This is a genomic window from Lysobacter concretionis Ko07 = DSM 16239 (assembly GCF_000768345.1).
In the GTDB taxonomy this organism is placed as follows: domain Bacteria; phylum Pseudomonadota; class Gammaproteobacteria; order Xanthomonadales; family Xanthomonadaceae; genus Novilysobacter; species Novilysobacter concretionis.
The window spans coordinates 57,672-115,342 of the sequence record NZ_AVPS01000010.1 but is presented as its reverse complement, the minus strand read 5'-3'; the positions used below and the strand labels follow the sequence as shown (position 1 = coordinate 115,342).

Sequence of the window (57,671 nt, the reverse complement as noted above, 5' to 3'; positions counted from 1 at the left end):
GGCAGGCACGCCTGCGCGCACAGGAAACTGCCACGCGCGTTGACCTGCTGCATCAGGTCGAACCGCTTCATCGGCGTGTCCAGCGTGCCGCGCAGCCAGATCGCACTGGCGTTGTTGACCAGGATGTCGATACCGCCGAACGCATCCACCGTGGCTGCGACCGCCGCGCGGACCTGCTCCTCCTCGCGGATGTCGCATTGCAGCGCCAGCGCCTGGCCGCCAGCGGCCTCGACCTCGGCGGCGACGGTGTGGATGGTGCCCGGCAGCTTCGGATTGGGCACGGAGGATTTGGAGGCGATCGCGATGTTGGCGCCGTCGCGCGCGGCGCGCAGCGCGATCGCACGGCCGATCCCACGCGAGGCACCAGTGATGAACAGGGTCTTGCCGGACAGGGTGGACATGGAGGGCTCCTGATAACGGGCGGGCAGCGGCAATCAATCAACTGCAATGGCCATTGTAGGCAACGGCTCCCGACGCGACGGGGCGCGGTGGACGTGGCGCATGCGGAAACGGGAATACGTGTGGGCGGACGTTGATTCGACCTTCAAGCGATCACGGCTTCGGCCCCTGCCCCTCATTGTCCTCCCACTTCAGCAGCCGGCGGGTCACGAAGCGGTACACCGGTTTGCCGGTCGCGAACCACGCATCGCGCACCCAGGAATGCCGCTTCAGCACGCGACGCTCGACCGGGGTCAGGAACTGCGGGCAGTACGTGCGTTTGTGCTTGAGCAGGTGGCGCAGGTCCTCGCGCGCGAGCAGGCGCATCCAGCGCGAGCGCGCGTCGCCGCGAACGGCAAGCTGGAAGTCGATGATCGCCGGGCGGCCGTCGGCCAGCACCAGCCAGTTGGCCTCCTTGGCCAGGTCGTTGTGGGCCAGGCCGCGACGATGCAGTTGCTGCAGCAGGCGACGGGCCTGGCGGAAGTACGCCAGGTCGCCGTGCGGGGGCGCCTGGTACATCGCCGCGCCTTCCATGTAGCTGCGATCGAGCCGGCGGCCATCCCAGCGCAGCAGTTGGGGGACATCGTGCAGGCCGTCGACCCGCCGCAGGCCGCGCGCTTCACGACGCGCCAGCCACCAGGCGGGCAGCCGCAGCCACAGCGGCACGTGGGCCAGATCGCGACGCACGAACAGGCCGGTCGGGTCGCGCATCAGGGCAATGCGGCCGAAGCTGTCGGCCTTCAAAGCGGCGACTTCGGCCGCCTCGGAAACATGGGAACGGGACATGCCACCAGTCTACGGAGTTCGACCCATCCGCTGTGGGCCCGCATGGGTGCATGAGCCGATGAACTGATGCGGAACCCATCTCCGCACGACGCGCGCAAAACGGTGCTTGGGGGCGGCGGGCCGCTGCCATAATGCCGCGATGAATCCTGCCTGGCTCGACAGCATCACCGCGTGGATCGCGACCCATCCGATCGCCGCCGGTGCGCTGATCTTCCTGATCGCCTTTTGCGACGCACTGGTCATCGTCGGCATCGTGGTGCCCGCATTGCCGTTGCTGTTCGCCGCCGGCGCACTGGTCGGGCTGGGTCACATCAGCGGGCCTTACGCGCTGTTGTGCGCGGCTGCCGGCGCGTTCATCGGCGATGCGCTCAGCTACTGGTTCGGTCGCCGTCTCGGCCCGCAGCGGCTGCGCGGGTGCTGGCCGTTCGTGCGCTACCCGCAGTGGCTGGATCGCGGCGAGACGATGTTCCGCCGGCATGGCGTGAAAAGCATCCTGATTGCGCGTTTCGTCGGCGCGGTGCGGCCGTTCGTGCCGGCCATCGCGGGCATGCTGCACATGCCCATCCGCCGTTACGCCCTGCCCAGCGCGTTCGCCAGCATCACCTGGGCGGCCTTGTTCCTCGCGCCCGGCTGGGTGCTGGGGGCTTCCTACGATGCAGTCGCTGCGGTGGCCGACCGGCTCGCGCTCGCCCTGGGCGGCCTGGCGGTCGCGATCGCACTGGCCTGGGCAGGCGTTCTCTACACCTGGCGCTGGTTCGCGCAGAACGCGGATCATCTATTGGCGCGCCTGTTGCGATGGACCCGTCGCCACCCCCGGCTGGGCCGCTACGCCGGTGCGCTGGTGGATCCGAACCGGCCCGAATCCGCGTCGCTGGCGATGCTGGCGGTGTGCCTGCTGGCGATCAGCTGGATCTGTTTCACCCTGTTGGCGATCCTGCTGGCCAGCGGCGGGCCACTGGCGCTGGACCACCATCTGCACGACCTGATGTGGGGTCTGCGCAATCCGCTCGCCGATCGCCTGATGGCCGGACTGGCCAGCATCGGCGATGCGCAGGTGCTGGGCGCGGCGGCGGCCGTGGTGATGGCGTACCTCTTGTGGCGCCGGCGCTGGATGGCCGCCGCGCACTGGCTGGCCGCGCTGGTGTTCGGACTGGTGCTGACCTCGCTGCTGGAAGCGGTGGTCGACATGCCGCGGCCCTCGACCGCGCCGGCCGGCTTCGGCTTCCCCTCCGTCGCGGTCACCATGACCACCATCGTGTTCGGCTTCTTCGCGGTGCTGATCGCGCGCGAACTGCCCGGCCGCAAGCGGGTCTGGCCCTACCTGCTGGCCGGGGTGGTCACCGCCGTGGTGGCCTTCGCCCGCCTGTATCTGGGCGCGCACTGGCTGAGCGACCTGATCGGCGGCACCTTGTTCGGCCTGGTCTGGCTGCTGATCCTGGGCATCGCCTACCGCAGCCACGTCGCGCGGTCGTTCTGGATGCGCCCCCTGGCGGCGCTGTTCTACGGCAGTTTCGTGATCGCCGCGTTATGGCATGCGCCATCGGCCTCGGAACGGCTGCTGGCATTGTTCCAGCCCGCCCCGCCGGGCGTGCAGATTGCCGTCGACGACTGGTGGCGCGACGGCTGGGAGAAGCTGCCGGCGCAGCGCAACGAAAACGACCCGCGTCGCCGTTGGCCGCTGGACATCCAGGTCGCCGGTCCGCTGGCGTCATTGCAGACCGCGATGGAGGCCGCCGGTTGGCGCGTGCAACCGCAGGCCGACTGGACCGCGACGATCAGCCTGCTCGACGACGACGTTCCCGGCGTCGACCAGGCGGTACTGCCGGCGACCCTGGACGCGCACGCGGAAGCCCTGCTCATGCTGCACCCCGGACCGGGCCCTGACGATCAATACGCACTGCGCTTGTGGCCCGCGCCGGTCGCGCTGGCCGACGGTACTCCGCTGTGGCTGGGCACCACCCAGACCCTGCACCTGAGCAAGCCGCTGGGTGCGGCGGTGCTGTGGTTGCCCAAGCCCCACGACGGTCACTCGCACGCCCAGGTAGGGGCCGCGCTGGCAGGCTTCGAGACGGCCCAGGCAGTGCATCCGCTCAACGGCGTACCGGTGCTGCGGGTGCGGGTCGCGGAGTAATACTGGCCGGCAACCAGCGGCCGGCAATCGCAGGCCACCAACCGCAGGCTGCCAATCGATCCGCGGTCAGGCCCGCGGATCAGGGCTCGTCGGGCAGCAGCGCCAGCAGATGGTCGAGTCGCTCGTGCGGATCATCGATCTGCAGCAACTGCTGGCGCTGCTGATCCAGCAACGGCAGCAACTCCGCCAACCGCCAGCCGACCCAGGCGGCATCGTCGAACCGCGCCTCGTCGGCCTTGGCGTACTCGCCGCCGAACCGGTCGATCACGCCATGCAGCAGGGTCGACAACAGGCCGTGCTCGGGCCGCAGGGGTTCCACCGGATCGGGCTCGCACCAGGTGATCCGGGCCACCTGCAAACCGTTGTCGCGAACCCGGACCTGGTTCACGTGGAAGCGGCGCGCGCCACGCACCTGCAAGGTCAGCAGGCCATCGTCGCCGGTACCGAAATCCTCGATCAGCGCCTCGGTGCCGTAGGCGGCCGCCGCACCGTGGACGCCGGGCTCGCCGCGCGCGTCGTTTCCCGGTCCGTCACTTTCGAGGGCATCGCTTTCGAGGGCATCACTTTCGAGAGCATCACGTTCGAGAATCAGACAGATCCCGAACCCGCAGCTGTTGCGGCCGCACTCGCGCACCATGTCCAGATAGCGCGGCTCGAACACGCGCAGGCCCAGCGTCGCGCCCGGCAGCAGCACGGTCGGCAAGGGGAACAGCGACAGGGTCTCGGGCTGGGGATCGTTCGCCATCGTCGTGCCAGCCTACCCCAGCGCGGTGCGGTCCTGCAGCGCCGCCAGGAACCGTCGCGGCGCGCCATCGAAGCCGCCGTTGGACATGAAAACAACGTGGTCACCGGCACGCGCCCGCGACACCAGCATTGCGATCAGCGCATCGACATCGGCCGCGGCCATGCCCTCGCCGCGCAGGTCGGCCACCACCTTGCCGGCGTCCCAGGCCAGTTCGGGGCGGTGCAGGAACACCACCGCATCGGCCTCGTCCAGCGACGGCGCCAATGCGTCGGCATGTGCACCCAGGCGCATCGAATTGCTGCGCGGCTCCATCGCCACCACCACGCGCGCATCGCCAACCTTCGCGCGCAACCCGGCCAGCGTGGTCGCGATCGCGGTGGGGTGGTGGGCGAAGTCATCGTAGACAGTGATGCCGGCATGCGCGCCGACCATCTCCATCCGCCGCTTGACGCTGTTGAAGCCGGTCAACGCGGACAGCACCTCGGCCACGTTGACACCGACGGCATGTGCGCCCGCCAGTGCGGCCAGCGCGTTCATCACGTTGTGCCGGCCCAGCAGCGGCCACTGCACTTCGCCCACGTCGACGCCGTCATGCACGACCACGAACGCACTGCCATCCGCGGCCAGCAGGCGCGCGGTCCAGTTGAACGCCACGCCCGCATCGACCGGCTTGATTGCCAAGCCGGCATCGAGCCCGAACGTCTGCACCGGCGTCCAGCAGCCCATCGCCAGCACCTCGGCCAGATGACGGTCCTCGCCATTGACGACCAGCCGGCCGCGACGCGGCACGGTGCGCACCAGATGGTGGAACTGGCGCTGGATCGCCGCCACATCGGGGAAGATGTCGGCGTGGTCGAACTCGAGGTTGTTGAGGATCGCCACCAGTGGCCGGTAGTGGACGAACTTGCTGCGCTTGTCGAAGAACGCGGTGTCGTACTCGTCGGCCTCGACCACGAAGTCACGGCCGCCACCCACCCGCGCCGATACCCCGAAATCCTCCGCCACGCCGCCGATCAGGAAGCCCGGCGCGCGCCCGGCCGCCTCCAGCAGCCAGGTCAGGATCGAGGTCGTGGTGGTCTTGCCGTGGGTGCCGGCCACCGCCAGCACGTCGCGGCCGGGCAGCACGTTCTCGGCCAGCCACTGCGCGCCGGAGATGTACCTGCGGCCATCGTCGAGCACCTGCTCCACCGCGGGATTGCCCCGCGACAGCGCATTGCCGATGACGATCTCATCGCAATCGGCGGAGATGTTCGCCGGGCCGTAACCCTGGCGAAGTTCGATCCCGAGCGTTTCCAGCAGGGTCGACATCGGCGGATACACCGCCTGGTCGCTGCCCTCGACCTGGTGACCCAACTCACGCGCGAGCGTCGCGACACCGCCCATGAACGTGCCGGCGATGCCGAGGATATGCAGTTTCATGACCCGGTCAGCCGACTGCCGGCACCGGCTGCAACGCACTGATGATGCGCGTGAAGACTTCGTCCAGCGAACCCACGCCGTCGACCACACTGAGCTTGCCGCGCTGGCGGAAGAAATCCACCACCGGCGCGGTCTGGTCACTGTAGACCTTGAGCCGGGTGCGCACCGATTCGGGCGTGTCATCGGCGCGGCCCTCGGCCTGGGCACGGCCGGCGATCCGCTCGACCAGCAGTTCGCTGGGCACGTCCAGCTGCACCGCCGCATCCATCGGCTGGCCGATGCGCTCCAGCAATGTGTTCAGCGCATCAGCCTGGGCCAGGTTGCGCGGGTAGCCATCGAGGATGAAACCGCCCTTGGTGTCATCGCGCGAGAAGCGGCTTTCCAGCATGCCCAGCAGGATCTCGTCGGACACCAGCTCGCCGCGGGCCATGACGGCGCTGGCCTCGCGGCCGAGCGCGCTGCCGGCGGCGACTTCCGCGCGCAGCAGGTCGCCGGTGGAGATGTGCGGCACCTGCAGGTGCTCCTTGAGGCGGACCGCCTGGGTGCCCTTGCCCGAACCGGGCGGGCCGAGAAGTACCAATCGCATCGCTGTCTCCTGAGTCGGGAACCTGCGCCTCACGGGGCCGGCGCTACACTCGCAGCTGCCTGTCAACCTGCCGGGGCAAACGGCGCTCAGCTTAACGCATCCGCGCGCGTTCCCCGGCATTCCCAATGGAAATCCCATGTCATCCGGAACCCTGCTCTACGCGCAATCCGGCGGCGTCACCGCCGTCATCAACGCCACCGCTTCGGCCGTCATCCAGACCGCGCGCGCACACAAGATCAAGGTGCTGGCCGCCCGCAACGGCATCCTGGGCGCGCTGCGCGAGGACCTGATCGACACCTCGAAAGAGCCGATCGCCGCGATCCGCGCGCTCACCCACACGCCCGGCGGCGCGTTCGGCTCGTGCCGGTTCAAGCTCAAGTCGCTGGACGAGGACCGGGCGAAATACGAGCGCCTGCTCGACGTGCTGCGGGCGCATGACGTGCGCTGGTTCCTCTACAACGGCGGCAACGATTCGGCCGACACCGCGCTGAAGATGTCGAAGCTGGCGACCGAGTTCGACTACCCGCTGGCGTGCATCGGCGTGCCCAAGACGATCGACAACGACCTCGCCCTGACCGACTGCAGCCCGGGCTTCGGCTCGGCCGCGAAATACACCGCGGTCTCGGTGCGCGAGGCGGCGCTGGATGTCGCGGCGATGGCCGACACCTCGACCAAGGTGTTCGTGTACGAGGCGATGGGCCGCCACGCCGGCTGGCTGGCCGCCTCCGCCGGTCTGGCCGGGCATGGCCCGGACGAGGCGCCGCACCTCATCCTGTTTCCCGAGCGGCCGTTCGACGAGGCCGATTTCTTCGCCCGCGTGAAAGCCGTGGTCGAGCGCGTCGGCTATTGCGTCGTGGTCGCCAGCGAAGGCATCCAGACCGCCGATGGTTCGTTTGTCGCCGACGCCGGCGGCGGCGTGGACTCCTTCGGCCACTCGCAGCTGGGTGGCGTCGCCTCCCATCTTGCCGGCCGGGTCCAGCACGTGCTCGGCTACAAGGTGCACTGGGCATTGCCCGACTACCTGCAGCGCTCGGCCCGGCACCTGGCATCGAAGACCGACCTGGAGCACGCACAGGCGGTCGGCAAGGCGGCGGTGGAGTTCGCGCTGGCAGGCATGAACTCGGTGATGCCGGTGATCGTGCGGACCAGCGATGCGCCCTATCGCTGGAAAATCGAGGCCGCGCCGCTGTCGAAGATCGCCAACCGGGAAAAGAAGCTACCGGCAGGATTCCTGCGCCGCGACGGCTACAGCATTACCGAAAAGGCCCGTACCTACCTGGAACCGCTGATCCGTGGCGAAGCGCCGCCGCCCTACGGAAACGATGGATTGCCGAAGTACGTGACGCTGAAGAATGTGCCGGTGGCAAGAAAGCTGGAGCGCTGGTCGGAGGAGTGAGCTGGGTTCGGCGACCCAGGCCACCGGCGTAATTGTCGCGCTCGGGAGCCGCGGTGCGGGGTAGTTGCTACACCCCTCGGTCAGGGCGTCCTGCCCTGACTCGGGGCCGCAGGCCATCCATGGCCTGCTTTCCCGCAACCACCCCACACCACGCCTCCCCCGGGATGCTCCACCGCTTGCGACTGGATCAAGACGCTGCTTCGGCGTAGCCACCCGACAACCAGTCACCCCAGCGCGTCATGACGTTCGCATCAGCCTGGTGTCTCACGTAAGGCGCATTGACAATGCGCCGGTCCGACACGCGTCCGGTCACGCGCCTCGCCTGCAATGGCACGTCACCCGGCAGTCGATGATTCCGCGGCGGTCGATCACTCCGGCGGCGCAATGCGCTGCGCTTATTGAGTCCTACGGCCGTCATGGGTGAGCGTTGCGCGCGCGGGCCTCTGCATCAGTTGCAGGGCTTTCCCTCGACCGCCATCGCGGCGGAAAACACCGTCACCGCCGACAGCGGGTCGGCGCTCTTGGCCCGCTTGGAATCGTCCAGATAGATCCGCGCACGGCCCTGCGCATCGAGCTTCGGCGGATCGGCCTGGCCCGGCTTTCGCCACACCTGCACGACGGCCAGTTGCGATGCGCAGCCCGCATTGGGGACGCGGATCAGATCATTGAGCACCCAGCCTCCCGCCCCGGAAGGTTTCACCTTGGCGGCATCGACGAACCGGGCGCGCGGCTGGCACGTCGGGCTGGTGCGGACCACCGCGAATTGATACGGGTCGGCGGCGACGCCGGTAAACACGCCTTCCAGACGGGCGCAGGCCTCCGGAATCGTGCGCAGCGTGTGAGCCGCGCCGACGGCCTGCGGGGCCGCTGGCGCGCGGTCGATCTCAGGCTTCGATTCGGCGGCGAACGCTGTGGCCGGCAGCGCGGCAATGGCGATCAGCAAGGGCATCAGGCGCATGGGAACTCCCGGGGGACGAATGGCGAAAGCCTCGCACGGGGCGACTGAACCCCGTCGGTAGGAGCCGCGTCAGTCGCGACCTGACCATCACATCCAACCTTCGCAAGTTCGCAGCTGAGTCCCTACGACCGAAGGACGTCCCCGTGGGACAACGGCACTGCACAAGCACGCGAGGCACGTGGCCTCGCCCTGATAGATAGGACCGACGTCAGTCGCGACTTGACCATCGTGTCCAGCATTCGCGGTTTCGCGACTCATGTTGGCTCCTACGACAACACGGCTCCCGCAAGTCTCCACGCCGCCGTCCCGCATGTGTAGGAGCGACGTGAGTCGCGACCTGTGCATCGTCCCCATCATTTGTAGTTTCGCGACTCATGTCGCTCCTGCAAAACCGCTGCGCGCGCTTCCCGCCGGCGCGGGGAATGCGTGGGCGAACCGATCGCGGGCGAAGCTGCCGGGCGCTACGGTGCCGCGGCGTCCTATGCCATAGTCGTCGCGTTGCCGGCTCGCACCGTCTGGCCGGCAACCACAACTCGAAGCAGGTAATCCGAAATTCCAAGTCGTCCACTCTAAGGGGAGGGGTCCATGCTGGAGCAGTACGGTTTGACCTTGGCGCTCGTGTGCGCCGTCATCGCGATCCTGTACGGGATCATCTCGGCGCGCTGGATCAGCGCGCAGCCCGCCGGCAACGAACGCATGCAGCAGATCGCCGGCGCGATCCAGGAAGGCGCACGCGCCTATCTCAACCGGCAATACCTCACCATCTCGGTCGCCGGCGTGGTCCTGTTTGTCCTTATCGGGGTTTTCCTTGGCTGGTCCACCGCGGCCGGCTTCGCGGTGGGTGCGATCCTGTCCGGCGGTGCCGGTTATATCGGCATGAACGTCTCGGTCCGCGCCAACGTGCGCACCGCCGAGGCGGCCCGGCGGGGGATCGGACCGGCGATGGACGTCGCGTTCCGCGGCGGCGCGATCACCGGGATGCTGGTAGTCGGGCTGGGCCTGCTGGGTGTCGCCGGTTACTGGCTGGTGCTGGCGAAGGTCGGCATCGTCGGCGAACCGGCGCTGCACGCGCTGGTCGGGCTGGCGTTCGGTTCCTCGCTGATCTCGATCTTCGCCCGGCTGGGCGGCGGCATCTTCACCAAGGGCGCGGACGTCGGCGCGGACCTGGTCGGCAAGGTCGAAGCCGGCATTCCCGAGGACGATCCGCGCAACCCGGCGGTGATCGCCGACAACGTGGGCGACAACGTCGGTGACTGCGCGGGCATGGCGGCCGACCTGTTCGAGACCTACGCGGTGACCGTCATCGCCACGATGCTGCTGGGCCACCTGATGGCGGCCACGGTCGGCGGCAACGGCGCGCTGTTCCCGCTGGTGCTGGGCGGCGTGTCGATCATCGCCTCGATCATCGGCACGTTCTTCGTCAAGGTGAAGGCTGGCGGCTCGATCATGGGCGCGCTGTACAAGGGCGTGATCGTGTCGGCGGTGCTGGCGGCGATCGCGTTCTATCCGGTGACCATCTCACTGATGGCCGACTTCGACGGCGGCCCGCTGAACCTCTACTTCTGCGCCCTGGTCGGGCTGGCGCTGACCGGGGCGATCGTCTGGATCACCGAGTACTACACCGGCACCCAGTTCGGGCCGGTGCGGCACATCGCGCAGGCTTCCACCACCGGCCACGGCACCAACATCATCGCGGGCCTGGGCATCTCGATGAAGTCGACCGCCTGGCCGGTGCTGGCGGTGTGCGCGGCGATCTGGATCTGCCATGAGCTGGCCGGCCTGTACGGCATCGCGATCGCGGCCACGGCGATGCTGTCGATGGCCGGCATGATCGTCGCGCTGGACGCCTACGGACCGATCACCGACAACGCCGGCGGCATCGCCGAGATGGCCGACCTGCCGCCGGAAGTGCGCGAGATCACCGACCCGCTGGACGCGGTCGGGAACACCACCAAGGCGGTGACCAAGGGCTACGCGATCGGCTCGGCGGCGCTGGCCGCGCTGGTGCTGTTCGCCGACTACACCCACAACCTGCAGGCCAACAACCCCGGCGAGATCTTCACCTTCGACCTGTCCGACCACCTGGTGATCATCGGCCTGCTGATCGGCGGCCTGATCCCGTACCTGTTCGGGGCGATGGCGATGGAAGCAGTCGGCCGTGCGGCCGGTGCCGTGGTCGAGGAAGTCCGCCGCCAGTTCCGCGAGATCCCCGGGATCATGGCCGGGACCGGCAAGCCGGACTACTCGCGCGCGGTCGACATGCTGACCAGGTCGGCGATCAAGGAAATGATCGTGCCCTCGCTGCTGCCGGTCGCGGTGCCGATCGTGGTCGGCCTGCTGCTGGGGCCGAAAGCGCTGGGCGGCGTGCTGATCGGCACGATCGTCACCGGCCTGTTCGTGGCGATCTCGATGACCACCGGCGGCGGTGCGTGGGACAACGCCAAGAAGTACATCGAGGACGGCCACCACGGCGGCAAGGGCAGCGAGGCACACATGGCGGCGGTGACCGGCGACACCGTCGGCGACCCGTACAAGGACACCGCCGGCCCGGCGATCAACCCGCTGATCAAGATCATCAACATCGTCGCGCTGCTGATGGTGCCGCTGCTGTAAGGCGAAGCGGTTTCCTCACGGCGCCCGAAGTCGCCCCACCGTCCACACCCGACAGCCCCGCACCTCGCGGGGCTGTCGGCTTGTGGGACCTCGTCAAGCGCAGACGGGCGGCGGGAAACGGCTCCAATTGACAAGGATCAAGCCGTCGGAACCGGGCCCACTTATCCTTGCCGCACCGGCCCTCCCTCTTCCCGGTCAGGTGACCCTGCGATGTCCATGCACCCGCTCGATTCCATTTTTACCGCCCGCCCCGCCGGCTCCCGCCCTGCCGCCAGGACCGTGCTTGCCACCCTCCTGCTGGCGATGACGGCCCCGGTCGCGATGGCACAGGACGCCGATTCCGCCTGGAAGTTCAGCGGCGACCTGCGCGGCGGCTACTTCGCCAGCGAGCGCACCGCCCGCGATGGCAGCCAGTCCGATGACGACGCCTTCAACGCACGCCTGCGGGTCGCGCTGCAACGGGGCTTCGCCGGGAACTGGACGTTCCGCACCCGCGCCGCCGGCCGCTTCAGCAGCGAGCAGGACGGGACCGACATCTACCTGCGGGGCTACGCGCCCACCAACGTCGGCACCGAGTTCGGCGACGTCACCCTCGACGAGGCCTACCTCGGTTACAGCGCGCCCAGCGACGGCATGCGCGTGCGGATCGGCCGCTTCCAGACCGGCTTCGCGGTTCCCGGCGTGGCCTCCAAGGGGCTGGACCGCAACGACAGCCCCAACATCGACGTCAACTGGACCGACGGCGTGCACCTGGACCTGCCGGTCGCCAACGACTGGCGAGGGCACGTGATCGCCCAGTACCGGCATCGCCGCGGCAGCGGCGGCGTGGCCCGCTCGCCGCTGGATTTCAGCGACTCCGACAGCCGCACATCCCTGTTCCTCGGGCTGGAAAACAACCAGCGCCTGGGCCCGGTCGACCACCGCATGCTGTCGCTGACCTGGATGCCGGCGAGCCTGGCCGACCAGGGCACGGCGAACGCCTCGCGCGAGGACTACCTGGCCATCGATGCGCGGGTCGCCGGCACCTGGCCGATCCACGATGACGGCCTGCGCCTGGTCGCCGGCGCCGAAGTCGGTTACGCGCTCAACACGCCGGCCTCCGCCGTCCTGGGCACCGGCCAGCGCGGCGACAGCGACGGACTGGCGTGGCAACTGCAGGCCAGCCTGTACGACATCGCGCCGGGGCATCACCTGGGCGTGGCCTATGGCCGCGCCGGTGCCGGCTGGCTGATCTCGCCCGACTTCCGGCCCAACGACGCCCTCGCCGAAATCCGCTACCAGTGGCGGGTCAACCCGAAGCTGTCGTTCGAGGCGCGCATCCGCGAGCGCAAGGAGATCGAGATCCCCGCCACCGCCCGGCGCGCCCGCGTCGATGACGACTTCTATCTGAGGGCGTCGATCAAGTTCTGAGCCGGCCGCGCACCGGCCGACGACAACCGCCGCCAGCCCCGTCCGGGCGCTGGCGGGTGGCTTCGATCGCCTCCGATGCTGCGCCGCAGCAGCCGGGAGGGTAAAATGGCCGGCTTTCACGGCCGCCGTCCGGCGCGCCCCACCCCACTTCGGAGCAACCATGGGCCTGGACCACGTCACCACCGGCAAGAACCCGCCGGAAGAAATCAACGTCATCATCGAAATCCCGAAGGATGCCGAACCGGTGAAGTACGAGGTCGACAAGGAGTCCGGCGCGATCTTCGTCGACCGCATCCTGTCCACCCCGATGCGCTACCCCTGCAACTACGGCTACGTCCCGCGCACCCTGTGCGGCGACGGCGATCCGGCCGACGTGATGGTGATCCTGCCGCTGCCGCTGATCCCCGGTTCGGTGATCCGCTGCCGCCCGGTCGGCGTGCTGAAGATGAGCGATGAAGCCGGCAGCGACGAGAAGATCCTCGCGGTTCCGGTCGAGAAGGTGTTCGCCGGCTACGCCCACATCCACGACATCGACCAGGTCAGCCCGCACTGGTGCGAGCGCATCGGCCACTTCTTCGAGCACTACAAGGACCTGGAGAAGGGCAAGTGGGTCAAGCTCGACGGCTGGGGCGGTGCCGACGAGGCCAAGGCCTTGCTGCTGGACGCGATGAAGCGCCATGCGGCCGAGGAGAACCAGAAACAGGCCTGAGCCCAGGCCATCCGCATCACCCAGAAAGCCGCCTCCGGGCGGCTTTTTCATGCCCGACACCCAGGTTCTGCACTGGCGGATCCACGATGGGAGACGGCGCCCGCTGCGGCTGCGCTGGCCGGCAAAGGGAATGGAAAGTGCCCTCGAACCGGCTTGCCCAGCCATGTCGCCAAACAATCCCGCAATAAAAAAGCGGCCCCGTTTCCGGGGCCGCCTTGTTTACTGCTCAACCAATCGACGGATCGATCAGAAGTTCTGCTGGTACTTCATGTACACGAAGCGGCCGATGTCATGACCACCGTAGTACGAGTAGTTCGCATTCGGCTGGTCGTACTCCGGCGCCGCATAGTGACCGAACACGTTGTTCGCACCCACGGAGACCTTGCCATTCCACGGCGCCTTCCAGGAAACCTGGACGTCGTGGAAGGTGTTCGCGCCGATACGGTTCATCGGAACGATCGTGCCCTGGGTGTCCGGAGCTGCGTAGTTCGGATAGGTGCAACGCTCATCAAACGAGCACTCTTCCTTCACGCCGGAGGAGTAACGCACGCCCCAGTTTGCGGCAAAGTCACCCTTGCTCCAGTTCAGGTTGGCGTTGGAACGGATGCGGAAGTTGCCGCTGAACCCGTTGCTCACCGCTTCCGGCGTACCGACGTCGTTGGTGGACTTGGACACCAGCTTGCTGACGTAGGTGGTCTGCCAGTTCAGGCCGAAGCGGCCGTAGTCGGTGTCCATGCGGTAGCTGAGGTCGACGTCGAAGCCTTCGGTCTCGACATAACCGGCGTTGCGCAGGCCGTAGGTCAACTCGTTGACGATCCCCGTGACCGGATCACGCTTGAAACCGGCGCAACGCGATTCGATGAGGGCGACATAGCAGTCGCTCAGCATCGCGTTCGGGCTGTCGGAGACCATCGTGTTCTCGATGGTGATGTTCCACCAGTCGATACCGACGGTCAGGCCCTGCACGTAGCTCGGGGAGTACACGAAGCCAAGGGTCTTGGACTCCGAGGTCTCCGGCTGCAGGTTGATGTTGGAACCGCTCATGAACGGCACCGGGGTCTGCATGCCAGGCGCCGTGGTCGGCACGAAGCCCTGCTGCAGCTGGCGGTAGCCGGCGGCCACGTCCTTCAGGCAGCGGGCGCTGCCGGCAGCGTTGCCGTATACCGAGTCGCACGGGTCACGGAAGCCGGTGGTGAAGGTCTGCGAACCGCCGCCGTACAGGTTCGAGATCGTCGGCGCACGGAAGCCCTCGGACCAGGTACCACGGACCAGCAGGTCGTCGATCGGACGCCACTTGAAGCCGAACTTGTTGTTGGTGGTGTCACCAAAGGTGTCGTAGTCCGAGTAACGGCTGGCGACGCTGAAGGTCAGCTCCTTGGCGAAGGCCACATCGGCCAGCACCGGGATGCTCAACTCGCCGTAGAACTCGTCCAGCGTGTAGCGGCCGTAGGTGTTGCCGGACGCCAGGTTGGTCGAGTCGCCCGACTGCGCGATCGCATCGGGAGCGAAACCACCTTCCTCACGACGGGTCTCGTAACCGACCGCGAAGCCCAGGTCGCCGGCCGGCAGGGTGAACAGCGAGCCTGCGAGGTTGGCGAAGTAGCTGGTGGTCTTGGTCTCGCCCAGTGCGTGCTCTTCCTTGAACAGGTACTTCACGACGTTCGGGTCGTCCAGCGAGTTGGCCACCGCGCCGGTGCCGAAGCCCGCAAACGGGTTCCACGGCACGCAGCCGGCAATCTCGGCGCCCGGGACGCCGCAAACCACCTTGCCCTGCGCGTTCGTGAACGACGGGCCGACGGCCTTGCGCACGTTCGGGATGAAGAAGTTGCCGTTGTTGACGACGCGCAGGTTGGTCTCGTTGAACAGCGTGCCAACGTCCCAATCGAAGTAGCGGTCGGCGAGCTGGAACGAACCTTCAATGGCCGCGGTGAAGCGCCAGGTGGTCAGGTCGCTCTGGGTCGTGCGCGGCTGCTCCCAGCCACGACGGCGCCAGTTGACCTGGGTACCGGGAACCGGGTTGAACGCGCTGTCGGGCGACATCGGCGCGTTGATCGCGGTCGACTGGGTCGGGTAACCGGCGATCTGGCGGAACGAATCACGCTGGTTGTACGCCATGTCGGAGACAAAGCGCACGTCGTCGGTGATGTCCCAGTTCGCGCTGGCGAACAGCGAACGACGCTCCTGCGGGGTGCGCACGTGCATCTGGTCGGATGCCTTGCTGGTATCGGCCGGGTTCTGCTGCGGATGGAACTGGTCGGCACCGATGGCGGTGCCGCCACGGTTGGGGGCCTGCCACGCACCGGTGGAGCCGGTCGGACGCCAGTTGCCCCACTGGCCGACAACCGTCTGGCTGTACTGCGGGTAGCGCGGGTAGCTGTCGTTGGAGAACCAGCGGTCCTTGGCCCAGACCTCGTCTTCCTTGTGGTACTCGGCACCGATGGTGACCGAGCCACGGTCGCCGGCGAAGCCGGTGACGAAGTCGTAGTTCTGGATGGTGCCGTCGCCCTGGCTGTACTGGCCGTAGTAGGCGTTGACTTCCGCACCGTCGAAGTTGCTGCGGGTGATGATGTTGATCACGCCGGCCATCGCGTCGGAGCCGTAGATCGACGAGGCGCCGTCCTTCAGCACTTCAATGCGCTCGACCACCGCGGACGGGATCGTCGAGATGTCCTGGTAACCGGCGGTGCTGATGCCCAGGCGCTTGCCGTTGACCAGCACCAGGGTGCGCTGTGCGCCCAGGTTGCGCAGGTCGATGTAGGAACCACCGGCTTCGGCGTTGGCGGTCAGCGGCGAGGAGCGGCTGAACGCCGGGGAACCGGCGGCGGAGATGTTCTGCAGGATGTCGGCAACCGAGCTGAAGCCCTGGTTCTCGATGTCCTCGCGGGAAATCAGCAACACCGGCTGCGCGGTTTCAACGTCGACCTGGCGGATACGCGAACCAGTGACTTCGATGCGGTCCAGAGTGGTGGCCTGGGAAGCCGGGGCGGCGTCCTGAGCACCGGCAATGGCCGGTACAAGTGCCACTGCAATGCCGGCCGGCAGCAGGCCGAGTCGGATTGCGGGGCGCAAATTGCGGTAATTCATCTATCTCTCTCCAATAACGTTATGGGCGTGTTAAACGCGCCGTCAACGCTACGTCCCAAGCGCGCCTGCTGCTTTGCTGCAACCGCCGCCTGACTTTGCCGAATCTGGCCTGAGCCATCAGGGGGCCATCTTTTTCCGATAGCTGGTCGCGGACATCTGGTAGCGCGCCCGGAATGCCCGCGCGAAGCTGCAGCAGTTGTCGAAGCCGCACGCCGCGGCGACTTCGCCGATCATCATCTGGCTGCTGCCCAACAACTCGGCGGCATGCTCCAGCCGCATCCGCGCCGATGCCGACTGCGGGCTTTCGCCATAGAGGCTGTGGAAGGTCTTGGAGAAGTACCAGCTGGAGAAGCTGGTCAGTTCCGCCAGTTCGCTGATGCGCACCACGCGGTCGCGGTTGCCGTCGAGATACATCCGCGCGCGCTGCAGGCGGCCGAACACCTGCCGCTTGCGCATGCGCGAGCGCCCGGGGCACAGCGGGATGTTGGCGGTCATCTCGCCCTGGATCGCCGCCAGCTGCAACAGCAGAGGACGCAACGTGCCGACGATGGTGGTGGTGTCGGCACCGGCGAGGGTCGACAGGCGCGTGCTGGAGGAGCGCCACAACCGCAATGCCATGCGGGCGTCATGCAGCTCGATCTTTCCGCGACCGGCATACAGCCCCGGATCGGCCAATGCGCCAGCGGCGCGCAATGCATCCGCGCCCAGGGTCAGGCCGATGCAGACGCCATGGCGGTCGGCCTGCACGTGGGGGCGCGAGTCGCGCTCGAACGCGATCCAGTCGCCCCGGCGCAGGCGGAACTTGCCCTCCCGGCCTTCCACCCAGGAACTGCCGCGCAGCTGCATCCATACGCTGAACGCATTGGCGGGCACCTGCATGCTGCCCAATCGCGACACCCCCACGCACGTGGCCTGGGGTTCAGTCTCTGATGCTTCCCCCGGCAATTGCTGGCCGCGATCGGCCCATAACGTGTTGTCCATGCTGCACCCCTGTACTGATAGAGGCGCGGATGTTTGCCCAATCGGCCGGAAGAGTCCTGAGCTATTTGCGAAACCCCATCCGAAATTTTGCCGATTCTGGCGGAGATAAAGTTACGAAAGACTTTATCCGTTACAAATCAACTACTTGCTGACTTTCGGCCAGGACGCTTCAGGGAGCGGATCGAAGCTCGCAAACCCGATGTCGCCACCGTCGTACTCGGCCAGGGTGATGTAGAGGCGCTCCGCGCGCGGATCGAAGCTGAACGCGGTGGTCGCCGCGCGGCGATCGGGGTCGAGGCAGCGGGACTCGGGCGACAGGGGCGCCGAGCCTACCGTCGATTCCTGGGCGGGTTGATACGACAGCAGGGCGGGGCACCCGGGGGTGCGCCGGGTGCGGTAGATCCCGCCGTCGCGCGCCACCGCCCACGCCTGGTGCCACGGTGTCAGGGGGATGCCAAGCTCCAGCGCTTTCAGGCTGGCCGGAGCAAGCTGCAGATCGATCTGCCACAGGCCGGGCTGCCCGGTGCGGACGAACAACAGCCGCTGGCGCTCCGCATCGAGCTGGACCCGCGCCACATCGTCCAGGGTCGCCAACGCAGGCCCGGCGTACGAGGTCTGCCCGCGCTCCGACCGGAACAGGCTCAGGCGCGGCCGCCCATCGCCTCCATCGGCCAGGACCAGCAAGCGTTCCTGCCGGCCGTCGGGGTCCGGCAGGTACACCGCCTGGAGCGGGTCGCGCACCGGCAGCGACAGGCGCGTCACGCGGCCACTGGCCGGAATCACCTCATACACGCCGCCCTGGTCTTCCGGTCCGTTCGCGGCGGTGGCGCCGATCACCAGCACCCGCGAGCTGTCGGCCGACCATGCCGGCAGGTGACGGGATTCCGGCTGGACCCCTTCAAGCAGGCGCAACGATCCGGGCTGGTCGACATCGGCCCACCAGAGCGCGAACGGGCCGGAGCGGTCGGAAGTGAACACCAGCTGGCGCCCATCCGGGGCGATCGCCGGCAGACGGTCGCGGCCGGATGACGCAAACAGGCGCTCGCCCGGCATGTTCTTGCCCAGATCGAACCGGTAGATGCCGAAGCGCGTACGCCGCAGGACATAGGCCAGTGCCGGCACGTTCCGGGCCGTTACCGGCTGCTCGCCGTCCTCGACACCCAGATCGACATGCGTGCTGGTGCCCAGTTCGTACCGGTACAGGCGGCTGACGCTGTCGCTGCGACGGGCGTACACCAACGCCTTGCCACTGGGCGTCCAATCCCAGCCCCGGATCTCGGCATTCATCCGGGTCAACCGTTCCGCCGGGCCTCCGCCGGCGGGGATGCGCCAGAAGTCGCCCAGGGGCGAATTGCGCACGAATACGATCCACTGCCCGTCCGGCGAATACCTCGGCGCGGTGTCGATGTCATCCGGGTTGGTGCGGTAATCGATCGAGTGCACACGGCCGGCGGCGAGATCCAGCACCTGCAGCCCGGACCGGTTGCCCTTCGGACCGGCACCGTCAAAAACCAGGCCGCGCCCATCCGGGGTCCAGTCGAAGGCCGGCAGATTGTCGGGATCGCAACTGCCGGCCGTCCTTTCGGGCCCGCCGTTCGCGGGAATCACCAGCAGATGGCATTCCTTGCCTGGCACAACCCGCAAAAACGCGATCTCGCGCCCGTCCGGCGACCACTCGGGACGCACGTCATCGGCCATTTCCGCGGGATGGGTCAGCTGACGCGCGGCGGTCGGCGTGGTCGTCTGGACCATGATCGCGATGTTCCGCTGCCCTTCCGGGATCGCCATGTAGGCGACCATGGCGCCTTCCGGACTCAGCGTGGGGCCCAGCTCGAACCCCGGCGCCGAGGTGATCAGGTGGGGCTTGAGCCGGTAACGCTCCGGCGAGATCGCTATGCCTGCGCCTGAAGATCCGGCGGGCACCGGCACGGGAGCCGGCGGTCGCACCCACCACAGCAGCGTGGCTACCAGCAGAAGCACCACGCCCAGCACACCGAGCAAGGATTTCCAGCCGCCCCGCAGCGCTTTGGGCTGGTGGATTGCCGGTTCACTTGCCGGTTCACTTGCCGGTGCGGGATCGCTCGGCCGGCTCTCGACGCTGGCGGTGGCAGTGCGAGTGGCGGCATCGCGACGGGAATCCGGTCCGGATCCATCGCCCCGGCCTTCCACGACCGCCTCCCCGGACGGCGGGGCATCCAGCCACTCCACCTCGGCCAGCAGGCGGTAGCCGCTCTTGGCAATGGTTTCGATGTACTGGGGGTCGTCGCGGACGTCGCCAAAGGCCTTGCGCAACTGGGTCACTGCCTGGGTGACGACGTCGTCGCCGGGCAGCGTATCGGGCCAGACACTGGCCAGCAGCGCATCGCGGCTGACCACCCGGTCGGCATTGGCGACCAGTGCCAGCAACACGCCCATCGACTTGGGGGTGATACGGCGCGGTCGACGCGCGCCGGGCGCATGCACCTCACGCGACGGAATATCGACCGTGCATTGGCCTACGCGCAGCTGTTCAGGGACGGGTGAATCGGCATAGTTGGGCATGAATGCGGCCAATTATCGCCGCAAACCGGCCCGCAGGCATGTGCACAAAGTCGCCAAATGCCACGCACGGCAAACAACCATCGCCGGATGGGCAAAGAAAACCTGCCGCATCCCCGCCGGTCCAGCGCCTCCGGGCGGCCGAAAATCACTCCGCCGCCATCATGGGCGGCCGCGCGTCACCGGCGGCCGCCCACGCAGGCATCACTCATCAAGCCTTGGCGTAGACCTCGACACCGGCCGCGCGGAACTCGGCGGCCTTCTCCTGCATGCCGGCTTCCAGCGCCGCCTGTTCGTCCAGCCCCTGGGTGGCCGCGAAGTCGCGCACGTCCTGGCTGATCTTCATCGAGCAGAACTGCGGGCCGCACATCGAGCAGAAATGCGCCGACTTGTGCGCGTCCTTGGGCATGGTCTCGTCGTGGTATTCGGTCGCGCGTTCAGGGTCCAGACCGAGGTTGAACTGGTCTTCCCAGCGGAACTCGAAGCGGGCCTTGCTCAGCGCGTTGTCGCGTGCCTGCGCGCCGGGATGGCCCTTGGCCAGATCGGCCGCGTGAGCGGCGATTTTGTAGGCCATCAGGCCCTCGCGCACGTCGTTCTTGTTCGGCAGGCCGAGGTGCTCCTTGGGCGTCACGTAGCAGAGCATCGCGGTACCGAACCAGCCGATCATCGCCGCGCCGATCGCCGAGGTGATGTGGTCGTAGCCCGGCGCGATGTCGGTGGTCAGCGGGCCGAGGGTGTAGAACGGCGCTTCGCCGCAGACCTCCAGCTGCTTGTCCATGTTCTCCTTGATCAGGTGCATCGGCACGTGGCCGGGGCCTTCGATCATGGTCTGGACGTCGTGCTTCCACGCGATCTTGGTCAGCTCGCCGAGGGTTTCCAGCTCGCCGAACTGGGCGGCGTCGTTGGCGTCGGCGATCGAGCCCGGACGCAGGCCGTCGCCCAGGCTGAAGGCGACGTCGTAGGCCTTCATGATCTCGCAGATGTCCTCGAAGTGTTCGTACAGGAAGCTCTCGCGGTGATGGGCCAGGCACCACTTGGCCATGATCGAGCCGCCGCGGCTGACGATGCCGGTCACGCGGCCGGCGGTCAGCGGCACATAACGCAGCAGGACGCCAGCGTGGATGGTGAAGTAGTCCACGCCCTGCTCGGCCTGCTCGATCAGGGTGTCGCGGAAGATCTCCCAGGTCAGCTCCTCGGCGCGGCCGTCGACCTTCTCCAGCGCCTGGTAGATCGGCACCGTGCCGATCGGAACGGGGCTGTTGCGGATGATCCACTCGCGGGTCTCGTGGATATGCTTGCCGGTGGACAGGTCCATCACGTTGTCGGCGCCCCAGCGGATCGCCCAGACCAGTTTCTCGACCTCCTCGGCGATGCCCGAGGACACCGCCGAGTTGCCGATGTTGGCGTTGACCTTGGTCAGGAAGTTGCGGCCGATGATCATCGGCTCGCTTTCGGGGTGGTTGATGTTGCACGGGATGATCGCGCGGCCGCGGGCGACCTCGTCGCGCACGAACTCCGGGGTGATGACCTTCTGGATGTTCGCGCCGAAGCTCTGGCCCGGATGCTGCCTGAGCAGGTGCGCCTCGGTGATCGCCTCCAGCCGCTGGTTCTCGCGGATCGCGACGTATTCCATCTCCGGGGTGACGATGCCGCGGCGGGCGTAGTGCATCTGGGTGACGTTGGCACCGGCGACGGCACGGCGCGGCAGAGGACGGTTGCCGAAGCGCACCGCGTCCAGCTTCGTATCGCCTTCGCGCTGGCGGCCGAACTGCGAGGTCAGGCCGTCGAGCGCTTCGGTATCGCCGCGTTCGGCGATCCAGGCCGCGCGCAACGGCGCCAGTCCACGGGCCAGGTCGATGGTGGCCGACGGATCGGTGTACGGCCCGGAGGTGTCGTAGACGGCCAGCGGCGCGTTGTCCTCGCCACCGAACAGGGTGGGCGTGGCGGCGAGCACGATCTCGCGCATCGCGACCTGCAGGTCGGGACGCGAGCCGGGCAGGTGGATCTTGCGCGAGCCGGGGATCGGCCGGACCACGTCGGCCGACAGCTTGTCGGCATCCTGGACCAGTTGGGAGGGCACTGCATTCATGGCATTCATCCGCTTCGGGTGGAGTGTCCGCACGGGGGTGCGGGCCGTTGCGAACCTGGTCGCAACACGAAGCGAAGGCGCACGGCCCCACGGGGAACCGGTGCGAAGCTTCCCTACGGCGGTATCAACCGCGTCAGGTTCGAAGGGTCTGTCTCAACCGGCGCCGGGACGGCGCGCGGTACCCCCGCTTCAGTCGCGCATTGGAGCATGTAACCGCTCCGGCGGCCAACCGTGGAGCCGCAGGAACACCGGGGCGGCACGGCGATAATGTCGCCACGCCGCGGGTCGCAGGACCCGCGTCAACCCGGTGGCGGCCAGCGGCCGCGGAGCATGTCGATGGCACAACAGGGAAACCGACCGGCACGCCAGGCGAGCGCCTTCGCCCCGGCCGGCGTGGGCAACATCGGGGTCGGCTTCGACCTGCTCGGGCACAGCATCCACGGGCCGGGCGACCGCGCCACGGTGCGTCGCATCGATGCACCGACGGTCCGCATCGTCGCGATCGACGGCGACAGCGCGGGCACCGGCGACCTGCCGCTGGAGCCCGCTCTGAACACCGCCGGGCGCGCGCTGATCGCGCTGCGCGAGGAGCACGGGATCACGCATGGCTTCGAGCTTTGGCTGCACAAGGGCATCGCGCTGGGCTCCGGGCTGGGCGGTTCGGCGGCCTCCGCCGTGGCCGCCCTGGTCGCCGCCAACCACGTGCTCGATGCCCCGCTGAGCCGCGAGCAGCTGTATCCGGCGGCACTGGTGGGCGAGTCGGTCGCCAGCAACAGCCTGCAGGGCGACAACGTCGGACCGATGCTGTTCGGTGGCGTGGTGTTGGCGACCCGCACGCGGGTGATTGCGTTGCCTGCGCCGCCGCTGTATTGCGCGGTGGTACACCCCCACTACGTGCTGGAAACCAGGCGGTCGCGCGAGGCGCTGGTCGCGCCGTACCGGATCGGCGAGTTCGCCCGCCAGAGCGAATACCTCGCGCTGTTCCTGACCGGCCTGGCGCGCGGCGACCGTGAACTGATCGCGGCCGGGTTGCGCGACGTGCTGGTCGAGCCTCGCCGGGCCGCGTTGATCCCGGGCTTCGCCGGCGTGCAGGCTGCGGCGCTGGCCCACGGCGCGCTGGGGGCGAGCATCTCCGGGGCCGGACCGAGTGTGTTCGGCTGGTTCGACGACTCGGCCGACGCAAGCGCTGCGGCCCGCGCGATGCAGGCCGCGTTCGCCGACGCGGGGCTGGGCAGCGACGCCTGGGTGTCGCCGATCAACGGCCCGCGTGCGGAACTGCTGGACTGACATATTGAGCATCGGCAAGGCCTGTCCGGTTGGCATTTGCGCCCGCGGCGGTTAGCGTCGGTGGATGAATAGAATCCAGCTCCCCATCCTCGCCACGGCGCTTGCCGTCGTCCTGTCCGCCTGCACACCCGCGCCCACCACCGCGCCGGAGGCCGCTGCCACCTCCGCGCCCTCGGCGTCCACCACGCCCCGGGACGCGTTCTTCAATCACCTGACCGCCCTGTGCGGCCAGGCCTTCGCCGGCGAGGTCGAGGTCGACCGTCCCGGCAGCACCGGCCCCAACCCGTTCGCCGACCAGGCCCTGGTGATGCACGTGCGCGAATGCAGCGAGCAGGAGATCAAGATCCCGTTCCACGTCGGCGAGGACCGCTCGCGCACCTGGATCGTCACCCGCACCGGTGACGGCCTGCGCCTGAAGCACGACCACCGCCTGGCCGACGGCAGCGACGACCCGGTCACCATGTACGGCGGCGACACCGCAGCCGAGGGCACCGCCAACCGCCAGGAGTTCCCGGTGGACGCGTTCTCGCAGGAAATGTTCACCCGCGAAGGCATGCAGGTATCCAACACCAACGCCTGGGCGATCGAGATCGAGCCGGACGTGCACTACACCTACGAACTGGCACGCACCGACACCGACCGCCTGTTCCGCGTGCGCTTCGACCTCACCCGGCCCATCGACGCGCCGCCGGCCCCGTGGGGTGCCGCCGACTGACACGGCGCATCGACACGGCGACACACATCAGGGCGGCCCTCGACGGGCCGCCTTTTTATTGGTTCTTCTCCCATCCAAGGGGAAAGCGCGACATCTGCGGGGTGGCCGGGGTGCCGGGAGCGAATGCCCTTGTGTGCGAATGTCCCCCGGCACCGATGAAGCCGGTGCCTCCTCCTTTATTTCACACCCAAGGGCATTCGCACCCGTCGTTCCAGCGTGGCGGGGGTTCCAGAAGCGCAGGCCCGGCTGCCGGGCTGTCCGCGTACCTCTGCGATCCGACAGCACCGACGTGACCTGCAGGCCTTCGGGGCGAAATAAAGGGGGAGGCGTCCGCCGCAGGCGGGGCCGGGGGACATTCGCCGCGAAGGCCTGCAGGTCGCGCCCCGGCCCGTCTTCCCGACTTCCCCGGAGTCGGGAGATGAACCTTTTTGTTTCTATTGCAGTTCCTGCGGTACCTTGACCCGGAACCACGCCGCATACAGCGCCGGCAGGAACAGCAGGGTCAGCACGGTGGCCACCAGCAGGCCGCCCATGATCGCCGTCGCCATCGGGCCGAAGAATGCGCTGCGCGAGAGCGGGATCATCGCCAGGATCGCCGCCAGCGCGGTCAGCACGATCGGCCGGAACCGGCGCACGGTCGCCTCCACGATCGCGTCCCAGGTCTCGTGCCCGTCGCGCCGGTCCTGCTCGATCTGGTCGACCAGGATCACCGAGTTGCGCATGATCATCCCCGACAGCGCGATCGTGCCCAGCATCGCCACGAAGCCAAACGGCACCCGGAACACCAGCAGGAACAGGGTCACCCCGATCAGCCCCAGCGGCGCGGTCAGCAGCACCATGATGCTGCGCGAGAAACTGCGCAGCTGCAGCATCAGCAGGGTGAACACGACGAACAGGAACAGCGGCACGCCGGCGGCGATCGAGTCCTGGCCGCGGGTGGAATCCTCCACGCTGCCGCCGATGTCCACGGAGTAGCCATAGGGGAGGTCGGCGCGGATGCCGTCCAGGTTCGGCGAGATCTGCGCCATCACCGACGCCGGCTGGGTGCCGTCGTAGATGTCGGCGCGTACGGTCATCGTCGGCTTGCGGTCGCGGTGCCAGATGATGCCTTCCTCGAAGCCGTATTCGAGCGTCGCCACCTGCGACAACGGCACGCTCTGGCCGCTGGCTGTGGGCACCATGAGGCTGCCGAGCTGGTCCAGCGCAATCGGCTCGGCCTCGCCGCCGCGCAGCATCATCCCGATCAGCTCGTTGCCCTCGCGGTAGGTGCTGACCTGGATGCCCGACAGCGACCCGCCGAGCACCTTGGCCAGTTGCGCCGAGCTGATGCCGAGCGCACGCGCGCGGGCCTGGTCGACCTGCAAACGCACCACCTTGCCCGGCTCGTCCCAGTCCAGGTTGACGTTGGCGACGTGCGGGTTCCTGCGGATTTCCTCACGCACGGCGTAGGCGATCCGGCGCACCTGGTCGATGTGCTCGCCGGAGACGCGGAACTGCACCGGGTAGCCGACCGGCGGCCCGTTCTCCAGCCGCGTCACGCGCAATTGCAGCTCGGGGAAGCGCGGCACGACTTCCTCGATCATCCAGCTGCGCAACTGCTCGCGCGCTTCCAGGCTTTCGGGCATCAGCACGAACTGGGCGAAGTTGGCCGCCGGCAACTGCTGGTCCAGCGGCAGGTAGAAGCGCGGCGAACCGGTGCCGACGTAGGCGGTGTAGTTGACCAGGTCCTTGCGAGTGGCGAGCAGTGCTTCCAGCCGCTCGGCCTGCGTCCGGGTCGCGCGCAGCGAGCTGCCTTCGGCCAGCTCCATGTCGACCATCAGTTCCGGCCGCACCGAGTCGGGGAAGAATTGCTGCGGCACGAAACGGAACATCAGCAGCGAGGCGACGAACGCCGCGACGGTGATCGCGATGACCAGCCAGCGATGGCGCACGCACCAGATCACCCAGCTGCGGAAGCGCTGGTAGAACCGGGTGCCGTACGGGTCGTGCGCGTGGCTGTGATCCTTCGGCAATGGCGCGATCACATCGGCGAACGCCGGATGGCGGTCCGCCCAACGGTGCCGCCGCGCCTGCCAGCGCGCGGCCAGCGAGCCGGGCTTCGGCGCGACCGGGTGCCCGTTCGCGCCGCGCTCGATATGCGGCAGCAGCTTGTCGCCCAGATAGGGCACGAACACCACCGCCGCGACCCACGACACCAGCAGCGCGATCGTCACCACCTCGAACAGCGAGCGGGTGTACTCGCCGGTGCTGGACGCCGCGGTCGCGATCGGCAGGAAGCCCGCCGCGGTGATCAGGGTGCCGGTCAGCATCGGGAACGCGGTCGACTCCCACGCGAACGCCGCCGCCTTCAGGCGGTCGAAGCCCTGCTCCATCTTGATCGCCATCATCTCCACCGCGATGATCGCGTCGTCGACCATCAACCCCAGCGCCAGCACCAGCGCGCCCAGCGAGATCTTGTGCAGGCCGACGCCGAGGATCTCCATCACGGTGAAGGTCATCGCCAGCACCAGCGGGATCGACAGCGCGACCACCAGCCCGGTGCGCAGGCCCAGCGACAGGAAGCTCACCAGCAGCACGATCGCGACCGCCTCGGCAAGCACGCGTACGAACTCGCCGACCGAGTCCTGCACCGCGGCCGGCTGGTCGGACACCTTGTGCAGTGCCATCCCGGCCGGCAGGGTGCGTTGCAGTTCGGAAAACTCGGCTTCCAGGGTCTTGCCCAGCGCGAGGATGTCACCGCCATCGCGCATCGCCACGCCGATGCCGATCGCGTCCTCGCCCATGAAGCGCATGCCCGGCTGCGGCGGGTCGGAAAAGCCACGCTCGACCGTCGCCACGTCGCCCAGCAGGAAGGTGCGGTCGCCGACCCGGATCGGGAACTCGCGGATCTGCTCGACCGACTGGAACTGCCCGCTCACCCGCAACGGCACCCGGCTGCCCGGGGTCTCGAAGAAACCGGCCGGCACCACCGCATTCTGCTGCTGCAACGCGTCCTGCACCGCCGCGGCCGACACCCCGAGCGTGGCCAGCTTGGTGTTCGACAGCTCGATCCAGACCTTCTCGTCCTGCAGGCCGAACAGCTCGATCTTGCCGACGTCGGGAAGGTCCTGCAGCGCCAGCTGGACGCGGTCGGCGTAGTCCTTCAGCACTGCGTAATCGAACCCCTTGCCGGTCAGCGCGTAGATGTTGCCGAAGGTGTCGCCGAACTCGTCATTGAAGAACGGTCCGACGATGTCCGCCGGCAGCTCCGGCCGCAGGTCCGCGACCTTCTTGCGCACCTGGTAGAACAGCTCGGGGATCTCGGCCGAGCGCATCGAGTCGCGCGCGGCGAAGATCACCTGCGATTCGCCGGCACGCGAATACGAGCGGATGAACTCGTACTCGCCGGTCTGCATCAGCTTGCGCTCGATCCGCTCGGTGACCTGCCGGCCGACCTGCTCGGCGGTGGCGCCGGGCCAGACGGTGTGGACGACCATCACCTTGAAGGTGAACGCCGGGTCCTCGCTGCGACCCAGTTTCAGGTAGGAAAACGCACCGGCGATCGCCAGCACCAGCATCGCGTACACCACCAGGCTGCGGTGTCGGAGGGCCCACTCGGAAAGATTGAATCGCATGGATCAGGGAATCCCGGTCTGCTGCCTTTCGCCACGGGCGGGAAAGGGAGGTTGACGCCAAATGCGAGAGCGGAGCGTCGCGATGGCGGTCGGCTTCAAGCCGGCGGTGCCTCAGTTGGCCGCGCTTTCAGCGGGCATGCTTCCAGTCGGCTTGCCTTGAACTTGCGCGCTTTCGATCGACAAGGGCCGGTTGTCGCGATCCACCGGGCTGACCTTCTGTCCCGCACGCAGCAGATGCCCACCGGCCGCCACCACCCATGCATCCGCGGACAGGCCGGACGTGACCGGCACGCGATCGTCGCCGTAAGCCCCGACGGTGACCGGCTGCAGCACCAGGGTCGAGGTCTTGCGATCCACCACGAACACCGCCACCGCATCGCCATCGCGCTGCAACGCGGTCAGCGGGACGCTCAGCACGGCCGTCTGGCCCGACGGGCCGGCGTCGATGAACACCCGTGCACTCTGGCCCAGTTGCAGCGCCCCGACTGGCGCATCCAGTGTGGCGCGCGCGGCATAGGTGCGTGATGCCGGGTCGGCGGCCGGCGCGACTTCGCGCACGGTACCGGGCCACTGCTTGCCGGGAGCGGACCAGACCTCGACCCGTACCGTCTGCCCCGGCCGGATGTCGGCCTTCTGGCTTTCCGCTACGGCGAACGCCACTTCCCTCGCGCCATCGACGGCCAGGGTGAATACCGCCTGCCCTGCCGCGACCACCTGCCCGGCCTCGGCCTGGCGGTCGGTGATGACACCGTCGGCCGGTGCCAGCAGGCGGCTGTAGGCTGCCTGGTTGCGGGCCACGTCGAGCTCGGCGCGGGCCGCGTCGACCTGTCCCTGCGCGGCCGTGGCGCTGGCATTCTGTGCATCCAGCGCCGAGCGGCTGACCAGTTGGTCCTTCGCCAGCGCGGCGAAGCGGGCCTGATCGGCGCGGGCGCGTCCCAGCTCCGCCTCGGCCGCCGACAACCGGGCCTGGACTGCCCGCACCTGCGCCTGCTGGTCACCGGGATCCAGTGTCGCCAGCAGGTCGCCCCGCTTGACCTGATCGCCGATGTCCACCTGCCGCGCCAACAGTTTGCCGCCGACCCGGAACGCCAGCGGACTCTCCTCGCGCGCCCGGATCTCGCCCGTCAGCGAAGCCACGCCGACGTCCGCCTTGCCCGGCAGGACCACCAGCACCGGCCGCGTCTCCTGCGATGCGACTTCGCCGGAGCCACAGGCGGTCAGGAAAAAACCGGCCAGCGTCACCGTGGCGAGGATCGCCAGCCGGGCGGCGCGGCGACCGGATGGAGTGCGGCTGCGCATAGGGGTACGCCTCGCGGGATCAATTAATGGACCGGAGCGTACTGTATGAATATAAAACCCGCTGGTCTAGTATTTCCGGTCATGTCGTCATCCCGCTCCCATGCCCGCCCCCGTGCCCATCCACTCATGCCCGTGCAGACGGCCAAGCCTGCAGGGAGACCTGCGGAAAATCCTGCGCGCAAGGCGACCACAAAACGCGCCGTGACCGGTTCGTCGCTGACGACCGCAGACGCTCCCGATTCCGTGGCGACACCAGCCCCACCTGCGAAGGCGCCCGCCGGCCCGGGCCGCCCGAAGGATCCGGCCAAACGGGCGGCGATCCTCGATGCCGCCCGGACGATGTTCATCCGTCACGGCTACGAGGGCGTCAGCATGGACCAGATCGCGGCCCAGGCCGGCGTCTCCAAGCTCACCGTGTACAGCCACTTCGGCGACAAGGAAAACCTGTTTTCTTCCGCCGTCGCCTCGTACTGCGAGCAGCAGTTGCCGCACTCGCTGTTCGCCGGTTCGGCCGGCACGCCATTGCGCGAACGCCTGCTGAAGATCGCCCGCGCGTTCCACGCCCTGGTCAGCAGTCCCGAGGCGATTGCCGCCCACCGGATGCTGTGCACGCCGCAACTGGCGGGTTCGCCGCTGGCGCATGCGTTCTGGGACGCCGGCCCCCGGCGCGTGCAGGACGAATTGGCGAGCCTGCTGCACCGGCGCATCGCCGCCGGCGAACTGGTGATCGGCAATACCGATCCGGGCCAGGTCCGGCTTGCAGCAAGCCAGTTGCTGGTGCTGCTCAAGGGCGACCCGCACGCGATGCTGCTGTTCGGCTGCACCGACCCGACACCGGCGGAAATCGAAGCCCATCTGGCATCGGCGGTGGACCTGTTCCTGCGTGCGTATGCACCCGGCGGTGCGCCAGCCACGGGCTCCGACGATCCATGACCTAGGTCGCGGTGACTTCCGGCACTCAAGCCCGGCCCACGCTGAACGCCATCCTGTAGGCGCTGCAACCGCGCGGACGGCCCGGAACGACCGGCGCCCATGTTCCGGACGTCGGCCCACGGGGCCAGTACAATAAGCGGTTGACACGAACAACCCGAGATTCCACGCATGAGCATGATTGATTTCGCCAAGGCCCGCGAGTTGATGGTCGAGCAGCAGGTACGGCCCTGGAACGTGCTGGATGCGCGCGTGCTTGACGTTCTGACGGCGATGCCGCGCGAGGAATTCGTGCCCGCCGAGCACCGCAACCTGGCGTACACCGACACCAACCTGCCGCTGGCCCACGGCGAAGCCATGCTGAAGCCGGTCATCCAGAGCCGCATCCTGCAGGCACTGCTGTTGCAGGCGGGCGAGGACGTGCTGGAAATCGGCACCGGCACCGGTTACCTGACCGCCTGCCTGTCACGGCTCGGGCGCGACGTGGTCAGCCTGGAACGGCACGCCGATCTCGCCGATGCCGCCCGCGCGCGCCTGATCGCCCAGGGCCTGGCCAATATCGAGGTGGTCGCTGCCGATGCCTTCGCCTGGCAGACGGAGCGCCGCTTCGACACCGTCTGCGTGACCGCTGCGGTGGACAGCATTCCGTCGGCCTTCCTGAAATGGCTGAAGCCCGGCGGCCGGATGTTCATCGTGCGTGGCCGCTCGCCGGCGATGGAAGCGGTGCTGCTGCACAACGATGTCAACGGACCGCGCATCGAATCGTTGTTCGAGACCGACCTCCCCTACCTCGCCGGCGCGGCCCCCGTGCCGGCCTTCGAATTCTGACCGCAAGGACTCCGCATGATTTCCCGCCCACTCGTTCTCGCCCTCGCCTTCGCCCTGCTGCCGGCCACCGCCGCGGCGGAAGACCTGTTGCAGACCTACGAGCTGGCGCGCGCCGGCGATCCGCAGTTCGCCGCGGCGGAGTCCGGCCGCCTGGCCACGCGGGAAGGCGCGGTGCAGGCGCGGGCGGCGATGCTGCCGCAGATCGACGGCAGCGCATCGCTCAACCGTTCGCGCAGCGAAGGCCCGGCAACCTCGAACCAGTTCGATCCCGTGACCGGGCAACCGGTGACCTTCCGCGGTGATGTCAATACCGAGACGACCTCGCGCCGAATGGGGGTGAACGTCAACCAGATGGTCTTCGACCGCTCGCGTTTCAGCACGCTCAGCAGCCAGAAAGCCCTGAGCCGGGCCAGCGACTTCCAGCTCCAGGCCGCCGGCAACAGCCTGATCACGCGCACTTCGGCGACGTACTTCAACGTACTGGTGCAGCTGGAAACCCTGGCCGCCGCCGAAGCCGCGGAAACGGCGCTGCAGAAGCAGTTCGACTTCGCCTCCAAGCGGCTGGAAGTCGGCCTGGCGCCGATCACCGACGTCCATGAGGCGCGCGCCCAGTACGACAGCGCGCGCGCGAACACCATCCTGGCCCGCAATGCCGTCGCCGACGCGTACCAGGCGCTGGCGGAAATCACCGGCCAGCCGGTGCGCAACCTGCAGGGGCTGCCGCAGGATTTCCAGCCCGCACTGCCGGTCGCCGAAGGGGCCGACAGCTGGGTCCAGACCGCGATCGAGAACAATCCGGCGTTGCGCGCCCAGCAGTACCAGGTGCAGTCGGCCGAGGCCAACATCACCACCGCCCGTTCCGGCCATTGGCCCACGCTGTATCTGGGCGGCGGTTATTCCGATGGCAAGACCTGGGGCGACCGCACGTTCAGTGCCAGCGGTCTGCCGGGATCGGTCACCAGCCCCATCGAAAGCGAAAGCCGCGGCCCGGAAATCGGCGTGACCCTGTCGGTGCCGATCTTCTCCGGTGGCGCCACCCAGTCGCGCGTGCGCCAGGCCGTCGCCCAGCGCGATGTCGCCAGCGACCAGCTCGAGCAGCAGCGCCGCGCGCTGGAGCGCAACACGCGCAATGCGTACCAGACCCTGGTCGCGGGCGTCAGCGAAGTCGAAGCGCGACGCCTTGCGCTGGTCTCGGCGCAGGCCGCCTACGACGCCTCCCAGGTCGGCCTGGAAGTCGGCACCCGCACCGTGCTGGACGTGCTGATCAACCAGCAGAACCTGTTCGGCGCGCAGCAGGCTTATGCCGTGGCGCGATACAACCACCTGCAGCAGCGGCTGGTGCTGGAAGAAGCGGCCGGCACGCTGGACATCAACGACGTGCAGGACATCAACCGCCTGCTTACCGTCGACGCCGAATCGCAGGTCCAGTCGCCACTTCAGCGGTAGGCGATGCCGGTGCTGTCGTCGGGTTTGCCGACAGCACCGGTTGCAGCAACACCATCGTCTGCGCCAGCGCACCCCGTCCGGTCTCCACCAGGGTGCGGCCGGCCTCGGTCATGGCCGAACGCAGTTGCGGGTCGGCCAGCAGGGCCTCCAGTGCTTTTTCCACGCCCTCGGCATCGGCGCCGACCCGCAGCGCGCCGGCGTCATCGAGCTGGCGCGAGATCTCGACGAAGTTGTGCAGGTGCGGGCCGGTCACGATCGCGGTGCCCGCCGCGGCGGGCTCCAGCAGATTGTGGCCACCGATCGCCTGCAGACTGCCACCAACGAAGGCCACGTCGGCACACGCATAGAAGTGCACCAGCTCGCCCAGGGTGTCGACGACGAAGACCTCGTCCGCCGCCGTCGGCCACTGCGCTCGCGAGCGCGTGGATACTTTCCAGCCGGCGGCGCGCGCGTAGTCGGCGACCATCCGGAACCGCTCCGGATGACGCGGCACCCACACCAGCAGCAGGTCGGGAAACCGCGCGCGCAAACGGCGGTGGATCAAGATCACGGCCGCCTCTTCGTCCTCGTGGGTGCTCGCCGCGATCCAGACCGGACGGTCCCCACAACGACGACGGCACTCGGCGGCGAAGCTCTCCAGCCCCTCGGGCACCATGACGTCGAATTTCAGGTTGCCCAGGTCGACCACCTGCTCCGGCCGCGCGCCCAGGCGCACGAACCGCACCGCGTCGGCCAGCGATTGCGCGGCGACCATGGTCACGGTACGCAAGGCGCGACTGACCAGCGGCGCCAGCACCCGGTAGCCGCGCAGGGAACGTTCCGACAGCCGCGCGTTGAGGATGTACACCGGCACCCCACGGTCGCGGCAACCGAACAGCAGGTTCGGCCACAGCTCGGTTTCCATGATCAGCCCGGCGCACGGACGGTAGTGGTCGATGAACCGGCCCACCGCGCCCGGCAGGTCGTAGGGCAGGTAGACGTGCTCGACATCGTGGCCCCACAACGCGCGCACGCGCTCGGAACCGGTCGGGGTGATCGTGGTCACCAGCAGTTGCAGGTCGGGGCGGCCGCGGCGCAGCGCGTCCACCAGCGGCACCGCCGCGTTGACCTCGCCGACCGATACCGCATGCACCCACAGCGTGAGCCGATGCGGGTCGTCGTGATAGCGTGCGTAACGCTCGTTCCAGCGCTGGAAATAGGCAGGCTGGCGAAAGCCGCGCCAGATCAGGTGGTACACCGTGAGCGGCACCAGCAGGTACAGCGCGGTCGAATACAGGCCGCGCAGAAGGCGCTCGATCAGGTCTGTTCGCATGCGCGAAGGATACTGTACGGCCCGGCCGGCGCGGCCGGCGCGGGAGCGCTGCACGGCCGTCCCCGGCGAGGGACCGCCCGGTAGAATCGCGGGCATGTCCGATACCGCTTCCCCCGCATCCGATTCCGTTCCGGCCAGCCCGACCTCCGCCGGAGCCGCGCCGCTGGGGCCGCGCCACTGGCCGATGTGGTTGGCGCTGGGCGGGATGTGGCTGGCCGCGCGCCTGCCGTGGTCGTTGCAGCGCGTACTCGGCGCGGGCATCGGGGCGCTCGCGCTGCGCCTGGCCGGCGAGCGGCGACAGGCGGCGCGGATCAACTTGTCACTGTGTTTTCCGGAGCTGGACGAGGCGTCGCGCGAGGCCTTGCTGCGCGCAAGCTTTCGCGACCTGGGCATCGGCCTGTTCGAGTTCGCGCGCGCCTGGTGGGGCTCGGTCGCGCCGATGCGCCGCACGACACGGATCGAGGGCGTGGAGGCCATCGAGGCGATCCGTGCACAAGGGCGAGGTGTGCTGCTGGTGTCCGGCCATTTCCTCACCCTGGAGATCTGCGGGCGGCTGATGTGCGACCACCTGCCGCTGGCCGGCATGTACCGTCGCCATCGCAGTCCGGTGATGGAATGGGCGGTCAAGCGCGGCCGCCTGCGTTATGCCAGCGCGATGTTCGCCAATGCCGAACTGCGTCCGGCGATGCGGCACCTCAAGCAGGGCGGCCTGCTGTGGTACGCGCCCGACCAGGACATGCGCGGCAAGGACACCGTGTTCGCGCCGTTCTTCGGCGTGCCGGCGGCGACGATCACCGCGACCCACCAGTTCGCCCGCCTGACCGGCTGCGCGGTGGTGCCGTTCTTCCATCGGCGCGAGGGTGCGGATTACGTGCTGCGGCTGGGTGCGCCACTGGGGGATTTTCCTTCCAGCGATGCCGCCATCGACAGCACCAAGGTCAATGCCGCCATCGAGGCCATGGTGCGCGAGGCACCCAGCCAGTACCTGTGGATCCACCGCCGGTTCAAGCGGCGCCCGCCGGGAATGAGCTCGCCTTACCGGCGCGGGTAGACCTGCCCGGTGCCAGCATATGAAATAGCGTCTGCCTGAGTCGGTAAGTCAGAGCCGAGCGCGTGAGGAAGGAGGCTGCGCCTGTCGGGTATCCCGATCAGTCGCTCCACGATATTCGCTTGGTGATCGGGACACCCGACAGGCGCCACCGGAATTTCTCGCTGGTCGAAGGAAGAACAAAAGCTGGCGGGCCTTTTCGACCGCAGTAACGTTGCAGCGCGCTCAAGTACACGTGGTCCCGATGCCAATAAGCGACGGCCTTTGTCCCGGGCCGAGCCCAGAGCCATGGGGCTTGGATGGCGCAGGCGGCGCCTGCCGAAATTTCTCGGTGGCCGAACAGCAGCCATGCGGATTTTCCGCCGTGGCCTGCGGCGGTGAGTACGGGCATGGGTGAGTGCAGGCGGCTTGCGCGGCACTGCCGCGCGCCTGCGCGAACGGCCGGTGCGCTGCGCCGGACCGGGCCGCGGAGCGGGCTGCTCGAACCGGGCAGCAAGCACCCCGACAGGGCGACGCTGCATCCGAAGCCCTCGCTACATCCCGCTCCGCTGTTGCTGTTGCTGTTGCTGTTGCCAGCTACTTCTGCTCCGCCGCGTCAGGCAAGGCCAGCAAACTGCCGGCATACAGGGCTGCCAGCAGCAGGGTCAGTCCACCCCAGAAAGTTGAATAGAACGCGAGGTGGGTATTGAGCGGGAACACCGTGACCACCAGGGCGAGCATCGCCGGACGTGCCCGCCTGCGGGCGGCGGCATCGGCGAACCGCCAGGCGCGCCAGGCCAGCGCGCCGCCGGCCAGCCACAACAGCAGGCCGAAAACTCCGGTCTCGCTGAGGATTTCCAGCACGATCTGGTGGGCATGCAGCGCCGGCCCCTCACCCCATTGAGCGACCTGCCCCGACTGCGGATCACACTCCGGGAATGCCTCGCGGAAACCGCGGGCACCCACACCGTTGATCGGGTGGTGGCCGGCCATGCACAGCGCCGCGCCCCAGATCCGGGTGCGCCCGGACAACGCCCGGTCGACCCCGGCTTCGTTGGCCGCCAGCACGTGGGTCGTGCGCTCCAGTCGCTGGCGCACGTCCGGTGAGACGATGCCAAGCACCACGAGCATGACGGCGCCGAAGGCGAATACGCCCAGCAACTTCTTCCAACCCAGCAGGCGCCAGCCGGACAAGACCAGCACCAGTGCATAGGTGATCCACGATGCGCGCGAGCCTGCCAGCACCACCACCACGCCGATCGCAGTGGCGCCCAGCAACCAGCCGGCGATTCCGAACCGACGGCTCATCGCGTACAACGCGAACGGCGACAGGCTCGCCAGGACCAGACCCAGCTTGAGGTTGCACGGCCCGAGCACACCGCTCAGCCGATCCCGACCCGCGACCTCGATGGCGGTGCACATGCCGTGACCGCTGATCGCCTGCTTGATCGTGTCGATACCGAAAAACAGCGGACTGGTGCCGGTCAGCGCCTGCAACAGGGCATCCACCGTCCAGACGCCGACGATGATCGCCAGCCCGCCCAAAGTGTTGCGACGTCCACGCTGGTTGGCGACGGCCGAAGCCACCAGCCACAGGAACGGCAGGTAACGCAGGTCCGCGGCCGCCTCGCGCAGCGCGCGGCCGGGATCCACCGCATCGAACGAGGACACCAGTTCGGGCAGCCAGTAGGCGAAGAACAGCACGCTGGTCAACGCCCAGGCCGCGCCACTCAACAACTGGCTGCCGCCACGGAAACGCGAGCCGATCAGCTTGACGATCGCCAGCAGCGCACCGAGCACGAGGACGCCTTCGGCATAACCGGGCGCGGGCCACAACGCCACATAGGCCAGCACCCACGCCGGGGCCCAGCGCCACCCGTGGCTCGACTGCCTGTGTGGGACGTTCGCGGCTGGGCGCGCTGACGCAGGCGGGTCAGTCGATGAGTTCGGCATAGACATCCAGGGTCGCTCGTTGCATGGCGTGCAGGGTGTAATCCGACAGCAGGGGCATCGTAACGGCTGCCACCGACGGCCGGGCCAGCAGGCCGCGGGCGCGCTGGTGCAGGACCGCCTCATCGAATGCGGGCACTGCGCCCGCGGGCTGCAGTTGGCCGAGCAATTCGCCCACCCCGCCATGGTCCCAGCCCAGCACCGGACGACCGACCGACAACGCCTCGATCACGGTGCGACCGAACGCCTCGGGCTTGCGCGACAACTGCAGCACCAGGTCGCTGGCGGCATAGGCGCGGGCGATGGCATCGGTGGGCGCGGTGAACGCCAGCGCACCTTCGATGCCCAGCACCACCGCCCGGGCTTCGAGTTCGGCGATATACGCCTCGCGTCCGGACTCGCGCGCACCGGGCAACCACAGCCGGGCATCCAGGCCGTCGCCGCGCAGCCGCGCCAGCAGTTGCAGCGCATCGGCATGCCCTTTCAGGCGGGTACCGCGGCCGGGCAGCAGCAGCAGCGGGCCACTGCCGACCAGCGCCGGATGCTGCGCGGCGGCCCATTGGCGCGCGGCGCGATCCGGCAACGGCGCGTGCGGAAAGACCGCCGGATCGATACCGCGCGGGATTACCCGCAGGCGGTCGGGACCGGTTTTCGGGTAGTGCCGCAGCACATGATCGCGCACGCAGCCGGACACGCAGATGACCCGCTCGCCGCGGGTCATGACGGCGCTGTAGGCCGAAACCGAGTTGAGGCCGTGCACGGTGCTGACCAGCCGCGGCCGCGTCGCGGCGGCCATGCCGCGCAGGGCGAACCTCGCGATCCAGGCCGGCAAGCGCGAGCGCACATGGACGATGTCGACGTCGCCACCGGCCAGCAAGGCGCGCAGCGGCCTCACCTGACGCAACGTCAACAGCGACTTGCGACCGATGTCGAGCGTCACATGCTCCGCACCGGAAGCCAGCAGACATGGCACCAGCCGGCCACCCGCGGAAACCACGATCGCGCGATGGCCCGCATCCACCAGGGCCCGGGCGATTTCCAGCGTGGAACGCTCCACCCCACCCGATTCCAGCGCCGGCAACAGCTGGACGACGGTCATCCGGCGCATCGTGGAAGGGTCAGTCCTGGAGGACGAAATGCGCGCCGCAATACGGGCAGTCGCTCTCGCCCTCGGCCTCGATCGGCAGGTACACGCGCGGGTGCGAATTCCACAGTGCCATCGACGGCATGGGGCAGCTCAGCGGCAGGTCGGCGCGGGTAACGACGTAGCGACGCTCGGCGTTGGCCTGGGTGGGATGGACTTGGACTGCGGTCATGGCGGGTATCGACGGATGATGCGAGGCGGCCAGTTTACCAGCCGCCCCGCCGTGCTTACCGGGGCAGCTCGAACAACAGCACATCGGTGCCGTCGGCCACGGCTTCCAGCATCAGCGTTCCGGCCTCGTCGACCATGCCGACCGCATCGCCGGCCAGCAGGCGCTGGTCACCGGACGCGACCGCACCGGCGGCGACGTGCAGCCAGTAACGACGGCCGTCATCCAGATCGAACGCGGCGGCCTGCCCGTCCGCCAGCCCGGCGCGGTACAGCCGGGCCTGCTGGCGGATCGCGATGCTGCCGCTGGCGCCATCGGGCGAGGCCAGCAGCTGCCAGCCCTCGCCCGCCGTCGCGGGCCGGTGGGCATACCCCGGCGCGGCGTTGACCCGGTCGGGCTGCAGCCAGATCTGCAGGAAGTGCACCGGCTCGGTGGTCGAGGCGTTGAACTCGCTGTGCTCGACGCCGTGGCCGGCACCCATCCACTGCAGTTCACCGGCCCGGATCACGCCTTCGGCGCCACTGCTGTCGCGGTGCGAGAGGGCACCCGACAGCACGTAGCTGAGGATCTCCATGTTCGCGTGCCGATGCGGGGCGAACCCTGCACCGGGGGCGACACGGTCCTCGTTGATCACCCGCAGCACGCCGAAGCCCATCCATTCGGGATCGTAATAACCGCCGAAGGAAAACGTATGCCGGCTGTCGAGCCAGTCGATCTGGGCCGGACCGTGACCGCGGCTGTCGGAAGGGCGCTGGATGATCATGGATCGTCTTATTCCGCCTTCGGCACGGAGGCTTCGGTGGTGATGCGGATACGCACCTCGTCGCTCACGGCCGGCGCGTACATGCCGACGTCGAAGTCGGTGCGCTTGATGGTGGTCACCGCGTCGAAGCCGATGGTCGGCTGTTTCATCATGTTCTCGCCGACCTTGTTCAAGGTGACATCCAGCACGACCGGCTTGGTGATGCCTTTGATGGTCAGCTCGCCGGTGACCTTCAGCCTGCCTTCGCCGGCCGCTTCGACCTGGGTGCTCTTGAAGCTGGCGCTGGGGAATTTGGCCGCGTCGAAGAAATCGGCGCTGCGCAGGTGCTCGTCGAACTTGGCGGTAAAGCTGTTCATCGACGACAGCGGCAGGGTCACCTGGACGCTGGAGGCGGCGACGTTGTCGGCGTCATACACCAGCACGCCATCGGCCTGGCCGAAGTGCATGCTCGGGTTGGAGAAGCCGAAATGGCTCCACTGCGCGATCACGTCGGTATGCGCGGGATCCATCTGGTAGGTGACGGGAGCGGCAAAGGCGGCGGTGCCGGCGGCGGCCAGGGCGGTGGCAAGGATCAGTCGCTTGAACATGGTGTGTCTCCGCGTAATGTCGGTTGGTATCGCTGTATCGGGTCAGTGGTGTTGAGTCGGCCGGCGCATCGGGCGTGCCGACTCAGAGAATCCGCGCTGCCTCATCGAAGGACAATCGCGGCGAACGGGGGAACAACGTATCGGCGTCGCCATGACCCAGGTTGACCAGGAAATTCGACTTGATCGTGGTGCCCTTGAAAAACGCCTCGTCGACCATCGCGTTGTTGAAACCCGACATCGGGCCGGTGTCCAGCCCCAGCGCGCGTGCGGCCAGGATCAGGTAGGCGCCCTGCAGGCTGCCGTTGCGGAACGCGGCGGCGCTGCGTCCATCGCGCGGGCCGTCGAACCAGCTCTTGGCGTCGGTGTGCGGGAACAGGTACGGCAGCTTCTCGTGGAAATCCTCGTCGAAGCCGACAATCACCGTCACCGGCGCGGCCATGGTCTTGGCGTGGTTGCCCTCATCCAGCGCAGGGCCGAGCTTGGCCTTGGCCTCGGCGGACTTCACGAACACGAAGCGCGCCGGGCTCATGTTGGCGCTGGTCGGGCCCCACTTCACCAGCTCGTACAGTTGCCGCAAGGTCTCGTCGCTGACCTCGCCGCCGAGCTGGTTGTGGGTGCGGGCGGTACGGAACAACTGGTCGAGTGCTGCCGGGTCGAGGGCTTCGTGCCGGGTCTGGGGCATCTATGATCTCCGCAAGGGCAATGGATTGAATGGGTGCGGCAACGCACATCGCTGCCAAGGCGGCAATTGTAGGGCATGGCCGGATTCGCAACAGGCAGTCACTTCGGAACGGATTACAGTCGAATATGGAACACTCGGGCACCCGTTCGGCGACCTGGACGCTCTGCGACGGCCACGCCGGCAACCTGCGCCAGGTCCTCGCGCTGGCCGCGGCACTGGGCCGGCCCGCGCGCGAATGGACGCTGCACACGCACGCGCCGTGGCGCTGGACCGCGCCGCGCGGCGCGTTCGCGGAGCACGCCTTCGGCGCCAGCTTCGCCCTGGCCCTGCGCACGCCGCCGGAGCTGGCTATCGGGTGCGGGCGGCAGGCCGCGCTGGCGACGCGTGTCCTGCGCCGGCGGGGCGCGCAAACGGTGCAGATCCTCGATCCGCGCATCCCGACGCGGCACTGGGATCTGGTGATCGCCCCCGAACACGACCGGCTGGACGGCGACAACGTGATCGCGATGCTCGGCAGCCTGCACCCGGTCGATGACGACTGGCTGGCCGCCGCGCGCGTGCACTTCGGTGCGCTGGCCACCCTGCCGCAGCCCCGCACCGCGCTGTTGCTGGGCGGCGCCAGCGCGCACGCGCGATTCGACCCGGCACTGCTGGAGACCATCGTCACCGGCGTGCAGCGCACGACCGAAGCCGAAGGCGGCTGCCTGCTGGTGACCACGTCCCGCCGCACGCCCGCCGCGCTCGCCGAGCGTCTGCGTCACCACGTCGCCGGTCGCAGCGGACTCGTGTGGAGCGGCCCGGGCGATGGCGCCAACCCCTACCCCGGTCTGCTCGCCTGCGCCGACCGCATCGTCTGCACGGCCGACTCGGTCAACATGCTGTCGGAAGCCTGCGCCACCGACGTGCCGGTGTTCGTCGCCGGCCTGGCGCAACTGTCGGGCCGACCGCGACGGTTCGTCGAGCGCCTGCTCGAACTGGGACGGGTGCGGCCGTTGGATGACACCCTGGCACCGTTCACGGTGACGCCACTGCGCGAAACCGCGCGCGTGGCCGCGGAAGTGAAGCGTCGGCTCGGGCTGTAACGCCCGGCTGGCCGGCAAGTTGCTGTTGCTGTTGTAGGAGCGGCCTCAGCCGCGAGGCTACGGATGTTGGACACGATCTACAGGTCGCGACTGACGTCGCTCCTACCTGTGCGGGACGGCGGCGTGGCAACTTGCGGAGCCGTGCTGTCGCAGGAACCATCGGCGACTCGCCGTCCTCGATCGGCGGTTCTCAGCCAGTGCTGAAATCCAGCCCGTGCGCCAGTACCGCCGCCCGGATGTCCGCGCGTGCCTGCTGCACCGCCTCGTCCCGGCCCACCCGGCGTGCACGACGGTCCAGGGTGCAGTCGAGTCCGCGTGACAGCAGGGTGGCGTGGGCCGCCTGCAGGCGCTCATGGGTGTCGGGATCGAACACCCCAGCGGCCTGCATCGCCTCGATCAACCCTGGCGTATCGCGCGACAGCAGCAGTTCCGGCGCGGCGTCGGCGTGATCGAGCACGAGCGCCTGCAACAGGAACTCCAGATCCACCAGTCCGCCCTCGCCCTGCTTGAGGTCGAACACGGCGGCATCGCTGCGGTCCAGTTCCGCGCGCATCCGCAGGCGCATTCCGGCGACATCGGCGCGCAGCTGCTGCGGATCGCGCGTGCGCGCCAGGATCTCGCTGCGGATTGCCTCGAATTCCGCGCCCAGACCCGGATCGCCCGCCACCGGGCGCGCGCGCACCAGCGCCTGGTGTTCCCAGCTCCATGCGCGGCTGCGCTGATAGTCGGCAAAGCTGGCCAGGGTCGATACCAGCAGCCCCTTCGCGCCGTCCGGGCGCAGGCGCACATCGACGTCGTACAGGCGTCCGGCCGTCGAGGGCGCTCCGAGCAGGGCAACGATTTTCTGCGCCAGGCGCGCAAACCAGCGTGAGGCGTCCAGCGGGCGCACGCCATCGGACAGCACGCTGTCGCCGCCGACCTCATCACCTGGGTCGTCACCCGAGTCATACAGGAACACCAGGTCGAGATCGGAGCCGAAACCCAGTTCGCCGCCGCCGAGGCTGCCGTACCCCAATACCGCGAACCGCGCCCCCGACAGACGGCCGTGGACGGTACGGATCTCGCGTTCGGCCAGCGTAAGCACCCGCTGGATGACGCCGTCAGCGAGCCAGGTCAATTGCCGCGCGGTATCGACCGCCGGCTGGCGAGCGTCACGATGCGCCATCGCGATACGGAAACTCAGCGCCTGGCGCACCTCGTTGAGTGCGTTGAGGACCGCTTCGACATCATCGCCGGCGGTATCGTCGCCGGCTCCGGCCACACCGACGCAGGCGGCGATCAACTCGTCACGGCCCGGCAGCGGCCCGGTGACGCGCGAGTCGAGCAGTTCGTCCAGCAGCAACGGGTGGACCGTCAGTCGCTCCGCCAGCATGGCGCTCTGGCTGATGACCTCGACCAGCCGCGCCAGCGCTACCGGCTGTTCGTCGAGCAAAGCCAGGTACGCGCTGCGACGCAGGATGTTGTGCAGCAGCGCGAGCAGGCGCCGCAGCGCGAGCAGTGGCTGGCGGGAGCGGGCCACGCCCTGCAGGAACGCCGGCAACACCCGGTCCAGACGTGCGCGGGTGCTGTCGGACAGCCCGCACACGCCAGGGCGGCGGACGAAATCGCGCAGCAGGCCATCGGCTTCGTCAACCTCATCAAAACCCGCATCCGCCAATGCAGCGGCATTGCCGCCATCGGGCAACGCAAGCCAGTAATCGGCCAGTGCACCGGGCGCCTGCTGGCGTTCACGTGGTGCCAGCAGGGCGTGGAACTCCTCACTGATGACCTCGCGACGCCGCTCCAGCGCGTCAAGCAACTGGCTCCACTCCCGATAACCCAGACCCTGCGCGATGCGCGCCCGGTCGATGGGATCAACAGGCAGGGCATGGGTCTGCTCGTCGCGCAGCATCTGCAGCCGGTTTTCCAGCCGGCGCAGGAAGCGGTAGGCCTCGGCCAACGCGGTGCCGGCTCCGGGTTCGATCTGATGGGCTTCCACCAGCGCCGCCAGCGCCGGCTGCAGGGCGCGTTGGCGCAGCCCCGGCTCGCGGCCGCCGCGGATCAGCTGCAGCGCCTGGGCGAGGAACTCGACCTCGCGGATACCGCCCGGGCCGCGCTTGATGTCGTCGGCCAGCTCCTTGCGCGCCACCTCGGCGGCAATCGCCGCCTTCATCGCACGCAGTCCGTCGAGCGCCCCGTAGTCGAGATACCGGCGATACACGAACGGGCGCAGCGTCTCCAGGAAGTGCTCGCCGGCCTGGAGATCGCCGGCGACCGGTCGCGCCTTCTGCCAGGCGTAGCGCTCCCAGTCGCGCCCCTCGCGCTGGAAGTACTGCTCCATGGCCGGGAACGACCACGCAATCCGTCCGGCGTTGCCGTAGGGGCGCAGGCGCAGGTCGACGCGGTGGCAGAAGCCGTCGCCGGTGACCTCGTCCAGCAGCTTGGCCAGTTGCTGGCCCAGCCGGGAAAAGTAGTTCTCGGCCGCGAGCGGGCGCGCACCGTCGCTGGTCTCCCGCTGCGGATCGACCGGTTGCTCGTAGCCGTAGACCAGATCGACGTCGGAGCTGAAATTCAGCTCGCCGCCGCCCAGCTTGCCCAGCCCGAACGCGACCAGTCGTTGCGCGCTGCCGTCCGCACGGCGCACGAATCCGTGGCGGGCGCCGAACTCCTGCTCCAGCGCCTCCAGCGCGAGCCGCAGGCAGGTTTCGGCCAGCGCCGTACTGCCCGCCAGGGTGGCATCCACATCGTCCATCCCGTGCACGTCACGCCAGACCAGCCGGGTCGACTCGGCGGTGCGATAGCGCCGCAGCAGCGACGGCCACTGGTCGCGGTTGTCGGCGACCAGCCCAGGTACCGGCAACGCCGCATCGCCGTCGTCCGCCAGCAGCCGGGCCAGCAACGCGGGTTGGCGAACCAGGGTGGCGATCGCGAAGTCGCTGGCGATCGCCACCGGCCTCAGGCGTGCACAGTCGGCCTGGTCGAGGTCGCCGACGGCACGCAGGCGATCGAGCGCGCGAGCGACGATGGCATCGGGGTCGAAGTCGGGTACGTCTTTCATCGACAACGATGATGGCACGCGCGACACGAACCAAAACGGCCGCCCTCACGGGCGGCCGTTGGTTCAGTCCAAGCGGCTCAATGCCGGGGCACGGCTCAGTCGGCCACAGCGCGCGCGGCGTTGACCCGGCCGCTGCCGTAATGGCTGTCGTTGCCGGGCTTGCCGAGGTCGTCGGCGGACTGGCGCAGGATGCGCTCCACTGCCTTGGGCGACATTTCGCCGCCGTACTTGCCGACGATCAGCGCGGCCACGCCCGACACATGCGGCGCCGCCATGCTGGTGCCAGCGCTCCAACCGTAATAGCTATCGCCGCCAATAACGGAGGTCGAACTCATCACATAGTCGAACACGAAGCAGTAATGGAACACGCCGCCGACCGTGCATAACTCGTTGCCCGGATAGACGAAGTCGCCACCCGGCGCAGCGAAGTCGATGGCCGACTGGCCGTAGTTGCTGTAACTCGCCAAGTGGTCCAGGTCGGTTTCGAAGTCGGTGGCCCAGCCGGTCGGCGCGGTCGCCGAAACCGAGATCACACCCGGCAACCCGGCCGGAAATGCCTTCAGGTTGGCGCGGTAGCACAAGCCGTCGTCATCGCAGACCTCGATCCCGCTGGCGTGGTCCAGGTCGCGGCCGTCGTTGCCGGCCGAAGCGACCACCAGCGCGTTCTTGCTGGCCGCGTACTGCACCGCACGCTTGGTCGCATTGACCAGCTCGGCCACGGCATTGCCCCGCGAGTCCAGCCCACCTCTCACGCCCAGGCTCATGTTGATGACGTCGGCGCCGTGTTCGGCGGCGTGGACGATGCCCTGGATGATGCCGCCGAAGCTGCCGCTGCCAGTGGTCTCACTGAGTACCTTGACCGCGATCAGCTTGGCCTCGGGGGCGACACCGATGGTGCCGGCGCCGTTGTCACCGGCGAGGATGGTGCCGGCGGTATGGGTGCCGTGGGCGCTGCCGACGGTGTTGCAATAACCCTCGCCTGGTACGAACGAGGCCGAGTCGGCCGCCAGCAAATTGTCGGCGAACTCCAGATGGTCGCAGTACAGGCCCGAATCGAGCACGGCGACGGTCGCGCCTTCGCCGCGGTAACCGGCGTTCCAGGCGCCGGCCGCGTCGATCGCGGCGTGGCCCCACTGCAGATCGAAGAAGCGGTCGTCGTCAGTCGAGTTCGGCGGGTTGGTGAATGCGTCGGGGTCGAGCTGCTGCGGCTGGGGCTGTTCGAACTGCAGGGTCACATCGGCGACTGCCGACCGCACACCCTGCACTTTGCCGGCACGGCTGGCGAAGTGGGGGTTGTCGGACTCGACAATGACCACGCCGATCTGAGGCAGGCGCGCGGTGATGGTGCCGCCGGCGGCCTCGACCTTCGCGGCCAGCGGGCGGTCGAACTTGTTCTGGTGGGCGGTCACCACGTAAGTGGCGGCATGGGCGGAGGTGACGCAGACAACGGAACCAAGCGCCACTGTGATGGCGCGGGCAAGCATGCTCATGGAATACCCCTTCATTGCAAGGACAGTGAGTGGAGGCGTCGACGGGAGTCGCCGCCCACGCCCGAGCCAAGGCTGGACCGGGGCTGAACGCCTTTTGCATCGCCGCCAAGGGATAAACGCTTCAGCGACGCCTGAGCGGCCAAACCCGCGAACCGCCACTGCACCCATAAAAAAAGCCCGCACCGGACGAACCGGTTGCGGGCCTGCTCCCTCCCCCACGTCGGGATGCGGATCGACTGTGAAGGAGTTGTTAGTGCGGTTGCACGCTGCAGTGCAAAATAGAACCAACGGGTACATAAACGAAGCGCGGACTGAAAAGCCTGGACAAACCCGCGACGAAGGCTGAGAAAGAAGAGGCCGGGGGAAACAACCAGTACCGCGAACGGGTCACCCACGGCGGTATGGATGGACTCAACGGGTGCGATGGAATCGTTCGCAAGATCCCGCAGCACCACCGCCACCGCCACCGGCCTGGGCCGCGACGTGCGGGGAACCTGGCCGGCAAGGACGGTGGAGGTCAGCGTGCCAACGCTGCTATTTGATGTGCGGCCGAGGCCCGGGATCTAACGCTCGCGCGTCTACCCAACGGAAAAGACATGAAAAAAGCCCCCGCATCGCTGCGGGGGCTTTTTCGTCTTGGGATACCGCTCAGGCGGGAATTAGAAGCCCATGCCGCCCATGTCGCCCATGCCACCGGCCGGCATCGCCGGCTCGTCCTTCTTCGGCAGCTCGCCCACCATTGCTTCGGTCGTGATCATCAGACCGGCGATGGAAGCGGCGTTCTGCAGCGCGGTGCGGGTGACCTTGGTCGGGTCCAGGATGCCGAACTCGAGCATGTCGCCGTATTCGCCATTGGCAGCGTTGTAGCCGTAGCTGCCCTTGCCTTCCTTGACCTTGTTGAGGATCACCGACGGCTCTTCGCCGGCGTTGGTGACGATCTCGCGCAGCGGGGCTTCCATCGCACGCAGGGCAATGGTGATGCCGTGGTTCTGGTCTTCGTTGTCACCCTTCAGACCGGTGACCGCGGCCAGTGCACGGATCAGGGCGACGCCGCCGCCCGGGACCACGCCTTCTTCCACTGCGGCGCGGGTGGCGTGCAGGGCGTCTTCGACGCGGGCCTTCTTTTCCTTCATTTCCATCTCGGTCGAGGCACCGACCTTGATCACCGCCACACCACCGGCCAGCTTGGCCACGCGCTCCTGCAGCTTCTCGCGGTCGTAATCGGACGAGGTCTCCTCGATCTGCGCCTTGATCTGCTTGATGCGCGACTCGATGGCAGCGGTATCGCCGGCGCCGTCGATGATGGTGGTGTTCTCCTTGGAGATCTGCACCTTCTTGGCACGGCCGAGGTCGGCGATGGTCGCCTTCTCGAGCTGCAGGCCGACTTCCTCGGAGATCACGGTGCCGCCGGTGAGGACGGCCATGTCTTCCAGCATCGCCTTGCGACGGTCGCCGAAGCCCGGCGCCTTCACGGCGCAGACCTTGACGATGCCGCGGATGGTGTTGACGACCAGGGTCGCCAGCGCCTCACCTTCCACGTCCTCGGCAACGATCAGCAGCGGCTTGCCGGCCTTTGCGACGCCTTCCAGGACCGGGAGCAGGTCACGCACGTTGGAGATCTTCTTGTCGTACAGCAGGATGAACGGGTCATCCAGCTCGGCCTGCATCGACTGCTGGTTGTTGATGAAGTACGGCGACAGGTAGCCGCGGTCGAACTGCATGCCCTCGACCACGTCGAGCTCGTTGTCCAGGCCCGAGCCGTCTTCCACGGTGATCACGCCTTCCTTGCCGACCTTGTCCATCGCCTTGGCGATCAGGTCGCCGATGTTGGCGTCGGAGTTGGCCGAGATCGTGCCGACCTGGGCGATTTCCTTGCTGGTGGACGACGGCTTGGAGATGTTCTTCAGCTCGGCAACCGCGCCGGAGACGGCCTTGTCGATGCCGCGCTTGAGGTCCATCGGGTTCATGCCCGCGGCGACCGCCTTCATGCCCTCGCGGATGAACGCCTGGGCCAGCACGGTCGCGGTGGTGGTGCCGTCGCCGGCGTCATCGGAGGTGCGCGAGGCGACTTCCTTGACCATCTGCGCGCCCATGTTCTCGAACTTGTCGGCCAGTTCGATCTCCTTGGCGACGGACACGCCGTCCTTGGTGATCGTCGGGGCGCCATAGCTCTTGTCGAGCACGACGTTGCGGCCCTTCGGACCGAGAGTCGCCTTGACGGCATTGGCGAGCGTGTTGACACCGCGCAGCATCTTGGAGCGCGCGTCTTCGCCGAAACGAATTTCCTTGGCAGCCATTGTCTAGAACCTCAAAAAACGTGATTTGGAATGGGAAATTTGGTGTGTGGAACCGCGGATTGGAAGCCGGCTTCCTGGCCGGGCATGCCGGCAATGTCTCGGATCAGCCGAGGATCGCGAAGATGTCGTCTTCCTTGACCACCAGCAGGTCGGTACCGTCCAGCTTGACCTCGGTGCCGCTGTACTTGCCGAACAGCACCTTGTCGCCGGCCTTGACCTTCGGCGCGCGCACGCTGCCGTTGTCCAGGATCTTGCCTTCGCCGACGGCGACGACTTCGCCCTTGATCGGCTTCTCGGTGGCCGAATCCGGGATCACGATGCCGCCAGCGGACATCTTTTCTTCTTCCATGCGTTTGATGACCACGCGATCGAACAGCGGCTTGATATTCATTTTCAGCAACCTCTAGATGGTTGAAAGGGTCGATAACAGCGCAATGTGGGCGTCTGCTGCCGATGACGAGGGCGTATCGGGCAGCCAACGCGCCCGGCGAACCGGGACTGCGAAGGAAGATGGGGCACGCCGTCGGGCTTTCAAGGGCCGGGGCGCAGATTCTTTGCCGCCAATGAGGCGACCCGGCCGGCGCGCGGCGCGGCACGGCCCGGTGGCAGGAAAAGAAGGAGCGCGCTCCCCGGGGAAACGCGCTCCTTCTGGTTCGGGAATGGCATCCAGCTCGGCACGTCCTGTGCCCCTCCCCTGACCTGACCCCCTCGTCGCAGCCAACTCCTGTCAGCCCGCGGCTATGTTTGCCCATTTTGGTCACATTTACCAGAGGTGAAGGCGGCCGGACCGCGCCTCGCGGCCAATTGCACCGGGCCACGCCCGGGGCGAGAGGTCAACGGCTGCAAACCGCCGCCAACCCCGTCAAACCGGCACCAGAGCGAAGCATCGGGAAGCTTGGCTATGATCGGAACGACATAAGGACATGGCGCAAGCCGGGAAGCTCGGAAAGAGCACACCCGGTCAGCGCCAAAATCGGGGAAAGGAAGATGCACGATTCGGAGCACTGGCTGCGGGTATGGGAGCTGTTCGACCGCATCGTCGAGTTGCCGTCAGCTCAACGCGCGGATGCACTGCGGGAACTGGAAGACGACGAGGCCGTCCGGGCAGAAGTGGCGGCCCTGCTGCGGGCCAACGACAGCCACGGTGAAAGTTCGCCCGCAGCCGACGGCAGCGAACAGGCTCCGCGGCTGTGGCCGGGCACCGAAGTCGGGTGCTGGCAGGTGCAATCCCTGCTCGGCCGCGGCGGCATGGGCGAGGTGTACCTCAGCCACCGGGTCGGCAACGACTTCCAGCAGCGCGCCGCGCTGAAACTGCTCATGGCGTTCGATTCCGCTGAAGACCGTGCGCGTTTCGCGGCGGAGCGGCGCATCCTTGCGCGCCTGGAGCACCCCGGGATCGCCCACCTGCTCGACGGCGGCGAGCACGAGGGCATGCCCTACGCGGTGATGGAGTACGTGGAAGGCGTGGCCCTGACCGCGCACGCGCGCGGCTTGCCGCTGGCGGCGCGGCTGGAACTGGTGCTGCAGGCCTGCGCCGCGGTGAGCCATGCCCACCAGCACCTGATCATCCACCGCGACCTGAAGCCGGCAAACATGCTGGTGACGCCGGAAGGTCGCCTGAAACTGCTCGATTTCGGCATCGCCAAACGGCTTTCGCCCCTGTCCCGAGAGGCCGAGGAGGCCACCCAGGTCATCCGCGCCTCGCCGGACTACTGCGCGCCCGAACAACTCAGTGGCGAACCGGTCTCCACCGCCACCGACGTCTATGCGCTGGGCGTGGTGATGTACGAACTCCTCGCCGGCCAGCGGCCGTGGCAACTGGGCGGACTGCCGATCATCCGCGCGATGGAGCGCCTGTCGCTGCAGGATCCGGTGCCGCCCAGCAAGCGCTTGACCGGCAGCGAGCGGCATGCCGTGCGCGGCGACCTCGACAGCATCGTGCTGAAGGCCATGCAGGTGAACCCCCAGCACCGCTACCCGACCGTCGACGCGTTCGCCGACGACCTGCGCGCCCACCTGGAACAGCGGCCGGTGAAGGCCCGCAATGCGACCTTCGGCTACCTGCTCGCGCGCCGGCTGCAGCGGCACCGCACGGCATTCGCACTCACCGCGGCACTGTTCGCCAGCCTGGCGATCGGGCTGGTGGCGCTGACACTGCAGACCCGGGAAACCGCGATGGAGCGCGACAACGCACGCCGCGAAGCCGCCCGCAACGACGCTGTCCGCCAGTACCTGTCACTGATGTTCCGCAGTGCCGGCGAGCGGGAGGCCAACGACGAGGTCTCCGCCAGGGACGTGCTGAACGAGGCTGCCCGGCGCATCCACGAGCAGTTCGCCGACGACCCCGACAGCCGCGCCGACATCAGCCTCGCGCTGGCCGAACTGTATTTCCAGCTCAACGACTACACCGGCGCCCGCCCCTTGCTGGAGCAGCTGCTCGAGGAAGACGACGTGCGCGCCGATGTGCGCGCGATGGCCATGCACGACCTGGCCCAGGTCAACTTCCGCGAAAACCACAAGGCCGACGCGGCCGAACTGCTGCAGCAGGCGCAGGCGTACTGGATGCAGGAACCCGGATTTGAGCCGCAATTGCTGGACAGCCGCCTGCTGCAGGCGCAGCTCGAACAGGCCCAGGGCGACCCGCAGCGCGCGCTGGCGACGCTGAAGGACACGCTGCCCGGGCGGATCGCGCTGTCGGGCCGGGAGCATCGGGATACGGCGGTGTTGATCAACAACCTGGGGACAGCCTATTACCAGGCGGCGCAGTTTGAAGAAGCCGTTACCTACCTCCAGCAGGCCTACGACATCTGGACCGCGCTCGGGCAGGACCGCAGCGCCGACGCCCTCAACACGCTGAACAACTGGGCCGGCGCCGAAGTACAGCTTGGCCGTGCCGTCCAGGCCGTGGACATATTCCGGCGGGCACTGGCCTTGCGTCGCGACCTGTACGGCCCTTCCGCCGCACTGGCGGCGCTGATCAACAACCTCGGCAAGACGCTCAACGTGCTGGGCCATCATCTGGAAGCCCTGCCGCTGCTGCGCGAGGCGATGGCGATGGCGACCGAACACGCCGGCGGAGACGCCAACACCATCACCCTGTCTGCAGGACTGGGGTTGGTGGACGCGCTGGCCGCCACTGCCCAGCCACTGCAGGCGCAGGAAACCCTGGACTGGTTGCAGCCCCGGATCATCGACAACTACGGCGAGCAACATCCGCTGGCGGCGATGCTGGAAGTGTCCCGCGCACGCGCACTGCACGCGGCAGGCAACACCACCGGGGCCCGCCAGTCGCTGGCATTGGCCAGGCAACTCATGGAGGCATTGGGGCCGGCGGGCAAACGGGCGCTGGAGCAGATCCGCGAGCTCGAACAGCAATGGGACCCGTGAGCCCGGCGGAACAGACAGCCTGCTACGGCCCGCGCTTTCCGCCGTCGACCGCTACCCGAAATACTCGCCGGGCACCCAGTCGGCCGGAAGCTCCGGCCGAATCGCCTGTTCCAGCCACGCGCGTGCCTTCACCCAGTCGCGGCGGATGGTGCGCTCCGTCACGCCGAGGATGTCGGCGGTCTCGAGTTCGGTGTAGCCGGCGAAGAAGCGGCACTCGACCACACGCGCCAACCGGGGATGCAGGCCCGCCAGGACATCGATGGCCTCGCCCAGCGCAACGCTGACCTCGCTGCTGTCCGTCGAGAAGGCACCCTGGTTCTCCGGCTGGTGATACGCCTCGTCCAGCGGCACGGCGGACACACCCTCGCCACGACGCAGGCGCAGACGCGCACGCGCCTGGTCCACCAGCACATGGCGCATCGCCACGGCCGCGGCCGCGAGGAAATGGCGGCGACTGCTCCACTGGCCGCCGCGCGCGAGCTTGAGATAGGCCTCGTGGATCAAGGCGGTGGTCACGATCGTTTCGCTGCGCGGCATCCGGGCACGGATCCCGCGGGCCGCCTGCCGCAATTCCGGATACAGCAAGGGCGCCAGCTCCACCGCGCTGGCGCAGATCTCTTCCGTCAGGCCGGCATCCGGCCCCGGTGGGTTGTACATAGGCGCATCGTTCCCTGAAAAGTGCGCCAGTCCTGTTGTGTTGCCGGCGCGTGATCACCTGAGCATACGTCAGGAGATGACGCGCCCGCAGCCTCGTCAGAAGCCGGACTTCCAGCGTCCGGTGTACTCCGTGCGGAACTCGCACTTGTACATCCCGGCCACTTGCGGGATGTCTTTCATGAGTTTGTCCATGTTCGATCTGTAGCTGAGCGATCCACGGATCAGGTCGTCACGCACCAGAGACGAGTGCAGGACGACGGAGAGGATATCGACTGCGGCCGTGGTGTTGACGCCGTCGAGTTCGCCGCGCCAGTTCCTGTCGTCGATCCGGATCCAGCGGAGCGCGCCCGGCACCTCGGGAAAGTACTTGCCGGGATGGAACTGCCCGCCCCAGCGAATGGGCACGTCCCCTCCCTTCGGACCGTCGATCTCGGCGCCAGCGATTGCGCCGCCCATCTTCATCAGCGGGCATCGCGACATGTCCGCCGGGTGATCCTCGAACACCCAGATGCCGTCGCGCGGGCCCCTGGCGTTGCCCGCCGCGGGAAACACCTCGATCGGGCACTCGCCGCTGCCACCGAATATCCGGTGGAGCTCCTTTGGCGTCTTCGGGCTCCAGACCATTTCGTCGAAGGCCACCACCAGCGTCATGCCCGCTGCGCCAGGCGGCGCCGCCTGGCCGGTCAGGGTCTCGATATCCATGACGGTCGTGGCGGAAAGCATGCAGCGACAACCGCCCACCCCGCAGTCCGCGACCATCACCTTTTTCTGCGCCTGGGCGCCGGGTGCGGCCAACAGGCCGGCCAGTCCAAACATGACCGCCGACAGGACGCGGATATCGATCATCGGTCAGTCCTCGGCCGGGGGCGGTGCGATGCGGGACAGCAACTCGGCCGGCGTCAGGGCGCCGGTCCTGACCGGAATGCCGTCCAGCCGGGCCACGAGTTCCCGGCCGGTGGTTTCCGGACCGATGACATCGGTGGAAATGGCGCCGGATGAAGCGGCGTCCATGGAAGTGCTCGCCGTCTGCTGCGCGGCGTTGGCTTCCAGCATGCTCCGCGCCATGTCCATCAAGCCCGCCAGGGCGGCACCGGAGAGCCGGGACGCGTCATCGGTATCGGCACCGGCCCCGGCCCCGATGACAGCGGCATCGTCCATGTCCGCTTCGGCCAGCTGGCGCCGGGCCTCCCGGGGCAGTTGCCGAAGGACTTCATCCAAGGCCTTGACCACCTCCCTGGACTCCTTGTCGTCACAGGCCGAACTGCGTTTGCACACCTGCTCCAATGCCAGGTTCCGCGCTTTTGCCATCAGGCCGGTGCCTTCGCCCGGCTCGACCCTGGACTGCGTTTCCGCATCGCGCCCGGACCCGCACGCCGCCAGCAGCGCCACCAGCCCGGCCACGCACAACAACCGGAACCCACCGGTTGCCCACCCGATGCGACGCATCGATCCATTCCCCCCGGACATGACTCCCTCCCCTGGCCTAGCCGCCGCTGCAGTCGATGCGGATCGGCGCTTCCACCGTCAGGCGGGTGCTGCTGTCCGTGCTGAACACCACGCCGGCCAGGGTCACGACCTGGCCGTCGATCTGCCCCGTCGCCGGGGCAACGCCCAGTGCATGCGCCATGCCATCGTTCGCGATCCACTGCGGATCGCCAGGCTTGAACGCCCGGTCGACACCGACGTTGATACGCAGGTCGGGGCCGTCGGTCTGGCTGCCGTCGTCGCCGGCCAACTCCACGAAGACCGGTTGCCCGTCGGGCGCGCTGCCCGCACCGGAAATCATGTAGCTCACCACGTCGTTGTCGGGCCCCACCATGCAACGCGATGGGGCGAACCAGAACGTGCCGGCATCGGTCACGATCCCGACCTGTGCCGACGGCGACGCCGCGGCGGGCGGCACGCTGTCGGCGACATCCAGCGCACCCATCGCCAGTGGGGCGTCGGCTTCACCGTTGGCACAGCCGGCGGCCAGCAAGGCCAGAGCGGCGAGGGTCGATCCCAGAATGGACATTCGCATCCACAGACTCCTTTGATTGATGAAAAGCACTTCCGTGACGGGCCGGTCGCCGGCACGTGGATTCATGGCGCGCGGCCTCGTTGCGGGCACGCTCTCGCGCTGCGCAAGACGCGCGCGGGCAGTCATTCGCGCGGCTGCATGAAGGTGCTGATGTCCACCGGCAGGCCGGGCATCTGCAGCGAGCGGACCCACATCGTGCCGATCTCGTCGTCAAACACCACCGAGTTGCGGCCCAGCGCCGTGGTCATCAGGTCCTGGCCTTCCGCATTGGCCGACACCACGAACACCAGACGCGGCGAGCCGGCGACGAACCCGGTCGGCTGCTCGGCGTCCTCACCCATTACCGCGAGCAGCTCCTCCACCACGCGGGCCGGATTCGGGCTTTCGTCGATCGACAGCCGGTACTTGACCGGCAGCGACGGCGCGTCCTGCGGCGTCCATGCGCCCTGCGGGCCGTCCGCGGATGCCTGTCCGTTGCACGGCACTCCGAGGCAATCCATCGCGGCGGCTTCGGCCACCGACAATTCCTTCCGGCTGGCCCGATCGATGCCGGCGGTCATGGCGCGCATCGGCGACATCTCGAAACGCCAGCTGACATCCGGCCCGACCCCGAACTCCTCCGGCCCCGCCAGATGCTCGGCCGGTACCGAATCAAGCAGTGACTCGCGGAACGCCGGGCCGAGGTTGAAGCGGGTGACTTCGACATGACTGCGCGTCAGGTCCGGATCGTCCGCTGCACTGGTCAGCTGGTACGTGACCCGGTATCGGGCGTGCGGCAACAGGCCCTCGCGGCTTTCCACCAGCAACATCGCGCGCACCGGCGCGGCCAGGTCGGCATCGGGAAGGAACACCGATCCGGCCATGTCTGGGAAGCGCGCAGGCGTGTAGTACGCCTCGCCATCCAGCGCGTCCACATCGACCTCGGCATAACCGGGGCCCGGCAGGAAGGCGGCATCGCCCCCTGCCGCACACGCCGCCATCGACGAGGCCAGGACCACGCCGCCCAGGATTGCCGCCAACCACCAGTGATTTCGCTTCATGCCCGCTTTCTCCTGTTCCTATGTCCAGTACTGCCCCGACGGGCGCCTGCGGTCCGCCCCTGCCACCGGCAGCGGCCGTGAGAATGTCTCCACTCCCCTCATACACGACGCGCTACCCGACAGCCGGACATTCGGGTCGCGGCACCTGCCCACCGAAGCATGGCGAAGGGTGTCGACGCGGACGGCATCAACGCCGGCAATCCCGCGTCGGTACAATCGCCGCCATGTCTGTCGTCATCGCGTACTGCTCCTGCCCGGATGCCCGCAGCGCCGGCGTCCTCGCCCGCGCCCTGGTCGAGGAGCGATTGGCCGCCTGCGTCAGCGAGTTGCCGTCCGTGCGCTCGACCTACCGCTGGCAGGGCAGCGTCGAGCAGGGCGAGGAAGTGCTGCTGATGATCAAGACCACCTCCGACCGGCTGGACGCGCTTGGCGCACGGCTGGCCGCGCTGCATCCCTACGAATTGCCCGAACTGATCGCGGTCGAGGCCATCGGCGGCCTGGCCCCGTACCTGGCCTGGGTGGCGCAACAGACCCGAGACGATGACTGAAACCAACGCGCTTCAAACCAACATGCTTCAAGCCGACGCGCTCCCACGCCGACCTCCACACGCCCCGGCGCGCGCCCGATGGCTCGCCGCCTGCCTCACCGGTCTGGCCCTGCTGGCCGTGCTCGTCTTGCCCGCCGGCGCTGCGATCAACCCCGACGACCTGTTGCCGGTCGACCAGGCATTTGCGCTGGATGCGCGCGCCGACGGCGACGGTGCGATCGCGATCCACTGGAAGATCGCCGACGGCTATTACCTGTATCGCCACCGGACGTCCGCCCAGACCGATGCCGGCTTCGAGGCCGGGGCGCTGCAGTTGCCCAAGGGCGAGGCGTATGAAGACGAGTTCTTCGGCAAGGTCGAGACCTACCGCAAAAGCCTCACCGCCCGGTTGCCGGGCCAGGCGCACGCGGCCAGCACCACGCTGACGGTCAAGTACCAGGGTTGCGCCGATGCCGGCATCTGCTACCCGCCGCAGACCCGCAAGCTGACGGTGGCCCTGCCCGCCAGCGCCGCAACGCCCGCGGCGGCACCGGCGACCTCACCGACCGCCACGGGCAACGCCGGCCTGGCCCGCCTTGGCGTACCCGGCACCAGTCCGCTGGTGGGAAACGCACGCCCTTCGCTGCTCGGAAATCTCGGCGGCACCGGCACCGATGCGCTGCCCTTGCCTCCCGGGCAGGCGTTCGGGTTCGAGGCGATCGCGGGCGATGGCAACACCCTGCTGCTGCGCTTCACTCCGGCGCCCGGCTACTACCTGTATCGCGACAACACCAGCCTGACGCTGAGCAGCGATCCGGCCGGCATCGCACTGGGCAAGCCGCAATGGCCGCGCGGCGTCCGGCACCGTGACGGCTACTTTGGCGACACGGTGGTGTATTTCGACCAGATCGACGTGCCGGTTCCGCTGCAGCGCCGACAGGCCGATGCCGCCACCGTGCGCCTGACTGCCAGTTTCCAGGGCTGCCAGAACGACGGCATCTGCTACCCGCCGATGACGCGCACGGTCGAGATCGCGTTGCCGGCCGACACGGCTGGTGTTGCAGCGCCCCCGCAGCCGGCTGCAGGAGCGGCTGCAGCCGCGATCAACGCAGCCGGCGTAGCGCAGGACGCGGAGGGTGCTGCGGACAATGCAGGCCCCATCGCTTCGACGTTGAATGACGGCAGTAAAGTCGCGACGGCTTCGGGCGGGCAAGAGGTCGCGGCTGAAGCCGCTCCTGCAGGAGTGGACGCGCGCGGCAGCACCGACGCGGAAACCACCAACCTCGCCGAAGACAGCCTGCTGGCCGCCGCCCTGTCGGGGCCGGACCGCTGGTGGGCGTTGCTGAGTTTCTTCGGCTTCGGCCTGCTGCTGGCGTTCACGCCCTGCGTGCTGCCGATGATCCCGATCCTGTCGGGACTGATCGCGGGCGCGTCGGCCGGTCACGAGCGCGGTCTGGGCGCGGCGCGCGCGTTCGGCCTGTCGTTCGTGTACGTGTTCGCCAGCGCGCTGGTATTCACCGTGGCCGGCGTGGTCGCCGGACTGGTCGGCGCGAACCTGCAGATCGCGTTCCAGAACCCGTGGGTGCTGGCGGCGTTCGCGGCCGTGTTCGTCGCCCTGGCGCTGTCGAGCTTCGGCCTGTTCGAGATGCAGTTGCCGTCCGGCCTGCGCAACCGGCTGGGTTCGCTGAGCGACCGGCAGCGCGGCGGTTCACTGGCCGGGGTGGCGGTGATGGGTGCGTTGTCGGCGCTGATCGTCGGGCCCTGCGTGGCGCCGCCGCTGGCTGCGGCCGTGCTGTACATCGGCCAGACCCAGGACCCGGTGTTCGGTGGTGTCGCGCTGTTCCTGCTGGCGATGGGCATGGGCGTGCCGCTGCTCGCGTTCGGCGTCGCCGCCGGCAAGGGCCTGCCGACCAGCGGGCCGTGGATGGTGGCGGTGCAGCGCGTGTTCGGCTTCGTGTTCCTCGGGCTGGCGATCTGGATGCTGGCGCGGGTGCTGCCAGGGCCGGTGACCCTGGGCCTGTGGGGCGTGCTGCTGCTCGGCTCGGCGGCCACCCTCGCGCTGGCCGCGAGCAAGCCCGCCGCGCACGAGGGGCTGCGCGTGCTGACCTGGACCGCCGCCGCCCTGTTCGGCGTGGTCGGCGCGACCCAGATCGTCGGTGCCATCGCCGGCAGCAACGACCCGATGCGGCCACTGGCCGGTCTGAACACGGGCGTCGCCGCGGAAACCCGCGAGCTGCCATTCCGCAGGATCAAGTCGCTGGACGACCTCGACCGCGAAGTCGCCGCCGCCCGGGACGCGGGCCAGCCGGTGATGTTCGACTTCTATGCCGACTGGTGCGTGGCCTGCAAGGAGATGGAGAAGTACACCTTCCCCGAGCCTCAGGTGCACGCCGCGCTGGACGGCTTCGTCCTGCTCAAGGCCGATGTCACCGCCAATGACGCCATCGACCAGTCATTGATGAAGGCGCTCGGCATCATCGGCCCGCCGGCCACGCTGT

43 protein-coding genes and 1 riboswitch (2 of these 44 cut by a window edge) are annotated in these 57,671 nt (G+C 68.2%); of the genes, 15 read left to right on the top strand and 28 right to left on the bottom strand.

The window, feature by feature from the left end:
• Positions 1 to 401 carry the 5' portion of an SDR family oxidoreductase gene (locus tag N792_RS12425; RefSeq protein ID WP_036195747.1) on the bottom strand. The gene continues 415 nt to the left of window position 1, outside the view, so the window shows 401 of its 816 coding nt (coding positions 1-401); it begins with the start codon at positions 399 to 401; the stop codon falls past the left edge of the window.
• Between the two features lie 151 nt (positions 402 to 552).
• Positions 553 to 1,224, bottom strand: a complete 672-nt coding sequence (locus tag N792_RS12420) for a protein kinase family protein (protein ID WP_052104089.1) — start codon at positions 1,222 to 1,224, stop codon at positions 553 to 555.
• A gap of 139 nt (positions 1,225 to 1,363) precedes the next feature.
• Between N792_RS12420 and N792_RS12415 the strand changes: the two genes are divergently transcribed.
• A complete protein-coding gene (locus N792_RS12415) occupies positions 1,364 to 3,355 on the top strand; it encodes a bifunctional DedA family/phosphatase PAP2 family protein (protein WP_036195741.1) in 1,992 nt (663 codons plus the stop codon).
• Positions 3,356 to 3,434: 79 nt separating this feature from the next.
• Here N792_RS12415 and N792_RS12410 read toward each other — a convergent pair whose 3' ends face one another.
• From N792_RS12410 to N792_RS12400, 3 genes are read right to left on the bottom strand one after another with little or no spacing between them, the layout of a single operon-like run.
• A complete protein-coding gene (locus N792_RS12410; protein WP_036195738.1) occupies positions 3,435 to 4,100 on the bottom strand; it encodes an LON peptidase substrate-binding domain-containing protein in 666 nt (221 codons plus the stop codon).
• Between the two features lie 12 nt (positions 4,101 to 4,112).
• A complete protein-coding gene (gene mpl / locus N792_RS12405; RefSeq protein ID WP_036195735.1) occupies positions 4,113 to 5,519 on the bottom strand; it encodes a UDP-N-acetylmuramate:L-alanyl-gamma-D-glutamyl-meso-diaminopimelate ligase in 1,407 nt (468 codons plus the stop codon).
• Positions 5,520 to 5,526: 7 nt separating this feature from the next.
• Positions 5,527 to 6,105 (bottom strand): adenylate kinase, encoded by a 579-nt coding sequence (locus N792_RS12400; protein WP_036195733.1) that lies wholly within the window; start codon positions 6,103 to 6,105, stop codon positions 5,527 to 5,529.
• A gap of 136 nt (positions 6,106 to 6,241) precedes the next feature.
• Between N792_RS12400 and N792_RS12395 the strand changes: the two genes are divergently transcribed.
• The gene (locus N792_RS12395; RefSeq protein ID WP_036195731.1) at positions 6,242 to 7,501 is read left to right on the top strand and encodes a 6-phosphofructokinase; all 1,260 of its coding nucleotides are present in this window, start codon (positions 6,242 to 6,244) and stop codon (positions 7,499 to 7,501) included.
• A gap of 448 nt (positions 7,502 to 7,949) precedes the next feature.
• Here the strand turns inward: N792_RS12395 and N792_RS12390 are convergent, their stop codons facing one another.
• Positions 7,950 to 8,459, bottom strand: a complete 510-nt coding sequence (locus N792_RS12390; RefSeq protein ID WP_036195728.1) for a hypothetical protein — start codon at positions 8,457 to 8,459, stop codon at positions 7,950 to 7,952.
• Between the two features lie 585 nt (positions 8,460 to 9,044).
• Here N792_RS12390 and N792_RS12385 point away from each other — a divergent pair.
• The 3 genes from N792_RS12385 (at position 9,045) to ppa (ending at position 13,191) form a co-directional block, all read left to right on the top strand.
• Positions 9,045 to 11,072 (top strand): sodium-translocating pyrophosphatase, encoded by a 2,028-nt coding sequence (locus N792_RS12385; RefSeq protein ID WP_036195725.1) that lies wholly within the window; start codon positions 9,045 to 9,047, stop codon positions 11,070 to 11,072.
• Positions 11,073 to 11,351: 279 nt separating this feature from the next.
• A complete protein-coding gene (locus tag N792_RS12380; RefSeq protein WP_232220012.1) occupies positions 11,352 to 12,482 on the top strand; it encodes a hypothetical protein in 1,131 nt (376 codons plus the stop codon).
• 160 nt (positions 12,483 to 12,642) lie between these two features.
• Positions 12,643 to 13,191, top strand: a complete 549-nt coding sequence (gene ppa / locus N792_RS12375; protein WP_036195717.1) for an inorganic diphosphatase — start codon at positions 12,643 to 12,645, stop codon at positions 13,189 to 13,191.
• A gap of 246 nt (positions 13,192 to 13,437) precedes the next feature.
• Here the strand turns inward: ppa and N792_RS12370 are convergent, their stop codons facing one another.
• The 4 genes from N792_RS12370 to thiC all read right to left on the bottom strand — a co-directional run bounded on the left by N792_RS12370 (position 13,438) and on the right by thiC (position 21,883).
• Positions 13,438 to 16,275, bottom strand: a complete 2,838-nt coding sequence (locus tag N792_RS12370; RefSeq protein ID WP_036195715.1) for a TonB-dependent receptor domain-containing protein — start codon at positions 16,273 to 16,275, stop codon at positions 13,438 to 13,440.
• Between the two features lie 117 nt (positions 16,276 to 16,392).
• Positions 16,393 to 17,256: a helix-turn-helix domain-containing protein gene (locus tag N792_RS12365; protein ID WP_036195803.1), complete on the bottom strand. Its 864-nt coding sequence runs from the start codon at positions 17,254 to 17,256 to the stop codon at positions 16,393 to 16,395.
• A 141-nt stretch (positions 17,257 to 17,397) separates the two neighbouring features.
• Complete coding sequence (locus tag N792_RS12360) at positions 17,398 to 19,797, bottom strand: winged helix-turn-helix domain-containing protein (protein ID WP_036195713.1); 2,400 nt, start codon at positions 19,795 to 19,797, stop codon at positions 17,398 to 17,400.
• Positions 19,798 to 20,005: 208 nt separating this feature from the next.
• Positions 20,006 to 21,883: a phosphomethylpyrimidine synthase ThiC gene (gene thiC / locus N792_RS12355; protein WP_036195710.1), complete on the bottom strand. Its 1,878-nt coding sequence runs from the start codon at positions 21,881 to 21,883 to the stop codon at positions 20,006 to 20,008.
• Between the two features lie 92 nt (positions 21,884 to 21,975).
• A riboswitch (TPP riboswitch) is annotated at positions 21,976 to 22,079 on the bottom strand.
• 134 nt (positions 22,080 to 22,213) lie between these two features.
• Here thiC and N792_RS12350 point away from each other — a divergent pair.
• Both N792_RS12350 and N792_RS12345 read left to right on the top strand, forming a co-directional pair.
• Positions 22,214 to 23,170, top strand: coding sequence for a homoserine kinase (locus N792_RS12350; protein ID WP_052104087.1), 957 nt, complete (start codon positions 22,214 to 22,216; stop codon positions 23,168 to 23,170).
• 64 nt (positions 23,171 to 23,234) lie between these two features.
• Positions 23,235 to 23,885, top strand: a complete 651-nt coding sequence (locus N792_RS12345) for a hypothetical protein (protein ID WP_036195707.1) — start codon at positions 23,235 to 23,237, stop codon at positions 23,883 to 23,885.
• Between the two features lie 434 nt (positions 23,886 to 24,319).
• On the opposite strand, the gene N792_RS12340 is transcribed toward N792_RS12345, so the two are convergent.
• Positions 24,320 to 27,499, bottom strand: coding sequence for an efflux RND transporter permease subunit (locus tag N792_RS12340; protein WP_036195705.1), 3,180 nt, complete (start codon positions 27,497 to 27,499; stop codon positions 24,320 to 24,322).
• Between the two features lie 111 nt (positions 27,500 to 27,610).
• Positions 27,611 to 28,798, bottom strand: coding sequence for an efflux RND transporter periplasmic adaptor subunit (locus N792_RS12335; protein ID WP_084105807.1), 1,188 nt, complete (start codon positions 28,796 to 28,798; stop codon positions 27,611 to 27,613).
• Between the two features lie 243 nt (positions 28,799 to 29,041).
• On the opposite strand from N792_RS12335, the gene N792_RS12330 reads away from it, so the two are divergent.
• From N792_RS12330 to N792_RS12320, 3 genes are all read left to right on the top strand, one after another.
• Positions 29,042 to 29,731, top strand: a complete 690-nt coding sequence (locus N792_RS12330; RefSeq protein WP_052104101.1) for a TetR/AcrR family transcriptional regulator — start codon at positions 29,042 to 29,044, stop codon at positions 29,729 to 29,731.
• A 174-nt stretch (positions 29,732 to 29,905) separates the two neighbouring features.
• Entirely contained in the window at positions 29,906 to 30,556 is a 651-nt protein-coding gene (locus N792_RS12325; RefSeq protein ID WP_036195796.1) for a protein-L-isoaspartate O-methyltransferase family protein, read from the top strand.
• A gap of 15 nt (positions 30,557 to 30,571) precedes the next feature.
• On the top strand, positions 30,572 to 32,002 hold the full coding sequence (locus N792_RS12320; protein WP_036195702.1) for a TolC family outer membrane protein: 1,431 nt from the start codon (positions 30,572 to 30,574) through the stop codon (positions 32,000 to 32,002).
• Here the strand turns inward: N792_RS12320 and waaA are convergent.
• A complete protein-coding gene (waaA, locus tag N792_RS12315) occupies positions 31,956 to 33,314 on the bottom strand; it encodes a lipid IV(A) 3-deoxy-D-manno-octulosonic acid transferase (RefSeq protein WP_052104085.1) in 1,359 nt (452 codons plus the stop codon). The two genes, N792_RS12320 and waaA, sit on opposite strands and share 47 nt — an antisense overlap.
• A 94-nt stretch (positions 33,315 to 33,408) precedes the next feature.
• On the opposite strand from waaA, the gene lpxL reads away from it, so the two are divergent.
• Positions 33,409 to 34,365: an LpxL/LpxP family Kdo(2)-lipid IV(A) lauroyl/palmitoleoyl acyltransferase gene (lpxL, locus tag N792_RS12310; RefSeq protein WP_036195701.1), complete on the top strand. Its 957-nt coding sequence runs from the start codon at positions 33,409 to 33,411 to the stop codon at positions 34,363 to 34,365.
• A 573-nt stretch (positions 34,366 to 34,938) separates the two neighbouring features.
• On the opposite strand, the gene N792_RS12305 is transcribed toward lpxL, so the two are convergent.
• From N792_RS12305 to N792_RS12280, 6 genes are all read right to left on the bottom strand, one after another.
• Positions 34,939 to 36,294, bottom strand: a complete 1,356-nt coding sequence (locus N792_RS12305; protein WP_036195698.1) for an O-antigen ligase family protein — start codon at positions 36,292 to 36,294, stop codon at positions 34,939 to 34,941.
• Positions 36,275 to 37,399, bottom strand: coding sequence for a glycosyltransferase (locus tag N792_RS12300; RefSeq protein WP_036195696.1), 1,125 nt, complete (start codon positions 37,397 to 37,399; stop codon positions 36,275 to 36,277). Before N792_RS12300 ends, N792_RS12305 begins: the two co-directional genes overlap by 20 nt.
• A 10-nt stretch (positions 37,400 to 37,409) precedes the next feature.
• Positions 37,410 to 37,607, bottom strand: coding sequence for a zinc-finger domain-containing protein (locus N792_RS12295; protein WP_036195695.1), 198 nt, complete (start codon positions 37,605 to 37,607; stop codon positions 37,410 to 37,412).
• A 55-nt stretch (positions 37,608 to 37,662) separates the two neighbouring features.
• The gene (locus N792_RS12290) at positions 37,663 to 38,367 is read right to left on the bottom strand and encodes a pirin family protein (RefSeq protein ID WP_036195692.1); all 705 of its coding nucleotides are present in this window, start codon (positions 38,365 to 38,367) and stop codon (positions 37,663 to 37,665) included.
• 8 nt (positions 38,368 to 38,375) lie between these two features.
• A complete protein-coding gene (locus N792_RS12285; RefSeq protein WP_036195689.1) occupies positions 38,376 to 38,954 on the bottom strand; it encodes a YceI family protein in 579 nt (192 codons plus the stop codon).
• 82 nt (positions 38,955 to 39,036) lie between these two features.
• Entirely contained in the window at positions 39,037 to 39,636 is a 600-nt protein-coding gene (locus N792_RS12280) for a malonic semialdehyde reductase (RefSeq protein ID WP_036195687.1), read from the bottom strand.
• A gap of 125 nt (positions 39,637 to 39,761) precedes the next feature.
• Here N792_RS12280 and N792_RS12275 point away from each other — a divergent pair, with 125 nt between their 5' ends.
• Positions 39,762 to 40,718, top strand: a complete 957-nt coding sequence (locus N792_RS12275; RefSeq protein WP_036195686.1) for a mitochondrial fission ELM1 family protein — start codon at positions 39,762 to 39,764, stop codon at positions 40,716 to 40,718.
• Positions 40,719 to 40,908: 190 nt separating this feature from the next.
• Here N792_RS12275 and glnE read toward each other — a convergent pair whose 3' ends face one another.
• From glnE to groES, 4 genes are all read right to left on the bottom strand, one after another.
• Positions 40,909 to 43,755: a bifunctional [glutamate--ammonia ligase]-adenylyl-L-tyrosine phosphorylase/[glutamate--ammonia-ligase] adenylyltransferase gene (glnE, locus tag N792_RS12270; protein WP_036195684.1), complete on the bottom strand. Its 2,847-nt coding sequence runs from the start codon at positions 43,753 to 43,755 to the stop codon at positions 40,909 to 40,911.
• A gap of 95 nt (positions 43,756 to 43,850) precedes the next feature.
• Positions 43,851 to 45,245: a S8 family peptidase gene (locus N792_RS12265; protein WP_198025597.1), complete on the bottom strand. Its 1,395-nt coding sequence runs from the start codon at positions 45,243 to 45,245 to the stop codon at positions 43,851 to 43,853.
• 659 nt (positions 45,246 to 45,904) lie between these two features.
• The gene (gene groL / locus N792_RS12260; protein ID WP_036195680.1) at positions 45,905 to 47,542 is read right to left on the bottom strand and encodes a chaperonin GroEL; all 1,638 of its coding nucleotides are present in this window, start codon (positions 47,540 to 47,542) and stop codon (positions 45,905 to 45,907) included.
• Positions 47,543 to 47,645: 103 nt separating this feature from the next.
• Positions 47,646 to 47,933 carry a co-chaperone GroES gene (gene groES, locus N792_RS12255; protein WP_036195678.1) on the bottom strand — a complete coding sequence of 96 codons (288 nt, stop codon included), beginning with the start codon at positions 47,931 to 47,933 and terminating at the stop codon, positions 47,646 to 47,648.
• Between the two features lie 596 nt (positions 47,934 to 48,529).
• On the opposite strand from groES, the gene N792_RS12250 reads away from it, so the two are divergent.
• Positions 48,530 to 50,929, top strand: coding sequence for a serine/threonine-protein kinase (locus tag N792_RS12250; protein WP_036195676.1), 2,400 nt, complete (start codon positions 48,530 to 48,532; stop codon positions 50,927 to 50,929).
• 51 nt (positions 50,930 to 50,980) lie between these two features.
• On the opposite strand, the gene N792_RS12245 is transcribed toward N792_RS12250, so the two are convergent.
• From N792_RS12245 to N792_RS12225, 5 genes are all read right to left on the bottom strand, one after another.
• The gene (locus tag N792_RS12245; protein WP_052104082.1) at positions 50,981 to 51,586 is read right to left on the bottom strand and encodes an ECF-type sigma factor; all 606 of its coding nucleotides are present in this window, start codon (positions 51,584 to 51,586) and stop codon (positions 50,981 to 50,983) included.
• 96 nt (positions 51,587 to 51,682) lie between these two features.
• Positions 51,683 to 52,432 carry a hypothetical protein gene (locus N792_RS13555; protein ID WP_052104080.1) on the bottom strand — a complete coding sequence of 250 codons (750 nt, stop codon included), beginning with the start codon at positions 52,430 to 52,432 and terminating at the stop codon, positions 51,683 to 51,685.
• Positions 52,433 to 52,435: 3 nt separating this feature from the next.
• A complete protein-coding gene (locus N792_RS12235; protein WP_156969416.1) occupies positions 52,436 to 52,987 on the bottom strand; it encodes a hypothetical protein in 552 nt (183 codons plus the stop codon).
• 82 nt (positions 52,988 to 53,069) lie between these two features.
• Positions 53,070 to 53,606, bottom strand: coding sequence for a hypothetical protein (locus N792_RS12230; protein ID WP_156969415.1), 537 nt, complete (start codon positions 53,604 to 53,606; stop codon positions 53,070 to 53,072).
• 122 nt (positions 53,607 to 53,728) lie between these two features.
• On the bottom strand, positions 53,729 to 54,646 hold the full coding sequence (locus N792_RS12225; protein ID WP_156969414.1) for a hypothetical protein: 918 nt from the start codon (positions 54,644 to 54,646) through the stop codon (positions 53,729 to 53,731).
• A 224-nt stretch (positions 54,647 to 54,870) separates the two neighbouring features.
• Between N792_RS12225 and cutA the strand changes: the two genes are divergently transcribed.
• Positions 54,871 to 55,194, top strand: coding sequence for a divalent-cation tolerance protein CutA (cutA, locus tag N792_RS12220; protein WP_156969413.1), 324 nt, complete (start codon positions 54,871 to 54,873; stop codon positions 55,192 to 55,194).
• Positions 55,187 to 57,671: the 5' portion of a protein-disulfide reductase DsbD gene (locus N792_RS12215; protein ID WP_036195664.1), read on the top strand. It continues 113 nt past the right edge of the window; only the first 2,485 of its 2,598 coding nucleotides appear in the window; it begins with the start codon at positions 55,187 to 55,189; its stop codon lies off the right edge, out of view. The genes cutA and N792_RS12215 overlap by 8 nt, the downstream gene beginning before the upstream one ends.

Bases quoted from the DNA above. Each gene is read 5' to 3' on its own strand.
- cutA (WP_156969413.1), top strand. From the start codon at position 54,871: ATGTCTGTCGTCATCGCGTACTGCTCCTGCCCGGATGCCCGCAGCGCC.
- N792_RS12360 (WP_036195713.1), bottom strand. From the start codon at position 19,797: ATGCCCAACTATGCCGATTCACCCGTCCCTGAACAGCTGCGCGTAGGC.
- N792_RS12385 (WP_036195725.1), top strand. From the start codon at position 9,045: ATGCTGGAGCAGTACGGTTTGACCTTGGCGCTCGTGTGCGCCGTCATC.
- N792_RS12395 (WP_036195731.1), top strand. From the start codon at position 6,242: ATGTCATCCGGAACCCTGCTCTACGCGCAATCCGGCGGCGTCACCGCC.
- N792_RS12365 (WP_036195803.1), bottom strand. From the start codon at position 17,256: ATGGACAACACGTTATGGGCCGATCGCGGCCAGCAATTGCCGGGGGAA.
- N792_RS13555 (WP_052104080.1), bottom strand. From the start codon at position 52,432: ATGATCGATATCCGCGTCCTGTCGGCGGTCATGTTTGGACTGGCCGGC.
- groES (WP_036195678.1), bottom strand. From the start codon at position 47,933: ATGAATATCAAGCCGCTGTTCGATCGCGTGGTCATCAAACGCATGGAA.
- thiC (WP_036195710.1), bottom strand. From the start codon at position 21,883: ATGAATGCAGTGCCCTCCCAACTGGTCCAGGATGCCGACAAGCTGTCG.
- N792_RS12420 (WP_052104089.1), bottom strand. From the start codon at position 1,224: ATGTCCCGTTCCCATGTTTCCGAGGCGGCCGAAGTCGCCGCTTTGAAG.
- N792_RS12415 (WP_036195741.1), top strand. From the start codon at position 1,364: ATGAATCCTGCCTGGCTCGACAGCATCACCGCGTGGATCGCGACCCAT.
- glnE (WP_036195684.1), bottom strand. From the start codon at position 43,755: ATGAAAGACGTACCCGACTTCGACCCCGATGCCATCGTCGCTCGCGCG.
- ppa (WP_036195717.1), top strand. From the start codon at position 12,643: ATGGGCCTGGACCACGTCACCACCGGCAAGAACCCGCCGGAAGAAATC.
- N792_RS12230 (WP_156969415.1), bottom strand. From the start codon at position 53,606: ATGCGAATGTCCATTCTGGGATCGACCCTCGCCGCTCTGGCCTTGCTG.
- N792_RS12300 (WP_036195696.1), bottom strand. From the start codon at position 37,399: ATGCGCCGGATGACCGTCGTCCAGCTGTTGCCGGCGCTGGAATCGGGT.
- lpxL (WP_036195701.1), top strand. From the start codon at position 33,409: ATGTCCGATACCGCTTCCCCCGCATCCGATTCCGTTCCGGCCAGCCCG.
- N792_RS12285 (WP_036195689.1), bottom strand. From the start codon at position 38,954: ATGTTCAAGCGACTGATCCTTGCCACCGCCCTGGCCGCCGCCGGCACC.
- N792_RS12370 (WP_036195715.1), bottom strand. From the start codon at position 16,275: ATGAATTACCGCAATTTGCGCCCCGCAATCCGACTCGGCCTGCTGCCG.
- N792_RS12245 (WP_052104082.1), bottom strand. From the start codon at position 51,586: ATGTACAACCCACCGGGGCCGGATGCCGGCCTGACGGAAGAGATCTGC.
- N792_RS12400 (WP_036195733.1), bottom strand. From the start codon at position 6,105: ATGCGATTGGTACTTCTCGGCCCGCCCGGTTCGGGCAAGGGCACCCAG.
- N792_RS12335 (WP_084105807.1), bottom strand. From the start codon at position 28,798: ATGCGCAGCCGCACTCCATCCGGTCGCCGCGCCGCCCGGCTGGCGATC.
- N792_RS12250 (WP_036195676.1), top strand. From the start codon at position 48,530: ATGCACGATTCGGAGCACTGGCTGCGGGTATGGGAGCTGTTCGACCGC.
- N792_RS12340 (WP_036195705.1), bottom strand. From the start codon at position 27,499: ATGCGATTCAATCTTTCCGAGTGGGCCCTCCGACACCGCAGCCTGGTG.
- N792_RS12410 (WP_036195738.1), bottom strand. From the start codon at position 4,100: ATGGCGAACGATCCCCAGCCCGAGACCCTGTCGCTGTTCCCCTTGCCG.
- N792_RS12295 (WP_036195695.1), bottom strand. From the start codon at position 37,607: ATGACCGCAGTCCAAGTCCATCCCACCCAGGCCAACGCCGAGCGTCGC.
- N792_RS12305 (WP_036195698.1), bottom strand. From the start codon at position 36,294: ATGCCGAACTCATCGACTGACCCGCCTGCGTCAGCGCGCCCAGCCGCG.
- N792_RS12325 (WP_036195796.1), top strand. From the start codon at position 29,906: ATGATTGATTTCGCCAAGGCCCGCGAGTTGATGGTCGAGCAGCAGGTA.
- waaA (WP_052104085.1), bottom strand. From the start codon at position 33,314: ATGCGAACAGACCTGATCGAGCGCCTTCTGCGCGGCCTGTATTCGACC.
- groL (WP_036195680.1), bottom strand. From the start codon at position 47,542: ATGGCTGCCAAGGAAATTCGTTTCGGCGAAGACGCGCGCTCCAAGATG.
- mpl (WP_036195735.1), bottom strand. From the start codon at position 5,519: ATGAAACTGCATATCCTCGGCATCGCCGGCACGTTCATGGGCGGTGTC.
- N792_RS12265 (WP_198025597.1), bottom strand. From the start codon at position 45,245: ATGAGCATGCTTGCCCGCGCCATCACAGTGGCGCTTGGTTCCGTTGTC.
- N792_RS12225 (WP_156969414.1), bottom strand. From the start codon at position 54,646: ATGAAGCGAAATCACTGGTGGTTGGCGGCAATCCTGGGCGGCGTGGTC.
- N792_RS12350 (WP_052104087.1), top strand. From the start codon at position 22,214: ATGTCGATGGCACAACAGGGAAACCGACCGGCACGCCAGGCGAGCGCC.
- N792_RS12290 (WP_036195692.1), bottom strand. From the start codon at position 38,367: ATGATCATCCAGCGCCCTTCCGACAGCCGCGGTCACGGTCCGGCCCAG.
- N792_RS12280 (WP_036195687.1), bottom strand. From the start codon at position 39,636: ATGCCCCAGACCCGGCACGAAGCCCTCGACCCGGCAGCACTCGACCAG.
- N792_RS12345 (WP_036195707.1), top strand. From the start codon at position 23,235: ATGAATAGAATCCAGCTCCCCATCCTCGCCACGGCGCTTGCCGTCGTC.
- N792_RS12275 (WP_036195686.1), top strand. From the start codon at position 39,762: ATGGAACACTCGGGCACCCGTTCGGCGACCTGGACGCTCTGCGACGGC.
- N792_RS12320 (WP_036195702.1), top strand. From the start codon at position 30,572: ATGATTTCCCGCCCACTCGTTCTCGCCCTCGCCTTCGCCCTGCTGCCG.
- N792_RS12390 (WP_036195728.1), bottom strand. From the start codon at position 8,459: ATGCGCCTGATGCCCTTGCTGATCGCCATTGCCGCGCTGCCGGCCACA.